This window comes from Oerskovia enterophila (assembly GCF_044748475.1).
Classification (GTDB): Bacteria; Actinomycetota; Actinomycetes; order Actinomycetales; family Cellulomonadaceae; genus Oerskovia; species Oerskovia enterophila.
Genome location: NZ_JBIVFZ010000006.1, coordinates 1 through 56,294 on the forward strand (window position 1 = coordinate 1; position 56,294 = coordinate 56,294).

The following is a 56,294-nucleotide window of genomic DNA, read 5'->3' on the forward strand; positions in this document are numbered from 1 at the left end:
GGGGGGGGCCGGGGGGGGGGGCCCCCCGGGGGGCGCCCCCCCGGGGGGGCCGGGGGGGGGGGGGGGGGGGGGGGCGGCCCCCGGGGGGGCCGGGGGGGGGGGGGGGCGCCGGGGGGGGGGGGGGGCCCGGGGCCCCCCCCGGGCCCACCTCTGACAACTGAGCGCTTCTGACGCTGTGCTCGTCACGGTCACCTTCGCGTGCGCTCCCAGTGCCCACCGCACCTCGTGCACGCGCTGCCTGCCCGACGACGTCACCGCCCCGGGCGCGTGCCGCCGTCGGGCACGGGCTTCCTCCCGCGGAGCAGCCCGACCGAACCGACGCGCACCTACCGGCGCGCGGTCTTCTTCGCCGCCGGTCGCTTGGCGCCGCCCTTGACGCTCGCTGCCGGAGCGCGCCGGACGTGGGCCGCGACTCCCGCGACCACGAGCAGGACCGTCAGTCCCCCGGCGATCCACCCGGGCCAGTAGCCCGCGCGCACGGCCGGGGTCAGGGAGTCACGCAGGGGAAGCGTGGCGATCAGCTGGTCGGGCGTGAAGAGCTCGGTGCTCTGCAGCAGGGCCCCGTTGGGGGCGATGATGCCGCTGACGCCGACCGTCGAGATCTGCACGGTCGCGCGACCGGTCTCGATGGCCCGCAGGCGCGACATGGCCAGCTGCTGGGTCGACTCGGCGCTGTACCCGAACGAGGCGTTGTTGGTCGGGACGACGAGGAGCTCGGCACCGGCGTTCACGGCGTCGCGGATCAGCTCCTCGTACGCCACCTCGAAGCAGATGACGTTGCCGAGCCGTACGGTACGCCCGAGCCGCTCCGAGGGCAGGTCGATCATGGCGACCTCGTCGCCCGCGATCATGTCGGTGCTCACCCGGTCGACCTGGTCGGAGAAGATCCGCACGAAGCTGCGCATCGGGATGTACTCGCCGAACGGGGCGGGGTGCTGCTTGGCGTACCGGTCGACGACCCCCTCGCCGGGAACCCAGAGCAGCGACACGTTGTACCGCCCGCCGGTCTCGGGGAACTCCTGGGCGCCCACGAGGATCGGTGCGCCGACGGCGCTCGCGGCTTCGTCGATGTCGGCGGCGACGTCGGGCGTGGTCTGGGGGTCCAGGTCGGAGCCGTTCTCCGGCCACAAGACCACGTCCAGCTCGCCGGGCTCGACCTCGTCGAGCAGCGCGAGGGTCCCGTCGACGTGGTTCTGCAGCACCACTCCACGGTTGGCGAAGGACCCGAGCCCTGGTTCGTCGACGTTGCCCTGGACGGCGCCGATCGCGAGCGTCCCGGTCTCGGCGCGCACGTCGAGCGGGACGACGAGCCCGACCCCCAGCAGCACGGCCGCGGTCGCGAGCGAGCACAAGGCCGGGAAGACCTTGAGGCGGCGCGACTCGAGCAGGAACACGGCCAGCAGGACACCGATCGCGGCCGTGAGCAGCGAGACGAGCAGTCCCCCTCCGAGCCAGGCCGTGCGCCCCAGCAGGGAGTCGACCTGGGAGAACGCGAGCCGGCCCCAGGGGAACCCACCGAAGGGGAACTCCGAGCGCCACTGCTCGACCGCGACCCACAGGACCGAGAACGTCACGACCTGCCAGGCCAGGTTCCGGCCGACGAACCCGATGCGTCGCACCCACGTCCACATCGCGCCCAGCAGCGCCAGGAACACCGACTCCAGGACGCTCAGGGCGAGCCACGGGACGGTGTCCGTCGCGATCTGCGCCCACTGGATGTGCGGGAGGAAGAAGGCCAGGCCCCAGACGAACCCGACCAGGGCGTTCCACCAGGCGCCGTCGCGGCGCAGGGCAAGGAAGAAGGCGGCGACGCCCACGAAGGCGAGGGGCCACCACCCGCGGTCGGGGAAGGCGGCGTTGGTCAGGAGGCCGCCACCGGCGGCGAGAAGGATCAGCAGCCAGCGGCTCGGCTCACGGGTCGACACCCGTGCAGACTACGCCACGCACCTGCAGGTCAGGCGGTGGATGTGGGCCGACCCGCGCGTCCTTCGGACCACGTCGCACCGCCACCGGTGAGGCCGTGTTGTCTACTGAACGCGCGGGTCGAGCCGATGCGCATCAGGGCGCACGGGGAGAACGGTGAGATGGTGGCTCGCTCCCCCGCGGCGCTGAAGGCCGGAACACGTCAACGAACTTACCGGTCCTCACGGTGGTGTCAATCCGAGCGGGCGCCTGCGGGACGGCGGACCGCCCCGCAGGCCCGCGAGGGCGTCGGAGGGCTCAGTCGAACGTGTCGAACAGCACGACGCCGTCGCGCACGGTCTGCAGGCACGTCGGGTCGGGGGCGCCGTCGGTCAGGTCCGGCAGCAGGGGGGTGCCGGAGCGCGCGTCGGTGCTCCACGAGGAGACCGTGGTGCCCGTGCCCTGCACCGCGAGGTGCTCGGCACGCCACACCGCGAGGTGGGCCGGGGACCCCACGCGCAGCTGACCCGCACCCGTGTGGTCCAGGCCGGCGATGCGCCAGCCGCCGCGGGTGTGCGCCCGGAACGCCGCCCGGGCGGAGATGCGCTGGTCGGGGTCCGCGTGGGACATGGCGGCACGGACGGCCGACCACGGGTCCAGGGGCGTCACCGGCGAGTCGGACCCGAACGCGAGCGGCACCCCGGCCCCCGCGAGGTCGGCGAACGGGGACAGGCCCGCGACGCGCGTGGGACCCAGCCGCGAGGAGTACATGCCGTCCGGGCCGCCCCACGCGGAGTCGAACACCGGCTGGATGCTCAACGACACCCCGAACAGCAGGAGCGTGGACAATGCGTTGGTGTCGACGAACAGGGCGTGCTCGACACGGTGCGCGGCCCGGCGGTGCGCCGCGGCCCCGTCCGCGTCGGCCGCCGCACGCAGCCCCACCAGGAACGCGTCCATGGCCCGGTCGCCGATGACGTGGAACCCGCCCTGGGTGCCGGCCGCGGCGACCGCGGACAGGTGCGCCGCGATCTGCTCGGCGCTCAGGTACTGGTTGCCGCGCCCGTCGGGACCGGCCTCCCCCGGTGCCCCCGTCAGGTCGGAGTACCGGTGCCGCAGGGCAGCGGTGCGCGAGCCGAGCGACCCGTCGACGTTCAGGTCGCCCGCGATGCCCGCGAGCCCGGGCAGGTCCGCGAGCAGCGCACGGGCGTCGTCGGGCGTGGTGCACAGCTCGCCGCGGTAGGCGACCAGGTGCGGCAGGGCGCCCGCCGGGTCGGCGGTGAGCGCCATGAGCTCGCGCAGCCCCTCCCGCGTGTCGATCGAGGGGGCGCTGTTCTCGTGCAGGGACACGACGCCCCGGCGCGCGGCCGCGTCCAGGGCCGTGCGGTACAGGGCCGTGCGACGCTCGGGGCTCAGGTCGCGCGCGGCGTCCCGGGCGCTGTGGTGCGCGTCCTCGGTGACCCACCCGGTCTCGGTCCACCCGCGCTGCCCCTCGAGCCCGGCCGCGCGGGCGAGGGAGGTCGAGACGACCGCGGAGTGCACGTCGACCCGGGCCGCGTACACGAGCGCTCCCCCGCAGGCCGCGTCGAGCTCTTCGCGCGTGGGCGCCCGGTGCTCGGGCCACTCCTGCTCGTCCCACCCGAACGCGAGCAGCACCTCGTCGGCCTGGGCCGCCGGACGCGCGGCGACCGCGGCGTGCAGGGCCTCGAGCGCGCCGGCCAGGGACGTGACACCGGCGCTCGCGGACAGGTCCACCCCGGCCAGGGCCAGGCCCGTCTCCAGGACGTGGACGTGGGAGTCGACGAACCCGGGCGCCACGAGGGCCCCGTCGAGGTCGATGACCCGGTCGGCGCGGGCGGCGAGCCCGGCGGCCGTGTCGTTCGCGCCGATCCAGGTGATCACCCCGCCGTCGACGAGCATCGCCTCGGCGAAGGGGTCGGTCGAGGAATGAATGACACCGTTGCGGTACAGGGTGGAGGCCACGAAACCACACGATAGGCCACCGGGCGCCCCTCGCGCCTCGTCGAGGGGCGCTCGCGGCCCGCGTGACGCCAAGGTCACACGCTCGAGTAGGCCACGACCCCTCGCCGGACGGCCTCGATCGCACGGATCGCGGTCTTGCGCATCGCGGGCGTGGGGGCCGCGGTCGCGAGCTGGTCGAGCACGTCGATGATCTGCTTGCACCAGCGCACGAAGTCGCCCGCGGCGAGCTCGGACCCGCGCAGGACGGCGTCGAGGCTGCGGCCGTTGGCCCACCGGTGGACCGCCGCGACGAGCCCCAGGTCGAGCGTGCCGCTCGCGTCGATGTGGTGCGCTTCCTCGAGGTCGTCGACCTCGGACCACACCACGACCGTGCCGTCGAGGGCGCGGGCGAGCTTGCCGTCGGGCCCGCCGGGGACGTAGGGCTCTCCCGGTTCCTCGCGGCGGGCGGAGAACACCAGGGTCGAGACGACCGCGGCGAGCCCGGCGGGGTCCAGCTCGTCCCAGACGCCGCGGCGCAGGCACTCGGCCAGGAGGAGGTCGTTCTCGGCGTAGAGCCGGCGCAGCCAGTTGCCCGCGTCGGTGACCTTGACCTCGGGGGCGGGCCGGCGCCCGGTCCCGGGGCGGGGCGCGACGGCCTGGTCCTGGCCGACGGCCCCGGTGTCCACCGTGCCGCCGGGGGCATCGCGGTCGAGGGGGCCCCCGCCCGCCGGGTGCGTGTCGACCTCGAGGTACCCGAGCCGGGTCAGGATGTCGCAGATGCGGTCGAAGACCCGGGCGATCGACCCGGTGCGCCCCTCGACGCGGCGGACCAGGGCGTCGTGCTCCTTCTTGAGCTTGGCCCACCGTTCGGCCCAGCGGGCGTGGTCCTCCCGCTCGGGGCAGTCGTGGCACGGGTGCGCGCGCAGGGCGGCCCGCAGGCGCGTGAGCTCCTTGTCGTCGGCCGCGGCGGACCGTACCCGCGGACCACCGCCGCGCGCCGGGGCACCGGGGACGTCGACGAACGCGCCGAGCGCGTTGCGCAGCGACGACGCGAGGTCGCGGCGGGCCGCGGGCACGCGCGGGTTGAACGTCTTGGGGATGCGGACCTTGCCGACCGTGCGGATGCCCGAGGGGGCGTCGGCGACCGTGAGCTTCTTGACCTGCTTGTCCTCGGTCAGGACCGTGGGGCGCGGGCCGTCGAACCCGCCGTCCTTGCCGGGGTCGAGGACCACGACGTAGCCGGCGCGGCGCCCCGAGGGCAGCTCGACGACGTCCCCGACGCGCAGGTTCTCGAAGTCCGCGACCACCTGGGCGCGGCGGGCCCGCTGCGCCGACTTCGACAGGTCCGCCTCGCGGGTCGCGATCGCACGCCGGAGCCGGGCGTACTCGGAGAAGTCCCCGCGGTCGCACGTCATGGCCTGGGCGTAGCCCTCGAGGGCCTCGGCGTGGGCCTGGGCCTGCTTGGCCAGTCCCACCACGCCGCGGTCGGCCTGGAACTGGGCGAACGACGTCTCCAGGACGTCGCGGGCGCGCTCGCGCCCGACCTGCGCCACGAGGTTGACGGCCATGTTGTAGGTGGGCCGGAACGAGGACTTGAGCGGGTACAGGCGCTTGGACGCCAGACCCGCGAGGGCCACGGGGTCCAGCCCCGGATGGTCGACGACGACGGCGTGCCCCTCGACGTCGATGCCCCGGCGCCCGGCACGCCCCGTGAGCTGGGTGTACTCCCCGGGGGTCATGTCGACGTGCGAGGTGCCGTCCCACTTGACGAGCTTCTCGAGCACGACCGAGCGGGCGGGCATGTTGATGCCCAGGGCCAGGGTCTCGGTCGCGAACACGACCTTGACCAGGCCGCGGCTGAACAGGTCCTCGACGATCTCCTTGAAGATGGGCAGCATCCCGGCGTGGTGGGCCGCGATGCCGCGCGCGAGGGACTCGCTCCAGGTCCAGTACCCCAGGACGTCGAGGTCCTCGGCGGGCAGGGTCGCGCTGCGCTCCTCGACCACGGCACGGATCTGCGCCTCCTGGGCGGGTGTGGTCAGGCGCAGGCCCGCGGCCAGGCACTGGGTCACCGCGGCCTCGCACCCGGCCCGCGAGAAGATGAAGAAGATCGCGGGCAGCAGCCCGTCGGCGTCCAGGGCGTCGACGACCGCGAACCGTGGCGGCGTCCGGCGCCCCGACCCCTCCCGGTGCCCGTAGCCGCCCGACCCGCCAGGACGCCCGCCCCGGCCACGGTATCCGCGGTCGCCGCGTCCCCCACCACGCCCCGGGTACCCGCCGTCGCGCGCCCCGCTGCGGAACGCCGCGAGCAGGTCCGGGTTGATGGGCGGGTTGACCCCGGGGTCCGTCGGGTCCACGTGCCCTGCGTACAGGTCGATCAGGTCGGCCCCCGTGCCCGGGCGCAGCGCCTCTCCCGGGGTGCGCGACCGGTCGCGCGAGCCCACCAGGACGTGCTGCCACAACGGGACCGGTCGGCGCTCGCTGACGATCACGGCGGTGTCGCCGCGGACCATCTCGAGCCAGTCGCCGAACTCCTCGGCGTTGGACACCGTCGCGGACAGGGACACGAGCTGGACGTCGTCGGAGAGGTGGATGATGACCTCTTCCCAGACGGGTCCGCGGAACCGGTCGGCGAGGTAGTGGACCTCGTCCATGACGACGAACGCGAGCCCGTCGAGGGCGCGCGAGCCCGCGTAAAGCATGTTGCGCAGGACCTCGGTCGTCATGACGACGATCGGGGCGTCTCCGTTGATCGACGTGTCGCCTGTCAGGAGCCCGACCTGGTCGGCGCCGTGGCGGCGCGCGAGGTCGGCGTACTTCTGGTTGGACAGGGCCTTGATGGGCGTGGTGTAGAAGGCCTTGCGCCCCCCCGCCAGGGCCAGGTGGACCGCGAACTCCCCCACGACGGTCTTGCCCGCACCCGTGGGTGCTGCCACGAGCACGCCACGCCCCTCCTCGAGGGCCTGGCAGGCGCGGACCTGGAAGTCGTCGAACGGGAAGCCGACGACCTCACGGAAGGCGGCGAGCTGGGTGCGGGAGGCTGCCTGGAGCGCGCGCGATGCCGCGTAGCGTTCCGCGGGGCTCTGGGTCTCGTCGGTCCCGGCGGAGCGGGGTGCTGCGGTCATGCCTCCACCCTACGGTCCGCCGGTGACGGGGCCGCGCCAGGCCCGCCGCTTGCGCTCGAGCGACGGCGGCCGTCCCCCGAGCCGGGCGTCCCGGCCTGGCGCCTCGGTCAGCCCGGCGTGATGGTGTGGTCGCGGGGGTCGAGGACCAGGAGTGCGCCGGGGAAGACCGTGACGCGCACGGGCAGGCGAGAGATCCGTTCCCCGTCCGCGAACGCGGGCGGGGGCGGGCCGCCGGCGTCGGTGGCCTCCAGGACGACCGAGCGTGCCTGGTAGAGGTCGACGGCCGGGTGGTGCACGTGCTTGCCGCGGTACATGCCCGGGAAGACGCGGGCCACGCCGAGGCGCGTCAGGGGGCCCGCGGTCACGAGGTCGAGCAGGCCGTCGTCGATCGAGGCGTCCGGGGCGACCCGGACGCCGCCGCCGAAGCGCGGCCCGTTGGCCACGGCGACCACGGTCCCGGGCGACTCCCACACGAAGGGGTGCGTGGCGTCGTCGGGCGTCCGGGGTGCGCCCTCCCCCAGGGTCGCCGGGCCCGACGGCGAGGGGTGCGCGGTCGAGGCGGCCGTGCTCCCGGCGGGGTCGCCGGCGCCCACGGCGTCCGAGGCGCCCGGCGCGCCGACGAGCTGTGCCGTGATGCGGTACCCGTAGGGGCGGAAGCGCGCGAGCTCGCTCGCGACGGCGCGCACGTACTTGGCGCTGCCGCGCGGCCAGGTCAGGGCGTTGGCGCGCGCGTTGACCGCGGCGTCGAGGCCCGCGGACAGGACGCCGCAGAACCAGCGCTCGCGCCCGGGCCGGGGGTCCAGGTGGGCGTCGAGAGGCTCGGCACGGGCCGCGTCCACCCGGCGCGTCCCGCCCGTGCCTGCCGCGCGGGCTCCCAGGGCGTCGAGGAGCAGGGTGACCGCCGCGTCGACGGCGTGCACGGGCAGCTCGAGGGCCGAGGCGAAGTCGTTGCCCGTCCCGGCCGCGACGATCCCGAGCGGGACCCCGGTCCCGGCGACCGCGTTGACGCCGAGGTGGACCATGCCGTCCCCGCCCACGACGACGAGCGCGTCGAGCGGGCCGCCCGTGCCGCGGCCCGCGACCGCGTCGCGGGCGTTCTCGAGCGCGAGGGGTGCGTTGGGGGCGCTGAGGTCCAGGACGTCGTGCCCGGCCTGACGCAGGAGCTCGATCGTGCGGGCGCCGTCGCCCCGGCCGCGCCCACGGTCGGCCGTCGGGTTGACGACGACTCCGAGGCGGGCCGGGCGCGGTGGTGCCTCAGGCACCGGCGAGTGCTGCGGCGTTGCGCTTGTCCGTGCTGCGGTCGCGCAGGAACGCGATCCCCACGGCACCGAAGTACAGCAGGCAGATCGGCAGGGCCACGAGGATCATCGTGAGCGCGTCCGGGGTGGGGGTCATGACGGCCGCGAACACGAACGCGATGAGCACCGCCCAGCGCCACCCGGCGAACAGGGCCGTGGCCCGCACGAGCCCCGCGAAGTTCAGGGCGACCAGGACCACGGGCAGCACGAACGCGAGCCCGAAGGCCAGGACGAGTCGCATCACGAAGCTCAGGTAGCCCTGGGCGTCGGTGAGGTTGGTCGCGCCCTCCGGGACGAAGCCCGCCAGGATGTCGACCGCGTGCGGCAGGACCCACCACGCGAGGAACGCCCCGCCGAGGAACAGGGGCACCGATGCCCCCAGGAAGCCCATGGCGTAGCGGCGTTCCTTCGACGTGAGCCCCGGGGTGATGAACGCCCACAGCTGGTACAGCCACCACGGGCAGGACACGATGACCCCGAGGAACAGGGAGACCTTGATCTTCATGTCGAGCGCGGTCGCCATGCCCGAGAAGTTCAGGTTGATGACCTTGCCCTGCTCCGCGGCAGCCTTCTCGAGCGGGGCCTGCAACGCGTCCAGGAGCGGCTGGTACAGGAACCACCCCAGGATCGCGCCCGCGACCAGTCCGCACGAGACCAGGAAGAGTCGCTTGCGGATCTCGAGCAGGTGCTCGCGCAGCGGCATGCGTCCTTCGGACGTCTTGGTCGAGCTGGACACGGGTCAGGCCTTGGGGGCGTCGTCATCCTTGACGGCAGGCTCCGCGGGCTTGTCGTCGTCGCGCAGGTCCTTGACCTCGCTCTTGAAGATCTTGAGCGACTGGCCGACGCTGCGGGCCAGGTCGGGAAGTCGCTTCGCCCCGAACAGGAGCAGGACGACGACGACAAGAACGATGATGTGCCAGGGCTTCAGCATGCCCATGAGATGGCTCCCTTGGAGTCGGACGCGAGTCTTGTTGTCGCAGATCCTACGCGTTGAATCGGCGCCAGCGGTCCCACGTCACTTTGTTGCGGGTCCTGCGCTGGGACCGGCGCTCGGCCCGCTCGGCGCGCAGCTCCTCCACGCGCTCGTGCAGCAGCACCGGGTCGTCGAACAGGGTGGGCGCGGTGCTGGGCTGCGCGGCCGCCACCGCGGCGGTCAGCTCGTCGGTGCGCCGGGCGAAGCGGTCCATGACCTGCGACGACTCCGACATCTGCCGCAGGAGCGCCTTGGCCTTGCGCCACAGGTCGCGCCCCAGGAAGAACGCGCCGACGAGCGTGCCGACGACCAGGACCGACCAGATGGTGAACCACATACCGACCAGCCTAGTTCGCGGACGGCACGCTCGGGGCCGGGTCGGGCCCCTCGTCGACCGCACCGCCGCCGACCGCGGACTCCCCGTACGCGGCCAGGGCGGCGCTCGCGGCCTGCGCGACGTCGTCGGCCACGGCCTGGGGCGTGACGGCCAGGACGTGGCGGGCGTGCTCGAGCAGCAGCCGGCGCAGCCACACGGGGTTCGTCACCCGCAACGACACCTCGAACGCGCCGCCGGGCAGGTTGCGGACCTTCTCCACCGGGACCTGCTCGGCGACCCAGCGTGCGGGGCTCGCGAACGTGATCGTGGCCAGGGGCGCGTCGCCCGTGGGCGTGAAGTCGACCTCTGTCGGCAGGTCGTGCTCGGCGGCGGGCACGTCGAGCTCGGTCGCGGCCAGGAGCCGGTCGAGGCGGAACGTGCGCTGACCCTGCGCGCGATAGCACCACGCGAGGAGGTACGACCAGGCGTCCTGGGTGTGCAGGGCCACGGGGTCGATCTCCCGCTCGGAGACCACGTCGGCGCTCGTCACGTACCGCACGCGCAACCGGTGCCGGTTCGCCAGGGCCGAGGACACGGCCGCCACGACCGCGGGGTCGCCGTCGGTGGGCAGGCGCACGTCCAGGGCCGCCGCGGCCTCGCCCGTCGCGCCGGTCAGCTTGTCCAGGACCGAGGCGACGACGTCGGAGCGCGCCCGGTCCGAGCGGACCGCGCCCGTCTCCCCCATCGCGCGCAGCGCTGCGATGAGCGCGACCGCCTCACGCGTGCCCAGGCGCAGGGGCCGCGTCATGCCGCGCGCCTCGGTCAGGCGCACCACGCCGCGCTCGAGCGAGTCGGCGTCGAAGTCGATCAGGTCGTCGGGCCAGTACCCGGGGGTGCCGGACACCCACAGGGCGTCGACGTCCTCCACGATCTGACGGGTCGTGACCCCGAACCGGGACGCGAGCTCCTCGACGGGCACACCGCCCGCCCCGTCCAGATAGCTGACGATGCCCAGCAGGCGCACCAGCCGGTCGTCCGCGCGCTCAGCCACGCTGCTCCTCGGTCGTCGTCGTGCTCGTCCCGTCCCGGTCGGTGGACCGGTCGGTCGGGGAAGGGGGCGGCTCGCCCGCCGCGGCTCCGGCACCCAGGTGCACAGCGGACCCCAGGCGCGCGGCGGCGCGCAACCGGCGCACGACGGCGTCGCGCAGCTCGGGCGGGCTCAGCACCACGACCGCGTCACCGTACCCCGCGATCTCGTCCGCGAACGTGTGCGCGTTCGTGTAGGCCACGTGCACGACGTCGCGCCCGTCCTGCCGGGGCCCCGCACCCTCGCCCGTACCGTCCCCGTCGCTGCGCCCCCGTGCGCGCAGCGCCTCGGCCCGCTCCGGCCCGATCGCCAGGCGCGCCTCGTGCTCGCTGCCCGCCCTCGCGCCCAGCAGCGCGTCGACGTCCACCCCCTCGGGGATGGTGAACGCCCCACCACGCCCCAGCAGGCGCACCCTGCCCTCGATCCGGCTCAACCGGTACGCCCGCGGCGCACGGCGCTCGCGGTCGAAGCCCAGCAGGTACCAACCGCCCCGGCGGGCCGCGATGCGCCACGGCTCGACCGTGCGCGTGAGCACCTCGCCCGTGGACGCCGCCCGGTACGTGAACGACACCGCGCGCAGCGCCTCGATCGCGTCGAGCAGCGGGCCGTACGCGTCGCCCACGGCCCGCACCCGAGGGGCCAGGCCCGCGACCGCGTCGTTCGCGATCTCCCCCGCCCCCGCCGCCCGCAGCTTCGTCAGCGCCCGGGAGATGTCGGTCCGCAGCGTCTTGTCCTGCCAGAACTGGGCCGCCAGCGACAGGACACCGAACTCGGCCGGGGTCAGGTCCACCGCGGGCAGCGCGTACGCGTCCTGGTCGATCCGGTACCCCACGTCGTCGCTGTGGCCCCCGGCGTCGACCGTCACGATGGGGATCCCCAGGTCTCGCAAGGAGTCCTTGTCGCGCTCGAACATGCGCTCGAACGCCTCGGGCGAGGGCGCGTCGGCATACCCCGCCACGCTCGTGCGGATCTGCTGCTTCGTCATCGACACGCTCGTGTTCACGAGGGCGATCACGAGGTTCAACAGCCTCGTCGCAGGGTTGACTGGTTGGCTCGTCTGATCAGGCATCGGCACCCACGCTAACGAACGGTAGCCTCACCCGTGTGATGACGTGGCGATCTGCAAGGGTGATGTCGCGCGGCCGAGGCTGGCAGGGCGCGCAGGAACTGACCGTCGAGCTCGACGAACCGCTGCCCGCGACCGCGGGACCGGGCGACCAGGAACGCCCCCGGACCGTGCGCGCGCTCGCCTACCCGCAGCTCGTGGGCGACCCCCAGGTCGGCGACCGCGTGCTCCTCAACGTCAGCGCCCTCGCCCGCGGGCTCGGCACCGGCGGGTACGCGCTCGTCGTCGCCCTGCCCGACGTGCTCCCCGCCGACCCGCCCGCAGGCCCCGGCCACCTCGTCAAGGCCCGCTACACCCCTCTGCAGGCCCTCGTCCTGGGCGTCGACGAGCAGGAGTCCCCCCACCACGACACCCTGCGCGACGCCGACGACCTCGCCGGCATGCCCGTCGTCGTGGCCGACCTGCACTCCGCGCTGCCCGCGATCGTCGCCGGAGCACGCCTCGCCGCAGCCCAGGACGGACGCCCCGCCCCCCGCATCGCCTACGTCATGACCGACGGCGGCGCCCTGCCCGCCGCGTTCTCCCGCACCGTCTCCGGACTCCGCGACGCCGGCTGGATCCACACCTGCCTCACCGTCGGACAGGCCTACGGAGGCGACCACGAAGCAGTCACCGTCCACACCGGCCTGCTCGCCGCCCGCCACGTCACCGGCGCCGACCTCACGATCGTCGCCCAGGGACCCGGCAACCTCGGCACCGGTACCCGATGGGGCTTCTCCGGCGTCGCCGCCGGCGAAGCCCTCAACGCCGCCGCCACCCTCGGCGCCCTGCCCGTCGCCTCCCTGCGCGTCTCCGGCGCCGACCCCCGCGACCGCCACCTCGGCATCTCCCACCACTCCCTGACCGCCTACGGACGCGTGGCGCTCGCGGCCGCCGACGTCGTCGTGCCCCGCCCCACCGCGGAGGTCGAAGCCCTCCCCGGGTGGGGACCGGCGCTCACCGCACGCATCACCGAGCAGGCCGCCCGGCTCGCCGCCCCCCACGGGCCGCACCGACTCACCCACGCCGACGTCGACACCGCGCTCCTCGACGCGCTCCGCGCCGCGCCCGTCGGCCTCTCCACCATGGGCCGGGGACTCGACGACGACCCCGCAGCCTTCCTCACCGCCGCAGCAGCCGGCCTCCACGCCGAGAGGAACCGACCCGCATGAGCGACCGGACACGACTGGGGGGTGTCGTCGTCCTGATCGCTCTCGTCCTGGTCGGCGCCGCCGCCGGGTCCCCCTGGAACTACGAACGCCCCGCATGGTTCCTGCCCCCCGACGACTCCGACGCCCCACCCCCCGAAGCCCCCGCCCCGGTCGACGGCCCCACCTACGTCGACACCCTGCCACCAGGCCTCGACGACCAAGCCGCCGGGACGACCATCGGCGACTACATGACCTACCTCGGCCTCGCCGTCGCCGCCGTCCTGATCGTCGTCATGATCCTCTACCTGCGCCGCCGCAGCAACGAACCCGACGAACCCGGCGAGGCCCACCACGACCACGTCGCCACAGGGGACGCCGTGACCGCCGGCCCCACCCCCGAGGTCCAGCTCCCCGCCCTCCGACGCGGCGTCACCCACGCACGCCACCTCCTCGACACCGCCCGCACCCCGCGCGACGCCGTCACCGCCGCCTGGATCGCCCTCGAGGACGCGACCGCCGACACCGGACACCGCAGGCACCCCGCCCAGACCCCCACCGAGTTCACCACCACCGTCCTCGACGCCACCCCCGCCGACCCCGACGCCGTCACGACCCTCCTCCGCCTCTACCAGCGGGCCCGCTTCACCGACCACCCCCTCACCGACCACGACGTCGAGACCGCACGCGACTGCCTCGAACAGCTCACCATCGCCTTCGCGCCACCCCCGGAACCCGCCGACGCCGACCCAGCGCAGCGCAGCACGGCACCGCACGGCACCGGACAGGCCGCGACCCCATGAGCCGACGACCCACCACCACCCGACGCCTCCTCCTCGAAGCAGCACTCGTCCTCACCGCAGGCACAGCCCTCGCCGTCATCGGGCTCGACATCCCCCACGCACTCGTCCTCACCGCCGGCGCCCTCGTCCCCCTCGCCCTCCACCGACGCGCACGACCCGGCACCGACCCCGAGCACCACGCCCTGCCCGACCGCAACCGCCACGGCGCCCGACGCGACCTCTCCGAGCTCACCTGGGCCATGCACGGCAACGACGGACGAGTCAGCGAACGCGCACACAAACGCGTCCTGGCGCTCGCGGCCACGGCTCTGGCCGACCGGGGGATCGACCTGCGCAGCACGGACCCGGCACAGCAGCGCGCGGCCGCGGACCTGCTCGGCCCCAAGGTCCACCAGCAGATGACGACCGACCCGCGCCCGCCGACCATGCCCGTCCTGCGGGCCTGGGTCACTGCGGTCGAAGGCGTGAGCGGCATCTCCGCGGGCCCCGGACGCGCGTCGGCCGAGCAGCGCCGCACGGCGGGTGGCCGAACGACCGACGGCTCGGACCACAGCACCAGCACCACCTCCATCACCACCACCGAGAGGCGAACCCGATGACGGACTCCCCTGCCCCCGCGCTCAGCGTCCCCGAGGTGGCCGCGCTCGGCCGCCGCATCCTCGACGAGGTCGGCACGGCCGTCGTCGGGATGCGGGACCCGCTCGAGCTCGCGCTCGCCACGATCCTCGCGGGTGGCCACGTGCTGTTCGAGGACGTGCCCGGGCTCGGCAAGACCCTCGCGGCCCGCAGCCTCGCCACGGCGCTCGGGCTCGACTTCGCCCGTCTCCAGTGCACGCCCGACCTCCTGCCCGCGGACATCACGGGGTCCTCGGTCTACGACCCGGCCACGACCGACTTCGTGTTCCGTCCCGGGCCGGTCTTCACGGGCCTCTTCCTGGCCGACGAGATCAACCGCACCGCGCCCAAGACGCAGTCCGCGCTGCTCGAGGCCATGGCCGAGCGCCAGGTGTCGATCGAGGGCAGCACCTACCCGCTGCAGCGTCCGTTCCACGTCCTCGCGACGTCCAACCCCGTCGAGTACGAGGGCACCTACCCGCTGCCCGAGGCGCAGCTCGACCGCTTCATGGTGCGGCTCGCGGTCGGGTACCCGGACCGCGACGAGGAGCGCGAGGTCCTGCGCCGCAGGCTCGACCGCCGGCAGGAGCAGGCCGAGGTCCGCCAGGTGGTCGACGCCGCCACGGTCCTCGCGATGCAGGCCGGGGTCGAGGCGACGGACGTCGACCCGGACGTGGTCACGTACTGCGTCGACCTCGTGGCCGCGACGCGCGCCGACACCCAGCTCGAGGTCGGCGCCTCGCCGCGCGGGTCGCAGACCCTCGTCCTGCTCGCGCGCGCCGTCGCGGCGCTCGACGGCCGCGACTACGTGCTCCCCGAGGACGTCAAGCGCGTGGCGGTCCCCGTGCTCGCGCACCGGCTCACGCTGACCCCCACGGCCTGGGCGTCGAACGCCCAGCCTCAGACCATCGTCCGGGCCATCCTCGACCGTGTCCCGGGCCCCGCGACGGTCGCCAGCGCAGCGCGATGACGGCACCCGCAGGGGGCGGAGAGCCGACGGGCTGGCTGCAGACGACGAGTCTCGCGGCCGGGGTCGTGCTCGGTCTCGCCCTGCTGATCACCGGTCTCGTCGCTGGCCGCGCCGACATCGCGGTCCTCGGGGCGCCCGCGCTGCTCAGCGCGGCATGGGCCTGGACCGCTCGTCCGCGAGGCGGGGCGGTCAGTGCGACGTTCGTCCCGGCGGAGGCGGGCGGGACCGGTCCGGGAGAGCTGCGCGCGCGGCTGCGCCTCGACGTGCCCGACGGCGCCGCTCCCGTCCGCCTGCGGGTCACCAGCCCGGGGAACGACGACGCAGACGTCACGGTCCTCGTGGACGGGACCAGGACGCTCGACCTCACGACGCACTCGGCCCGCACCGGCCCGCACCGGACGTTCCGCGTCGACCACGTCGCGGCAGGCGCCGAGGGCGGCTTCGAGTCGCGGCCCGACGACGTGCAGGCCCCCGGGATCCTCGTGCTGCCGACGGCCCAGCCGCTCGGTCGGCTCCCGTTGCCGCACCAGCTCGTCGGGCTCACCGGACCGCACACGACCCGGCGGCTCGGCGACGGCACCGAGCTGCGGGACGTCCACCCCTTCGCGCCGGGCGACCGGCTCCGGCGCATCGACTGGCGCGCGACGGCCCGGCGGTCCCCGGGCCTCGAGACCCTCTACGTGCGGCGTACCCAGGCGACCGCGGAGGCGACGGTCGTGCTCGTGCTCGACTCGCGCGACGAGGTCGGGCCGGACGTCACGACCTGGCGCGGGAACGGTCCGCTGCCCATGGACCGTGCGACGTCCCTCGACGTCGCACGCAACGCCGCGGCCTCGGTCGCGCAGGCCGCGCTCGACGGCGGAGACCGGGTCGGCTTCGAGGACCTCGGGTGGGTCCGACGCCCCCTGCCTCCCGCGGCCGGCAAGCGTCAGCTCCGCCGGATCGTCCACGCGCTCGCGCTCGCCCACCCCGTCGGAGACCCGGGCCGCCGCATGCGTCCCCCGCAGATCCCGGCGGGGGCGCTCGTGTACATGTTCTCGACGTTCCTCGACGACGAGAGCGCCTCGATCGCCCAGACCTGGCGCGGCACCGGTCATCCGGTGGTGGCGGTCGACATCCTGCCCACGGTCGAGGTCCCGCGGGGTGACCCCGGCGTCGCTCTCGCCTGGCGCATCACGCACATCGAGCGTGAGCAGCGCCTCAAGAGCCTGCGCCGGGAAGGGATCCTCGTGGTCAGATGGCTGCCACCGATCGGGGGCGACGACCCAGGAACGCCTGGTCGCTCGGCACGATCGGCGCGCACCGCGCTCGAGCTCGCAGCCCGCCAGCAACGACACGCCCAGCAAGGAACGTCCCGATGAGCGCACTCCGTCCGGTACGCCCGGCTCCTGCAGCCACCAGGCCCTCGACGGAGGTGGGCACCGGACCGACCGTGCCGGGGCCCGCGTTCCGTGCCGCGCTGTTCGGCGCCACGATCGTGTTCGGCACGCTGACCGCGCACAGCCTGCTCCCGTCGATGGCCGGCAGCGTGGCGATCGGTCTTGCGCTCGCGGCGGTGGTCACCCGGTTCCCCCGGCCCCCTGTCCCCCACGCGATCGTCCTCGCGGGAGGTGCCGCGCTCCTCGGCGCCTCGGCGGCGTTCGACCCGGTGGTGTTCGCCCTCCTCCCGCTGGTGCACCTGATGCTCCGGGCGTCCTGGTGGGTGGCTCGGGTCCCCTGGGCGGGCGCCGTCGAACGGACCGTGCTCGTGCTCGACCTGCGTCGCGCCGCCGCGATCCAGATGGTCTGCCAGGGGCTCGCGCTCGTCGCGCTCGCCGCCTCGGGCATCGAGGGTGAGGGGTTCCTGACCGTCGTGGCAGCGCTGGCGCTGTGTGCTCTCGCCGTCCTCGTGGTCCCGAGGACCTGGTGGCGTCGAGGGTGATCGCTGGACCTGCGAGCACACGGGTACCGGGCCAGGATGGGACGAGGCGCACGTCGCCCACCCTGCACCCCGACTCGAGGAGGACCACATGGCTGCCCACAAGGACCTGCCGGACTACACCGTCCCGTCGCTCACGCTCCAGGAGGGGAAGGACGTCGCGGCAATCCTGCAGGAGCGCCTGCACTCGCTGAACGACCTCGCCCTCACGCTCAAGCACATCCACTGGAACGTGGTGGGTCCGCACTTCATCGCGGTCCACGAGATGATCGACCCGCAGGTGGATGCCGTCCGTGCCATGGTCGACGCGACGGCCGAGCGCATCGCGACCTTGGGGGTACCGCCGCGTGGCACGCCGGGCGCGATCGTCGCCGAGCGCACCTGGGAGGACTACCACCTGGGTCGAGCCTCGACGATCGCCCACCTGGGCGCCCTCGACGAGGTCTACCAGGGAGTGATCGCCTCGCACCGCAAGGCTGCGGCCGACACCGAGACGGTCGACACCGTGAGCAACGACCTCCTCGTGGGGCACCTGCACGAGCTCGAGCTGTTCCACTGGTTCGTCCGCGCGCACCTGGAGTCCTCGGGCGGCGAGCTCTCGACCTCGGGGGCGTCGACCGAACGTGGTGCAGCCCGCAAGGCCGAGTCCGCAGCCAAGAACGAGGCCTGACTCCCCCGACCGCGTACCGGTCGGCTCGACAGACGAAGTGCCCCTGGTCCTCGGCCGGGGGCACTTCGTCTGCCGGCGCCCGGCCCTGCCTGTCCGGGCTTGGTGGTGAGTCGGAGATCCTGGGTGGATCGATGTGTTCTCTACGCTTGGCACACTATTTTGCTTCGAACAAGCGATGGGGCAGGGTGCGGCATAGCGTGGCCGCATGACCGATCGACCCGATGCCCCGCCCGTGCGCCAGCTCCGCCTCGTCGTCGAGGCCGAGGACTACGACGTCGCTCTCGCTTTCTACCGCGACCTGCTCGGACTCCCCCAGGAGGCCGCCTTCACGGGCGAAGGGGACGCGCGCGTAGCGATCCTCGACGCGGGGCGCGCCACCCTGGAGATCGCCAACCCCGCGCAGAAGCGCATGATCGACGACGTCGAGGTAGGACGGCAGGTCGCTCCCCCGCTGCGCGTCGCGTTCGAGGTGGCCGACGCCGACGCCGTCACGACGGCCCTCGTCGACGGCGGAGCACACCTCGTCGCTCCGCCCGTCCGCACACCCTGGAACTCGCTCAACGCGCGGCTCGAGGCGCCCGCCGGCCTGCAGATCACGGTCTTCCAGGAGCTCGGCGCCGAGGCGCCCCGCTCCCCCGCGGACGACGACCGCACGACCTGAGCCCCGCCGTCGGGCCCCTGGAGCCTGGCGACGGCCTACGCCCCCGCTGCTCCCAGGGGCTCGCCCAGGACCTCCGAGTCCGCGTGCCAGGCCCGACGGACCTGCTCGAAGCGCGTCGGGAGCGGCGGGCGCACTCCGCCGTACCGCGCGTTGGTCCGCTGCACGAACCTGCGCCACGACAGCACCAGGCCCTGCTTGGTGATGGGCAGCCCGCTGGCGACCGTGACGCCGTTGTCGTGCGTGTGGTGCACGGTCAGGAGCAGCGCTCGCGGGATCGACCCCTCGAGCTCGGAGCAGAGGTCCTCCCGGACGTCCATCCAGCGGCGCAGGACCAGGACGACACCCGGTTCCAGGCGGTGCTCGCGCACCGTGCGGTGCTTGCCGTGCTGCACCACGACGCGCCCCTCCCCCGCCTGCGCGCCCGTCGGACCGAGGTCGAGCGAGTCGACCGTGCAGCGCAGCAGGTCCGAGTACCGGGCGCCCGTGGCACGCGTCAGCCCGACGACGACGGCCAGACGCACCATCTCCGGCTTGGTCGAGGCGTACATCGCGGCGACCGAGAGCTCGCGCCACACCCATTCCGCCTCGTCGCGCGTCACGGGCGGCCGCGGGTAGCGCGGGGCGAGCGCCTGCGCGGCCTCACCGCCCGACGGGCCGGGGTCGGGCGCATGCTCCTGCCCGACCGGGTCCGTCGGGGCGTCGTGGGGTGAGTCGGCGGCGTCGGTGACCATGAAGCCACCCTATCCGCTTGGCACACTATTTCCGCCATGGCGCTCAGCGTGTCACGGGCCGCCGCCCGTCGGGTCACACCTCGCGCAGCCGCCGCGTGAGGTCGTCGATCTCGCCCAGCACCTCCGTGGCCGCCCAGACCCCGTGCCGCTGCGACGTCGAGATCCGCGAGAGGACGCCCGCCTCCGTGAGACGCCCCAGCGCCTCGTAGGCCGCCGCTCCGGACGTCCCTGCGACCTGCCGCGCGAGATCCCCGTCCAGCACGGGGTGGTCCAGGAGCGCGTCGAGGATCGACGCCGCGGCCGAGCCCGCCCGCGGGCGCACCTCGGCCCGCCACAGCCCCGGCAGCTCCGCGAGGTTGTCGGCGGAGACGCGCGCCTCCTGCGCAGCCCTCGACGCGCTCACGGCGAGGTAGCGCACGAACTGCGCGGCCCGCCCCTCCCGGTAGGCGTTGACCCGCGCGAAGTACTCCCCCGTGTCGGCGAGCATGGCCGAGGCGACCGGGACCACGAGCGTCGGCGCGAGCCCCCGTCGACGCCACACCGCGCCGATCAGGGCGCGTCCGATGCGGCCGTTGCCGTCCGTGAACGGGTGGACCGACTCGAACTGGGCGTGCGCGATCGCGGCCTGGGCCACGGCAGGGAGGTCGTCGCGCCCCAGGAATGCGACCAGGTCGTCCATGTACGCGGGCACGAGCTCGGGTGGCGGCGGGACGTGCACGGCTCCACGGGGCGAGTAGTCGGACCCGCCGATCCAGTTCTGCACGGTGCGGAGAGCCCCCGCCGCAGGTCCGTCCAGGGGGTCGTCCTTGAGCAGCGTCCGGTGGGCCGCGAGGACGTCGTCGAGCCCGATCGCCCCCGAGCTGCCGGCCGCGTCGACCAGCCGCGACACGGCCCGGGCCGCCGCGACCGTGACCTGCGCGTCCTTGCTCGCGCGCACACCGATCGTGGCCTTGGCCAGGTCGGCGAGGCTCGCGTCGTGCCGCTCGATCCGCGACGAGGCCACAGCCTCGGTGCGCAGCAGGAACGTGGCGAAGGACGACAGGACCGGACCGTGGACCGCGTCGAGCCGCGTGATGTCCACGGCTGCGCGCTCGATGTGCGCGGCGTCCTCGGCGGTCGGCACGTAGGCGACCTCGGCGATCAGGGGCGGCAGCGAGACCGTGACCTCGCGCAGCATCCGGTCCTCGCGCGGACCTCGGGTCATCGAACGCCAGGGACGCGCCTCGCTCGTGTGGCGCGGCCAGTCCGGCTCGTCCGTCGTGCTGCTCGCTGTGGCCGCGTCCGTCATCGACAACCTTTCCGTGGACATCCTTGAATCAAGGTTATGCCCTCTAACCTTGACGCGCCCAGCGGGAAGTCCAGGTTGGCTACGCTGGTCGACGATGACCTCCCCAGCCCGCTCCCCCGGCTCCGCCGGCGGCGACCCATCGCTCCCCTCGACCGTCGCCCGCCCCGTCGAGCACGAGCTCGTGGTCAAGAAGTCCCGGTTCATCACGCTCCTGCACCCCGTCACGACGGTCGCGGCCGCCGAGGCCGTCATCGCGCGCGTCCGCAAGGAGCACTGGGACGCCCGGCACCACTGCACGGCGCTCGTCGTGGGGACGCACGCCGACCAGCAGCGCTCGAGCGACGACGGCGAGCCCTCGGGCACGGCAGGCATCCCCATGCTCGAGGTCCTGCGGCACCGCCGCGTGACCGACGTCGTCGCGGTCGTCACGCGCTACTTCGGCGGCGTCCTGCTCGGAGCCGGAGGCCTCGTCCGCGCCTACTCGAACGCCGTGAGCGAGACGCTCGACCTCGCCCCGATCCTGCGTCGCGAGGTCATGGTCGAGGTCACCGTCGAGGTCCCGCACGCGGAGGCAGGCAGGATCGGCAACGTCCTGCACGAGTGGTGCGCTACCCACGGCGCGGTGCTCGAGGGCGCCGACTACGCCACCCGCGCTGTCTTCCGCCTGCTCGTCCCGCCCGCACAGCTCGTGCCGCTCGAGGCCGACCTCGCGTCGGCGTCCAGCGGGACGCTGTCACCGGCCGTGGGAGACCGCCGGGTCGTCGACGTCCCGGCCTGAGCCACGACGAGGACGAGGGGGCTCTCCCCCGGCCGCGTGGCGCCGTCGGGCACGAGGAGCCCGCCCGACGGCGCCACGCGCCTCTCAGGGGGCCTCAGCGCCCTCGTGGGGCCCGTCCCAGGATGCCCGTGGCCCGCGCTCGCCGCGTACGGAACGCGTCGACTCGAGACCGCGCCACCACGCGGTCCCGACCGATGGCCGCGATCAGGTCGAGGGTGTCAGGGTCGGGAACATCGACAGTCCACACCTACAGGATCGGGGTGGGCCCGCCGAGCGCTCGGCGGGCCCGCCCGCTCGCGTCCGTCGCGGACGACGAGATCGGCGAGACCCTGGAGCTGCGGTGGGACAGCTCTGCGGAGAACACCGGGGACGACGGGTCGACGCTGGCTGCCTGGGCGAAGCGGCTCACCCCACCCGACTCCGAGACTCCGGCCCGCTGGCGGCGGCACGAGGCGGCGCCTCGCAGCAGTGCCCGGTCTGCCGGGCGACCGTCACTGACGCGGAACGGTGATGCCGGCCGCGCGCAGCTTCGCCTCGACCAGCGTGTTCAACCGGGCGATGGAGGGTGCCTGGTCTTCCCGGTGGTGGTTGACCACCGCGTAGCGGGAGGCGGCGTCGGACTGGTCCTGAAACCCAGTCGGCATCGCCAGCAGCGCCCGTTGGGTCAGCAGCTTGTCGGCCAGCGTGGACGCCAGCTCCTCGATCCGCAGGTGGTCCGGATCCCACGACCTCGCATCCCAACAGCGCTTGGTCAGCTCGACGAACTCGGGGTCGCCCAGGGAGTGTTCGAGTCGGTCCAGGAAGCCGTCGAAGATCTCCGGGACCACTACCCGGGCCAGCACCAGGGCCTCCCGTTGACCGGCGATGTAGCCGGGACCGAAGCCGAGCTCGGCGAGCCGCTCCAGGACCGCGCAGGCCCGGTCGGGCAGCAGGGCGCGGTCACCGTGGTCGAGACGGTGCAGCCTGTCGCGTCGGGCGACGAGGTCTTCGATCCGTTCGGTGAGTCGGTGGTGGACGTCGTCCAGGGTGGCGGCGAACGTCGCGGGATCTGCGTCGAGCAGGGCACCGATCTCGACCAATGGCACGCCTGCCGCGGCCAAGGTCCGAACCTGGACCAGCCGGTACAGGTCGTCCGACCGGTAGCGGCGGTAGCCGGAGCTGTCGCGTCCCGGCTCGGCGACCAGGCCGAGCCGGTGATAGTGCCGCACGGTCTTGATCGTGACATCGACGAACGCCGCCGCCTGACCGATCGTGAGCCCGTCTGTCATCGGCTCAGTGCACCTCCGGATCGCGGCGGCGGCGGCCTTGCGCACCGTGCCGGTTCGACGGCCCGGAAGCCCGGACGATCACCGTCGAGGATAGCGCGCACCCGTTCCATGCCCCCGCTGGCACGAGGGACAGGGCCCTCGCGATGGGCGCCTCCCCCTTGATCGGCACAGGGGGGTTGACCTTGACCTTGGGTCAAGGCTGCAGGCTCTGCGCATGGCCGTTCGAAGGGCCAGGCAGCCACCAGGGCCGCCGTGAGAACCACACCGTCAAGGGGAGATCCATCATGGGAACGAGCAACAGCGGCTTCTCCGACGCAGGGCTGCGTCGGCTGCGCGAGGTGCTGGCACAGCACGTCGAGTCCACGAAGATTCCCGGCCTTGTCGCCCTCGTCAGCCGCGGCGGCCAGACGCACGTCGAAGCAATCGGGACGATGCGTCATGACGGTGGCGCGCCGATGCGCCGGGACACGATCTTCCGGATGGCGTCCACGTCCAAGCCGGTCACGATGGCGGCGGCGATGATCCTGCTCGACGAGTGCCGGCTGCGGCTGGACGACCCCGTGGACCAGTGGCTGCCCGAGCTCGCCGACCGGCAGGTGCTGACGCGGCCCGACGGGCCCCTGGACGACACCGTGCCGGCGCACCGGCCGATCACCGTACGGGACCTTCTGACGTCCACGTTCGGGCTCGGGGTGGACTTCGAGTCGATGGCATCCCCGATCAGGGCCGCGACCTTCGAGCGTCTCGACTACAGCGTGGCCTCCGGTCCGGCCCCGGAGCCGGACGAGTGGATGCGTCGCCTCGGCGAGCTGCCGCTGCAGTACCAGCCCGGAGTGCGGTGGCAGTACGACCTCAGCAACGAGGTGGTCGGCGTGCTCGTCTCCCGGGTCACGGGACAGTCGTTGGAGACGTTCCTGCGGACACGCATCCTCGATCCGCTGGGGATGAAGGACACCGCCTTCCACGTGCCTGCCGACAAGATCGACCGACTGCCGCCGGTGCTCGGGCCCGACCCGCAGACCGGCGAGTTCCTCGTGTGGGACGAGGCGGCAGGAGGAAGGTCCAGCGCGCCTCCCGCGTTCCAGGGCGCCGGCGGCGGGCTGGTCTCGACCGCCGACGACTACCACGCGTACTTCCAGATGCTGCTCGACCACGGGATGCACGGAAGTGAACAGATCTTGTCCCGGGCCGCCGTCGAGCTGATGACCACCAACCGTCTCTCGCCCGAGCAGCTTGCCGCCAGGGAGACGATGTTCAGCAACGTCGCCCACCTGTCGTCCGGCCAAGGGGCGAACGGCGGCTGGGGCTTCGGGATGGCGGTGCGCACCTATCGCGGCGACTACGCGCCCATCGGCCAGTTCGGCTGGTTCGGCGGCACCGGCACCACCGCCTACGCAGACAGGACCAACCAGCTCACCGGAGTCCTGCTCACCCAGGTCGGACTGTCCACCCCGGATTCGCCGCGTGCCATGAGCGACTTCTGGACCACGCTCTACCAGGCCATCGACTGACGACGAGCTCGAACGGTACCTTGCGGCACCTCCGCACGCGGCTCGGTCTCGGTCGAGAGCGGTCTCGCCATCTGTTCACGGTGCCATGAACCGTGCAGATGTCATGGCGCCGTGACTTCTGCAGAAGTCACGGCGCCATGACGTTCGCCCGCGAGCACGGTGCAGTGATTCAGGAGCCCGCGACGATCCCTGCAGGGCCCACGTGCGCACCGTCCGGGACGCTCGACGGTGCGCCCGCGTCCTCCAGGACCGCGTCACCCTCGGCCACGACGTCCCGGCCGAACGTCCAGTCGCCCCGCACCGCGAGCCCGGTCGCTCCCCGCAGCGACGGCACACCCTGCGCGAACCGCGTGTCGAAGTCGCCCACGAGCTTGTAGTACGCGCTGTCGAGGTCGATCAGCGGCGCCTCGACCCGGGCCCGGAGCGTGAAGTCCTCGGCGAGCTCGTAGACGTCCGAGCGGAGCAGGAGCAGGTCGCTCGTCGCCTTGACGGGCAGGAAGCGGCTGCGGTCGACCTCGATCACGGTCGAGCCCTCGAAGACCTCGATCGCGGCGCCCATGGCCGACTCCATCTGGATCACGGGCGTCGACGACGGGTCGGTCGGGTCGACGGTCTTGGGGTTGACGATGAGCGGCAGCTCGAGGACTCCCCCGGTCCGCTCGAGCTCGGTCGCCAGCGCCCGCAGGTCGAGCCACAGGTTGTTGGTGTTGAAGAACCTGTGACGCTCGATGTCCCCCGCGGCCGCCAGGTCCTCCTCGGGGGTCTGCGCGGTCTCGCGCAGCACGAGCCGGCCGTCCGAGCGCCGCACGACGAGATGGCCGCCCTTGCGGTCAGCGGGCGTCCTCCGGGCCACCTCGGCCGCGAACGGAGCGCCCGACGCCGCGAACCAGCCGGCCATCGCGGCGTCCGGAGCGGCCCCGAGGTTGTCCGAGTTGGACACGCTCGCGTACAGGTAGCCGGCGTCCAGCAGGGCCTGGAGCGCCCCCGACGCCACGAGGGCCGTGTACAGGTCGCCGTGCCCCGGCGGGCACCACTCGAGGTCCGGGTCCGCAGGCCACTCGACGGGCTCGAGGTCGTCCGCGCGCAGCTTGGGCTCACGGTTCTGCAGGAAGTCCAGGGGTAGCCCGTCGACCGCGAGGTCGGGGTAGGCCGCGAGCGCCGCGAGGGTGTCGTCGCGGGTGCGGAAGCTGTTCATGAAGAGCAGGGGGAGCTGGGCGCCGGTGGTGGCGCGGGCGGCGCGGACCTGGCGGGCGATGATGTCGAGGAAGGTCAGGGGGGTGGCGTCGGAGCCGTCGGTGCTGCCGGTGTCGCGCACGGTGAGGAGCGACTTGGCGCGGTCCATGCCCATGGAGGTGCCGAGGCCTCCGTTGAGCTTGATGAGGACGGTGCGGGAGAGCGCCTCGGCGGCGTCCTGGGGGGTGACGTCGAGGTCGTCGCGGTGGGTGACGTCGGTGAGGGGTTCGATGTCGGCCTCGGGGACGGTGCCGGTGGCGCCGTCCTGGAGGAGTGCGTAGAAGCGGCTGAAGACGTCGATCGCGGTGGGGTGGACGCCGGCGTCGGTCATCTTGTGCTGGGAGTGGGTGAGGCCCTGGCTGCTCATGGTGTCGATGCTAGGGCTGGTGGGCGGGATCGCGCTGGGTGGTTCATGGTGTGCCGGTCACACGCGGCGCGCGGGGGGCCGGTGCTACTCGAAGCGGGAGGGGTCTCCTGCGCCGACGCGCACGACCTCGGCCGTGCCGGAGGAGAAGTCGACGACGGTGGTGGGTTCGGTGCCGCAGTCGCCGGAGTCGACGACGGCGTCGACCTGGTGGTCGAGGGCTTCCTTGATCTCCCACCCCTGGGTCATGGGTTCGTCCTCGCCGGGGAGCAGGAGGGTGCTGGACAGCAGGGGTTCGCCGAGGGCGCGCAGGATGGCCTGGGTCACGGCGTGGTCAGGGATGCGGACGCCGACGGTCTTCTTCTTGGGGTGCGCGAGGCGCCGGGGCACCTCGGAGGTCGCGGGCAGGATGAAGGTGTAGCTGCCGGGCGTGGAGGCCTTGATGGCGCGGAAGGCGGCGTTGTCGATCTTGACGAGCTGTCCGAGCTGTGCGAAGTCGGCGCACACGAGCGTGAAGTGGTGCTTGTCGCCGAGGTGGCGGATGTCGCGGATGCGTTGGGTGGCGCTGTGGGAGTCGAGCCGCGCGCCGAGGGCGTAGCAGGAGTCGGTGGGGTAGGCGATGAGGGCGTCGTCGCGCAGGAGCGTGACGATCTGGTCGATCGCGCGGGGCTGGGGGTCGACGGGGTGCACGTCGAAGTACTTCGCCATGGACCGAGCCTAGGTCAGCGCGGCTCGGCGTGCCGCGCGCCGGGGTGGGAGGACAATCGGTGGGATGCGACTGGCGACCTTCAACATCCTGCACGGGCGGTCCACGGTCGACGACCTGGTGGACGTCGACCGGTTCTCGCGTGCGGTGGCGGACCTGGGTGCGGACGTGCTGGCGTTGCAGGAGGTGGATCGCAACCAGCGGCGCTCGGGGCACGTGGATCTCGCCCGGGTGGCGGCCGAGGCCATGGGTGCGGTCGACCACCGGTTCGCGGCGACGATCGATCGGCGGGGCGCTGGGGGGCGTGCGCAGTACGGTGTGGCGCTGCTCTCACGCTTCCCGGTCCACGAGTGGCGGGTCCTGCCCCTTCCTCGTCGCCCGTGGTGGCGCCCGCTGCCGCGGGGGAACGACGTGCGTCGTCCGCGGTGGCGCCTGGACGAGCCGCGCACGGCTCTCGCTGCCGTCGTCGTGACTCCGCAGGGCCCGTTGACCGTGGTCGCGACGCACCTGAGCTTCCTGGACGGCTGGGGCGAGCACCAGCTCGACCACCTGGCGGCGGGTCTTGCGGACGCCCCGCGCCCCTTGGTGGTCCTGGGGGACATGAACCTGCGGTCGGAAATCCCGGCGGCGGTCACGGGGTGGAGCCCGTTGGTGGTGGCCCGGTCGTACCCGGTCGCGCACCCGACGTTGCAGATCGATCACGTCCTGGCTGACGGGTCGGTGCGCCCGACGTCGCCGGGACGGTCGGTCGACACGGGGCTCTCGGACCATCGGGCGCTCGTGGTGGACGTGGAGATCGAGCCTCTCGGCTGAGTCGCGGCCGCTGGCCCACCGGCACTGTTCGAACAGGAGTTCGATGCCTTCGTCGTCCGCATCACCCGGAGATCGAACATTTGTTCGAGCAGTGCGTCGAAAGTGCCCCGATTCCTTCGAACAGGTGTTCTACGTCTTGCCCGCCCGTGGGGCAGGGGCACTTCTCCCCCGGTTCAGGCCGACGTGCCGTGCGTGATGCGCACGACGGGCAGGCGCAGCGCACCGGGCGCCCCGGCGGGCACGGCGGGGCGCAGCGGCTCGACCGGGGCCACGCGCCGGTAGGTGCTGCCGAGCGGGGGACGCGGGTCCTCCTCGCCCCGTCGGGGCCACATCGCGACGGCCCGCTCGGCCTGGGCCGTGATCGTCAGCGACGGGTTGACGCCCAGGTTCGCGCTCACCGCGGCCCCGTCCAGGACGTGCAGCCCCGGGTGCCCGAACACGCGCTGGTACGCGTCGATCACACCGGACTCGGGTGAGGCGCCGATCGCGCACCCGCCCAGGAAGTGGGCTGTGAGGGGCATCCCGAACGGTTCGCCGATGCTCCCGCCGGGCGCTCCGCCCATGACCCGGGCCAGGCGCCTGGCCGCCTCGTGCGCGGCGGGGATCCACCCGGGGTTCGGGGCGCCGTGCCCCTGGCGCGAGGTCATCCGGCGCCGCCCCGTCCACGTGCGCCGCGTGTACGTCGTCAGCGAGTTGTCGTGGCTCTGCATGACCAGGGCGATCACGGTGCGCTCGGACCAGCCGCGCAGGTCGAGCATGGCGGGCAGCCGGCGGCGTTGGGCCCACAGCTCGCGCACCCACTCCCCCGGCGAGGGCGCGATCCCGGGGCGGGCTCCGTCGTCGGGCGCGGTCCCCTCGCCCGGAGTGCGCGGGCCGCGAGCGCCGCGGGGCGTGACGAGGACGGTCTGCAGGAGGGCCATGGCGTTCGAGCCGCGGCCGTAGCGCACGGGTTCGACGTGCGTGTGGGCGTCGGGGTGGAACGAGGAGGTGATCGCGACGCCGCGCGTGTAGTCGGGCGCGGTTCCCCCCGGGGGGCGCCGGTCGGCCGTGGCGCCCAGCAGGGCCTCGGAGTTGGTGCGGGTGAGCATGCCGAGGCGCTCGGAGAGGTGCGGCAGGGTGCCCGCGTCGCGCTGGGCGTGCAGGAGCTGCTGGGTCCCGTGCGCGCCGGCCGCGAGGACGACGTGCTGGGCGGTCCAGCGGGTGCGCCGGGCGACCGGTCGGTCGGTGCGCCGCGAGGTGACCTCGTAGCCCCCGTCCGGGAGCGGGGCGATGCGTGTCACGGTCGTCAGGGGGTGGATCCGCGCCCCGGCGGCCTCGGCGAGGTGCAGGTAGTTCTTGACGAGCGTGTTCTTGGCGCCGTGGCGGCACCCGGTCATGCACTGGCCGCACTCGAGGCACCCGCGCCGTGCGGGGCCCGCGCCGCCGAAGAACGGGTCGGGCACGGGCACCCCGGGGGCGCCGAACAGCACGCCCACGGGGGCGGGCGTGAACGTGCCCTCCACGCCCATCTCGCGCGCGACCTGGTGCACGGCCTCGTCGGCGGGCGTGCGGCCCGCGTAGGTGATGACGCCGAGCATGCGCCGGGCCTGGTCGTAGTAGGGCGCGAGCTCGGCCTTCCAGTCGGTCAGGTGGCCCCACGAGGGGTCGGTGTAGAACGCGTCGAGCGGCTCGTAGAGCGTGTTGGCGTAGACGAGGGACCCGCCGCCGACCCCGGCGCCGGCCAGGACGAGCACGTCCCGCAGCCGGTGCACCCGCTGGATGCCGAGGCAGCCGAGGCGCGGCGCCCACAGGAAGTCGCGCAGGTGCCAGGAGGTCGCGGCGAAGTCCTCGTCGGCGAAGCGGCGACCGGCCTCGAGGACCGCGACCCGGTACCCCTTCTCGGTCAGCCGCAGGGCCGCGACGGACCCGCCGAAGCCCGAGCCGACGACCAGCACGTCGACGTCACGGGTCAGGGTGCGGTCCTGGTCCGCAGAGACGTCGTCGGTCATGGTCGTGGTCACCTCGTCGCACGTGCGGGCGCCCCGTCGCGCCCGGCAGGTGCTCATCCTGCCACCAGCCACGGGGCGGGGCGCACGCACCTCCTGCGAGTCCGCGAGCGCCGACCTAGCGTGGGGAGGGACCGGTTCGACGCGTCCCTCGACACCCCGACGGAGGAACACCATGCCCGACGACGCCCCCGCCTTCCCCGCCCAGCAGCAGGAGCCCCCGGGGCTCACCGCACCGATGGACCCGGCTCCCGACCACGGGGAGACCTCCTACCGCGGTTCGGGCCGTCTCGCGGGCCTGCGCGCCCTGATCACGGGCGGCGACTCGGGCATCGGCCGGGCCGTCGCGATCGCTTTCGCGCGGGAGGGCGCCGACGTCGCGATCGGCTACCTGCCCGAGGAGCAGCAGGACGCCGAGGAGACCGCGCGCTGGGTGCGTCAGGCGGGCCGCGAGGTCGTCCTGCTGCCCGGGGACCTGCGCGAGGAGCAGGTGGCGCGCGACACGGTCGCCGACGCGGTCGCCCGCCTGGGCGGTCTGGACGTGCTCGTCAACAACGCGGGCTTCCAGATGGCGCGCAGGTCGTCGATCGCGGACGTCACCACGGACGACCTCGACCGCGTGCTCAAGACCAACCTCTACGCGCTGTTCTGGGTCACGCAGGCCGCGCTCGAGCACCTGGGCGAGGGGGGCTCGATCGTCAACGTCTCCTCGATCCAGGCCTACCAGCCGTCCACGTCGTTGCTCGACTACGCCTCGACCAAGGCCGCGATCAACAACTTCACGGTCAACCTCGCCGCGGAGGTCGGCGCGCGGGGGATCCGCGTCAACGCCGTGGCCCCCGGACCGATCTGGACGCCGTTGCAGCCCGCGACCCAGCCGCCCGAGAAGATCGAGGCGTTCGGTGCGGACACCCCGCTCGGTCGTGCGGGGCAGCCCGCCGAGGTCGCCCCGGCCTTCGTGTTCCTGGCCTCGCCCACCGACGCGGGCTACGTCTCGGGGACCGTGCTGGGGGTCACGGGCGGCAAGCCCGTCTTCTGAGGTCGCCCCGCCGCCCCGCCCGGCCGGGGCGGCGGTCTCGGGCTAGCCTGGACGCGGGTCGAGAAGTGGCCCGCACGCACCGCAAAGGGTCCCTCGGAGGCCGACGATGCCCACGACCATCGCCCAGCTCATGTCCACGACGTTCTGCACGGTCGAGCAGAGCGCGACGGTCGCGAGCGTCGCGCGCGCGATGATCGACGAGGACGCCGGCGACGCGGTCGTGCTCGACGACGGGGACGTCGTGGGCATCCTCACCGACCGCAGCATCGTGCGCGCCCTGGCGGCCGACGCCTCGCCCGACCATCCCGTGGGCGGGCTGTGCACCGAGGACCTCGTGGTCCTCAGCCCCCAGGACCCCGCCCGGGAGGCCGTGCGGATCATGGAGCGCCACGCCCTGCTGCGCCTGCCCGTGATGGTCGGGGCCGAGCTCGTGGGGATCGTGCGGCTCTCCGACCTCGTGACCGCGATCGAGCGCGGGCTCGTCACCGTGACCGAGACCCAGGGCGCCGGGAGCCTGGAGGGCGCCTGAGCCGAGCCCGCGTGGGGTGCCCCGGGCGACCCGGGCCCGGACTTTCGCGTGCGGGCGCGTAGCGTGGTCCCCGAGAGGTGGAGGACCGGCGCGCTGTGCACCGGAGACCGGACACCCCCGAGCACGAACGGGTACGCAGGATGACGCAGGAGCTGCAGCAGACCACCACCACCGCCCCCTCGGGGGTCGAGTACGGCACCGGGGTGAGCCCGGCCTCGGCCGTCGAGTCCTCCGTCGCGGCGGCTGCCCGCGCCCTGGCCGAGGAGCCGAGCCTCCAGGAGACTCTCGACCGGATCGTCGAGCTCGCGGTCGCCATGGTCGACGGCTGCGACGCGGCCGGGATCTCGCTCGTGACCCGCAAGGGGCAGATCGAGACCCCGGCGGCGTCCCACGCGCTCGCCCGACGCGGCGACGAGCTCCAGTACGCCCTCGACGAGGGGCCGTGCCTGGACGCGATCCGCGAGACCGACCTGGTGCGCACCGACGACCTGGCCACCGAGCCCCGCTGGCAGCGCTGGGCCGACCAGGTCCAGGACGAGCTGGGCGTGCGCTCGATGCTGTGCGTCCAGCTCTTCACGAGCGAGACCTCGCACGGCGCCCTCAACCTCTACTCCCGGTCCGTGGCCGCGTTCCCCGCCACGACGCTCTCGATGGTCTCGACGTTCGCCGCGGTCGCCGCCGCGGCCCTGACCGCGGCCCGCACCGAGGAGCAGCTCACGAGCGCGGTGCAGACCCGCACCGTGATCGGGCAGGCCCAGGGGATCCTCATGGAGCGCTACCAGCTCTCCGCGCAGCGCGCGTTCGGGGTCCTCAGCCGCGTCTCGCAGGACTCCAACGTCAAGCTCTACGACCTCGCGCGCCAGGTCGTCGAGACCCGGGTCCTGCCCCAGCGCCCCAGCGCCGACTAGGGGCCCGGGTGCCGCGGGGCCTCCGGTCCAGCGCCGCACCACCGCACCACCCAGCGGCGCGGGCCCGGCTCAGCCCGCCGCCGCGCCCTTGCGCCGGAAGAGCTGCGCCCCGCCCACGCGGCTCACGCTGCCGGGCTCGAGCGCCGCGAGGCACGCGTCGGCGCGGTCCTTCGCGTCCTCGCCCAGCCCGCCCGCGACGGACAGCGCGTCGAGCAGCTCGCGGGCCACGTCGGGCAGGCGGCGGCTGCTCTCGCTCGCGTGCACCACGAGCAGGTCCAGGGCCCCGTCGGAGTCCAGCCCGTGCGTGGCCATGAGCACGCCCTTGGCCTGGTCGACGACGGCGCGGTCCGCGAGCCCCACCGCGACCTGGCGGGTCACCTCCCGGCGCAGCGCGTCCTCGTGGGCCGCGGTGCTGTCCACGACCAGGCCCACGACCTCCACGACGGCCCCCGACGCGTCCCGTCGCCCCTGGCCCGTGACGGTGACGGTCCTGGTCCGGCCGCGGGCGTCGACGATCCGGTGGCTGCAGCTGAAGGGACGCCCCGTGGTCCGCAGCATCGCGACCTCGCGCAGGACCGTGTCACGGTCGTCGGGGTGCTTGTGCGAGGCCAGCAGCGCGGCCGTGGGCGCGACCGATCCCGGTGCCAGCCCGTGCAGCAGGTACATCTCGTCGGACCACCACCACTCGCCCGTGCGCAGGTCCACGCGGTACTGCGCGGTGGGGTGCGCGCGCCCGATGCTCAGCGCCTCGGCCAGGGGGTCGCGCCGGCGACGGCGGGGGGTTCGTTCGGTCGTCATGAGGTCTCGCTCTCAGCACAAAGTGTCGAGGGGCCGCTTCCTGACTCCTAGGTGCCCCACCTTAGGCCCCGGCGAGCAGGAGAGCCAGCATGCCCTCGCGCCCCGGCGACCCCACGGTGACCTCTCGACGCCGCGGGCGCCCGCCTCACTCCTCGAGCGCGTGGTGCGGCGGCAGCGGGTAGAGCGTGTGCTCGGTGTGGTGCAGGACGTTCGTCACGAGCGCCCCCACGTGCTCGGTGGCCTGCGCGTAGTAGACGCTCGTGCCCTCCCGCCGCGAGGTCACCAGGTGGCCCGCACGGAGCTTGGCCAGATGCTGGGAGACCGCGGGCACGGGCCGGTCGAGGGCCTCGGCGATGGCCGTGACCGACATCTCGGTGCCCGTCAGCATCTGCAGCACGGCCAGGCGCGTGCGGTCGGCGAGCAGACGCAGCACCTCGACCGCCCGGTCGAGGTCGGCCTCGGGAGGGGCGGTGGGTCGGACGTCGCGCTGCGTGGTGGCCATCCCCCTCATGCTCCCACCTGGGCGCGCGCCCGCACGGCAGGCGCCGCGTCCGCGCCGGACGCGTCGCTCCCCGCACTGGGGACCGGCCACAGCGCCCGCGCGGCCAGGGTCGCCGTGGCCGCGACCAGGGCGAGCACGCCCGCGGCCCAGGACAGGCTGAGCGCCCCCAGCAGGCCCGCGAGCGGGTAGGTCAGCAACCAGCACGCGTGGGACAGCGAGAACTGCGCGGCGAACGCAGCGTGCAGGTCGTCGGGGCCGACCGACCGGCGCACCACCCGCCCCACGGGCGTCTCGACCGCGGACCACCCCGCGCCGATCGCCGCCCACGCGAGGACCACCCCGACCAGCGCGCCGCGCTGCGGGAGGGCGAGGAGCAGGGGCACGACGGCGCAGCCCACCGTCACGAGGACGGCTCCCCCGAGCATCACGCGTCGCTCGGGCAGCGTGCGCAGCAGCCGGGGCAGGGTGAGCGCGGCGACCACCGACCCGCCGCCGCACACCGCCAGGAGGACCGCGACGCCGTCGGGCCCGAGCCCCAGTCCCACCCGCGCGACCACGACGCTCTGGACCAGCACGAACGAGACCCCCGCCGCGACCGCGAGGTCGAGCGCGAGCACGGGGCGCAGGGCCGGCGTGCGCACGAACAGCACCGCTCCCCGGCGCAGGCGCCACCCGAACGAGCCGTCCGGCCTCGAGGGGGCAGCCCCGGCCTCGTGCGCCCGCCGCGGGAGCACGACCGAGACGACGAGCAGCGCCGAGGCCGCGAACCCCACCGCGGTCCCCCAGAAGAGCTGGGATGGGGTCAGGACCAGCAGGAGGACGGCCGCGAGCGCCGGGGACGCGACGGCCTCGAGGTCGTAGGCCAGGCGCGAGAGCGACAGGGCCGAGGTGTAGTCGCGCTCGTCGGGCAGGACGTCGGGCAGGACGGACTGGAACGTGGGGGTGAACGTGGCCGAGGCGCACTGCAGCACCACGACCAGGACCAGCACCTGCCAGACCTCGCCCACGAACGGCAGCGCGAGCGCGACGCCCAGGCGCACGAGGTCCGCCCCGACGAGCACCGCGCGGCGCGGGGCCCGGGCGAGGAGCGCCGCGGCGAGCGGGGCCAGGACCACGTAGGCGACCATCTTGACCGTGAGGACGGTCCCGAGCACCGCGCCCGCGCGAGGTCCCGCGAGGTCGTAGGCGAGCAGCCCGAGGGCGACGGTCGCGATCCCCGTGCCGGCGAGGGCGACGACCTGCGCGGTGAACAGGCGCCGGTAGACCGGGTGGGACAGGGCGGAGAGCATGCCCCCATCATCCTGCCTGCTTGCGCAGTGATGCAACTATGCAACCAATCGACCCGGGGCGGCTCGGTCGTGGGATCCTGGAGCCGTGTCCGACCTGACGTCCCGTCGCATCCCGCCCGGCCCCATCCTGCAGGCGTTGCGCACGCACCGCTTCCTGCCCGACTGGGCCCTCGACGTGCCCCGGCTCGCGCTCGAGCGCGCCCTGGACCTCGCCGAGGGAGACCCCCGGCGCCTCGTCCTGGAGGAGGACGGCACGATCCGCGTGGAGAACGCCCCGCAGTCCTGAGGGCTAGACCCTGCCGTGGGGGTAGACGTCCGCGAGCACGGGCTCGAAGGGGCGTGAACGCAGCGTCATGCCCGCCTCGAGGGGCGTCCGCCCGGCCTTGGCGCTGTTGCACGCCTCGCACGCCGCCACCGCGTTCATCCAGGTCGTGGGGCCGCCCTGGCACCGGGGCACCACGTGGTCCATGGTCGTGGCCGGGGCCCCGCAGTAGCCGCAGCGGTGCCGGTCCCGGCGCAGGAGCGCCGCGCGCGAGTAGGGCACGCGTCCCGTGCGCTCGTAGACCCAGCGGGTGTGGACGTAGCGGACCAGCTCGACCGAGACGGGGCGCTGGTAGGGGCCGAAGGTCTCGCCCTCGACGGCCTCGCGCACCGCAGCGACCCGCCGGTGCAGCATGCGGATCGCGTGCCCCAGCGAGACACGGCCCAGGACCTGCCCGCCCCCCAGGTTGTAGATGAGGACCTCGCTCATCGACCGACTCCCGTCTGCGTCCCGTGGCGTCGAGGTCCTCGACGCCACGAGCGCTCGCGCTGCGTGCGGAGAGGGCGGGAATCGAACCCGCCCCACGGGACGCTGGTGCGTCCCGTCGCCGTCCTTGGCACATGCCTCTCCAGGGGTAGCCGCCCGACTGCAGACCGGGCGACTTGGGAACTCCACGCACACCACGGTTCCCCGTCGTGACCAGGTTCATGTGCCTGGCTCGCCGCGCTACCACTCCGGCGCGGTCTCGTGTGCGTCAGCTCGTGCGGGCCGCCGGGGCGGCACCTCATGAGAACGGGTCAGGAGCGGTGACGTCCGGGCTGCCCCGTACGACGCCGGCCTCCTGACCGGACGATCACCACAGTAGCCTCCGCCCCCGGGGCCACGGCAAGGGCTTTTCGGGGAGGGATCGCGCAGGAGCTCCGCGGACGCCGTGCCGAGGGCCGCCGGGACCCGCTCCTGACGCCGGCGCGCCCTCCCCCGCGCCCGGCCTAGGCCCGGCAGGTCCCGCAGACCCCGGACAGCGCCACGTGCGCGGGGGCGAGCGTGAAGTCGGCCGCCGTCGCGAGCCACGTCGTGACCGGGTCGAGCAGGTCTCCGGGCAGGTCGATGATGCGTCCGCACGAGCTGCAGATCGCGTGCAGGTGCTCCCGGGACGGCTCGCCCGGGGCCAGGTGGTAGGCCGTGGCCCCTCCCCCGATGTGCACGTGCGTCACGACGCCCAGGATCGTGAGCCGGTCCACGGTCCGGTAGATCGTCGCGCGGTGGATGCCCGGGTGCCGGTCCTGGACCCGGGCCGAGAGCTCGTCGGCGCTCGGGTGCCCCTCGCCCGTGGCCAGGACCTCGAGGACCGCCCGTCGCGCCTCGGTCACGCGGTGCCCGCCTGCCCGCAGCCGGTCCAGCGCGGCCTCGACGGGGTCGACAGGGTCGGTCTCCGGCCCCGGACCGGCAGCGGCCACGTGCTGGTGCCCGCGCTGGTGCTCGTGCTCGAGCCCCTGCCCGCTCACAGCGCCGTGATCCCGTCACCGACCATCTTGGCGCCCAGCACCAGGAGCAGCACGGCCATGATGACCGCGTTGTTCTGGATCATCCAGGTCTTGAGCTCGTCGAGCATGGTCGCGGCGCGCGCGCCCATCGCGAGGTAGATCACCACGGGGGCCGCGACCCCGATGCTCGCCACGACCACGAAGACCGCGAGGGCACCGAACTGCTCGCCCCTCTCGGCCGTCGCCGCGGCGATGGCCGCGGCCCCCGAGACCACGAGGAGGAGGTTCTTGGGGTTGACCGCGCCGAGCAGCACCGCGAGCCCGAACGCCTTGACGGGCGTGAAGGCGTCGATCGCGCTCATCCACTTCGGCGTCTCCGGGGTCGCGCCCGCGCGCGGACGCCCGCGCCACTGCTTGATCGCGAGCAGCAGGAGCAGGACACCCAGGACGATCTTGACGACGCTGGCCCACGCGGGCGGCCCGGACTCCGAGGGCGTCGCGGCCCCGGCCACGAGCAGCACGACCGAACCCAGCACCGCGATCCCGACGATCCACCCCAGCAGGAACGAGAACCCGTTCGCCGTGGCCTTCCTGCTGACGAGCATCAGCACGACCGCCACGATCGGCATGGGGCTGATGAGAACACCCACCGCGATGGGCAGGGACTGACCGATGGCTGCGCCCACGGCACTTCCTCTCGTCGTGCGGCGGGCGCCGGGACGCCGCGCCGCGTTCGTGGTCCTGCTCTCGACCCGGGCGCACGCGCCCGGTCCGGGCCGGTTCGGCCGTGTCGGGCAGTGCCCCGCCGCACCGGTCACCCCGACCGTAGTGCCGCGCCCCTCGCGCCGCGCGGGAAGGATCCCCCGCCCCGGCAGGTGCGCGGCGTCGTCGGGCCTCAAGAGGGCGCCGTCGGGCCTCAGGAGGCGGGCGCTCCCGCGGGCGCGTCGCCCGCCGAGCCGCGCCCTGCCCCCGGGCCGTCGGCGAGAGCCGCGGCCACCGCGGTGTCGACGTCGGGGTAGGTGGGCGGCAGCTCGTCCGGCCCGACGGCGCCGCGCAGCACGTCGCGCACCTGGCCCACGTCCCGCGCCAGCACCAGGCGGGCGCCGACGCGGTCCAGGTCGCGGCGCAGGGTCCCGAGCATGTCGGCGGCCTCGACGTCGACGAACGGCACCGTCTCGGCGTCCAGGACCACGACCCGGGGCGAGGCGTCGGCGGCCAGGCGACGCACGGCCGCGCGCACCGTGTCGGCGTTGGCGAAGAACAGGCCCGACTCGACGCGCACCACGAGCACCCCCTCGACGCCCGTGCCCCCGTCCTTGCCCGTGGCGACCCGGCGTGCGCGGTCGACCCACACCCCGTGCGGGCTGCGCACGAGCACGGCCACGTGCGGGCGCGAGGCCCGCCCGAGCAGCAGGAACAGCGAGAGCACGATCCCCAGCACGAGGCCCGGCAGCGTGTCGAGCACCAGCACGCCGACCATGGCCGCGAGCGCCGCCCAGAAGTCGTGGCGGGCCGCCCCGCCGTACAGGTCCTTGCTGCGCGGGGTCGCGAGGTCGAACAGGCGGCGCAGCGCCTTGACGTCGACGAGCTCGATCACCGCCGCGATGACGACGGCCGCGAGCGTGGCCTCGGGCAGGGACTCGAACACGGGTGTGAGGAACAGCAGGGTCAGGACGGTCAGCGCCGCCGCGACCAGGCCCGAGACCTCGCTCCTGGCCCCCGCGCCGCCGTTCACCGCGGTCTTGGACAGGCTGCCGTTGACGACCATGCCGGACGCGAGGCCCGAGCCGAGGTTCGCGGCGCCCATGCCGAGCAGCTCGCGGTTGGCGTCGATGTCGTAGCCCTCGCGCGAGGCGTAGGTCTTGGCGGCGCCCAGCGCCTCGGCGAAGCCCACGAGCATGACGCCCGCAGCCGGGCCGATCAGGTCGGTGTAGGTGTTCCAGTCGATGCCCGTGGGCAGGCCGAGCGCGGGCAGGCCCGCCTGGATGGGGCCCACGATGTCGACGCCGTCGTCGTCGAGCCCGAGCAGCAGGACGAGCGCGATCCCGATCCCGACCACGACGAGCGAGCCCGGCACCTTGGGCAGCCAGCGCTTGACGGCCAGCACCGCGGCGAGCGACCCGACGCCCAGGACCACGGTCAGCGGGTGCGCGGTGCCGAGCTCGGTGAGGATCGCCCAGAGCTTCTCGAAGAAGTTGCCCTCGCCCTTGTCGACGCCCAGCAGCGCGGGCACCTGCCCGATGACGATCGTCAGGGCCAGGCCCACGATGAAGCCCTTGAGCACGGGCTCGGAGATGAACGAGGCCAGGAAGCCGAGGCGGGCGATGCCCGCGACCAGGCACAGCACACCGGTCACGAGCGCGACCGCGGTCGTCAGCGCGACGAACGTCGCGTCGTCGCCCGGGCGGAACGCCGCGACCACGCTCGCGGACAGCGCCGCGGTCGCGGACATGGGCCCCACGATCAGGTGGCGCGAGCTGCCGAACGCCGCGTAGAGGATCAGCGAGGGCACGGCCGCGTAGAGCCCGACCACGGGCGAGACCCCCGCGATCGTCGCGTACGCGAGCGACTCGGGCACGAGCACGGCCCACACCGTCAGCCCCGCGACCACGTCGCCGCGCAGCCAGGCCCCGCGGTACCCCTGGAGGGACGCGAACAGGAGGCGGGGTCGGGTGCTCGTTGTGCGTGGACTGGTGCTGTGCGGCATGCGCCCGCCTCTCTCCCGGAGGCGCCGCGCGCGCCTCACGGGTGAACGTATCCGCGCGGGCCGCGCTCGGCATCAGGAAGGAACGGGGGCCCGACGGCGCCGCTCGCCTCGCGCTGGGGCCACGCCGCGCGTGCGGCTGTCCGGGCTAGATGCCCAGGACCACCTTGGCGACCGAGAAGTAGATGATCAGGCCCAGGGTGTCGACGAACGTCGAGATGAAGGGCGCTGCGACGATCGCGGGGTCGATGCCCACGCGGCGCGCCAGGATCGGGATGCTCGACCCGACCGTCGTGGCGAGCACGCACACCCCCACGACCGTGATGGCGAGAACCTGCGCGATCGAGACGCCCGCGACCCAGGCCGCGGGGCCGAACCCGACCGCGGCGAGCACCGTGCCGAGCAGCAGGCCCGTGAGCATCTCGCGGCCCACGACGCGCAGCAGGTCCCCGCGCCGGATGTCCCCCACGGCCAGGGCGCGGACCACGGTCGTGGCGGCCTGGGAGCCCGCGTTGCCGCCCGTGCCGATGAGCAGCGGGATGAACAGGGCCAGGGCCACGACCGTGTCGAGCTCGGCCTCGAAGTAGCTCTGGACGCCGACCGTCAGGCTCGCCGCGACGATCAGCAGCAGGAGCCAGACCACGCGCGAGCGCACGAGCCCGAGGACCGAGACCGACAGGTACGGGCGGCGCAGGGGCTCGGAGCCGCCCACGCGCGCCGAGTCCTCGTCGTCCTCTGCCTCGAGGATGCGCATCGCGTCGTCGACCGTGAGGACCCCGAGGAGGCGGTCCTCGTGGTCGACCACGGGCACCGCGACGTACCCGCCGTCGCGCACGACGTTCGCTGCGTGCTCCTGGTCGTCGGTGGCCTCGACCGTCACGGCCGGGGACATGACGTCCTCGACCGGGGTGCCGGGGTCGCTCACGAGCAGCCGGCGCAGCGAGACCACGCCCTCGACCACGCGCCCGGGGCCCAGGACGGGCACGGTGTAGATGGTCTCGACGTCGTCCCCCGCCCGGCGCAGCGCGTCGAGCGCACCCTCGACCGTCGTGCCGCGGCGCACCGAGGCGACCCGGGGCGACATGCGCCGACCCGCGCTGTCCTCGGGGTACCCGAGCAGCGCGGTCGTCAGCGCCCGCTCGTCGGGCCCGAGCCCTTCCAGGAGCCGGGCAGCGACACCGGCGGGCAGCTCGTCGAGCAGCGAGGCCCGGTCGTCGGGGTCGAGCGCCGCGAAGATCTCCGCGGTCGAGTCGGCCCGCAGCGCCTCGACGAGCTCGGCCTGGATCGCCGGGTCGAGGTCCTCGAACACCTCGACCGCCCGGCCCTTGGGCAGCAGCCGGAACGCGACCGCGCGCCGCTCGTCGCCCAGCCGCCCCAGCTCGTCGACGACCTCCTGGGTGTCCATGCTCGCGATGCGGTGCTGGAGGTCCTCCAGGTCGTGGGGTCGCTCGGTCCGGGCCTCGGGGTGTGCACGCATGGCACCACCCTCTCAGGGGACCGGCCGGGGCGGCCCGTCGAGGAGAGCGCCGACCGTCGCCCTCGATCCCTTATCGCCGCGCGCGGGCCTGCGCGCGAGCGCTGGGCCGCGGGGCTCGCGGCGAGGAGGCCACGGGTCGACGGGTGCGCAGCGGTGAGCGGACCTGGTTCAGCGGCGCACGCGGTAGTGCACGTGCACGACCCCGCTCGCGAAGCGCCGCTCGTCGACGAGCTCGAGGTCGGTGCGCACCCCGAGCGGGAAGTTCGCGAGCCCACCGCCCAGCAGGACCGGGCGTACCAGGAGCCGGACCTCGTCGACGAGCCCGGCCGCGAGCGCCGCGGCGGCGAGGGTCGGGCCCCCGAGGCCGACCTCGGTGTCGGCGCCCTGCACGAGGTCGCGGACCGCCTGGGGGTCGAAGGTCCGCTCGAGGCGCGTGCGGGGGGCCGAGACCTCGGCGAGCGTGGTCGAGTAGACGACCTTGTCCGTCTCGCGCCACTGGGCCGCGAAGTCGCGCGTCCCGGGCGACGGGTCGTCGAGCATGGCCGGGTCGTCCCAGACGGCCATGACCTCGTAGAGGCGTCGCCCGAACAGGTAGGTCCCGACGGGTCGCTCGAGGTCGTTGATGAACGCGAGCACCTCCTCGTCGGGGAAGCTGAAGGCGAACGAACCCGACGCGTCGGCCACGAAGCCGTCGAGCGAGGTGTTGCTCGTGTAGGTCAGCAGTCCCACGGTTCCTCCTCGGTGGGGGCCGCCTAGGCTCGGCCCGGGGGCGCGTCGCGGGGCGGCGCGTGGTGGCGGGGGGTGTGCCGGGTCCGCACGTAGCGGGTGCCGCCGACCACCGCGAAGAGCACCGCGAGCAGGAGCAGCAGGAACGGCAGGACCGGGGCGCCGGTCGTGACGAGGAGCACGGCCAGGACGAACGAGCCGAGCGCGATCCAGAGCACGTTCCCGACGGGTCTGGGTTCGCTCGGGCCGGACATGGTCCCCTCCTTGCTCTCGCGCCCTCTCAGCGTACTCCGGGGCCGCCGGGCGGGCATCGGGCCGCCCGCAGGAACGGGCCGCCGCCGCGGGTCCTCACGTCCTGGACGGGCACCGGCTCACGCGCCCGGGACCTCGGGCCAGTCGTGCTTGGGGTAGCGCCTCCGCAGCTCGGCGCGGACCTGGGCGTACCCGGTGCGCCAGAACGACTCGAGGTCCGCGGTGATCGCCGCGGGGCGCCGGGCCGGGGACAGCAGGTGCAGCAGCACGGGCACCCGGCCGTCGGCGATGCGCGGTGTGGCGCGCCAGCCGAACGCGTCCTGGACCTTGACCGCGAGCACGGGCTGGTCGCCCGCGTAGTCCAGGCGCGCGCTCCTGCCGCCGGGCAGGTCCACGCGCACCGGGGCGAGCTCGTCGAGCCGGCCCGCCGCGGGCCAGGGCAGCAGCCTGCGCAACGCGCTGGTCAGGTCGAGGCGCTGGAGGTCGGCGGCCGTGCGGACCCGCGCGAGGTCGGGCCCGAGCCACGAGTCGAGGCTCGCGAGGAGCGCGTCGTCGGACACGTCGGGCCAGGGGGCTCCCAGGGCGCGGTGCAGGAAGTCGAGGCGGCGGCGCAGCTCGTGCGCGGACTCGCGCCACGGCAGGACGTCCAGTCCCTCGCGCTCGAGCCCGGTCCGCAGCGCCGCGACGACTTGGTCGGCAGGCGGGTCGGCGATCCTCTGCGAGGCGATCTCGATCGCGCCCAGCCGCGTGGTGCGCCGGGCCTGGATCCTCCCGCCCGTCCAGGTCACGTGCTCGTCCTCGCGCAGCGCCGCCGACGCTGCCTCGTAGGCGAGGTCCTCGTCGATCGGTGCGGCCGAGCGGATCGTCGCGTCGCGCCGGCCCGCGCCGCGGTCGGCGTCGGCGACCGCGAGCCAGTCGTAGCCCGCGAGCGGGGAGCCGGGCGGGAGCGCGGCGCCGGTGCCCGACGCCATGAGGTACGTGGACCCGTTCGGGCGCCGGCGCGCGACCCTGTCGGGGTGCGCGAGCGCGACCACGAGCCCGACGGCGAGGTCGAGGCTCAGGTCCGCACGCCCCCGACCCGCCCCCCGGGCGCCGTGTCCCGGCAGCAGGCGTTCGAGCCGCTCGGCCTGGGACCGCCAGGGCCCGCTCGCGGGACCACCGCGGCGCGCGTCCCGCAGGGCCGCGACGAGGTCCGCCCCGGGCGCGCGCACGTCGTCGGACAGGAGGGCGACCACCTCGGCGGCGAGCCGCGGCCCGACGACGTCGCTCGCGTCCAGCAGGGCGCGCGCGAGCCGCGGGTCGGCCGGGACGCGCGCGATCTCGCGCCCCCGGGGCGTGACGGCCCCGTCGTGGTCGACCGCGCCGAGCGACTCGAGGGTCGCGCGCGCGATCGCCATCGCGGCCGCGGGAGGTGGGTCCAGGAGCGCGAGGTCGGAGCCGTCGGGGCTGCCCCAGCACGCGAGCTCGAGCGCGAACGCGACCAGGTCCGCGGTGAGGATCTCCGGGACGGGGTGCGCCACGAGCTGGGCGTGCTCGCCCGGCGACCAGCACCGGTAGACCGCGCCCGGTCCCTCGCGCCCGGCGCGCCCCGCGCGCTGCTCGGCCGCCGCCCGGCTCACGCGCACTGTCACCAGGCCGGCGAGCCCGCGACGGTGGTCGGTGCGCGGCTCGCGCGAGAGCCCCGCGTCGACGACCACGCGCACACCGGGCACCGTGAGCGAGGACTCCGCGACGGCCGTGGAGACCACGACCCGACGACGTGGCCCGGGGGTCAGCGCCAGGTCCTGCTCGCGCGCGGGCAACCGCCCGTGGAGCGGCCGCACGTCGGCCGGGACGCCCGCGAGCCTGCGCGCGACGCCGTCGACCTCCCCGGCTCCCGGGACGAAGACCAGCACGTCGCCCGGCTGCTCGACCAGCGCACGACGTGCGGTCGCCGCGACGTGGTCGAGGAAGGCTCGCGGGACTCCCCGCTCGTCGAGCCGCAGCCCGGGCGCCGGGGCCCACACCTCCTGGACCGGGAAGAGGCTGCCGTCGGCCACCACGACCGGGGCCGGCGACCCGTCGCCCAGCAGGCTCGCGGTGCGCTCGGCCTCGATCGTCGCGGACATCGCGACGAGGGCCAGGTCGGGGCGCAGGGTCGCCCGGACGTCGACGAGCAGCGCGAGCGTCAGGTCCGCGTCGAGGTGACGCTCGTGGACCTCGTCGAGGACCACGACGTCGACCCCGGCCAGCTCCGGGTCGCGCTGCAGGCGACGCAGGAGCACGCCCGTCGTGACCACCTCGATGCGGGTCTCGGGACCCGTGCGCGACTCGCCGCGCACCGAGAAGCCGACCGTGCGGCCCACAGGCTCGCCCAGCAGGTGCGCGAGGCGACGCGCCGCGGCGCGGGCCGCGATCCGTCGCGGCTGGGTCACGACCACGCGGGCCGTCCCGGCACGCGGGGCGAGGCCGGCGCCCCCGGTGGCGCCGTGGGCCGCGGTGCCCGCGGCGGCGTCGTGGGACGCCCAGCCCACACCCCTGCCCGCGAGCGCCGGCGGGACCAGGGTCGTCTTTCCCGTGCCGGGCGGGGCCTGGAGCACCGCGACGCCGCGCGTGCGCACCGCGTCGAGGAGCTCGGCCAGGTGGTGGCGGACCGGGAGGTCGGGCGGGGAGGCGAGCAGGCGTGCGATCGGGTCCGGGTCCACGGGGACATTGTCCCCTGCCGGGACGTCGTCCCGCCGGTCCTGCTCGCGGCGTCCCGCGACCTCGTAGGTCAGGCTCGCGGGGCCTCGACCAGCGTGTGGAGCAGGGGCGTGCGCAGGCCCACGGTCTGGCGAGACAGGAGCTCGACGACCGCCGGGGACGCGGCCTGGGCCACGCAGAGCTCGACCCGCAGGCGGCGCGCGAAGCGCGGGCGCTGCGAGGACTCGCGGAACCGCAGCGACGGCGGGTCGGCGACGACCTCGTCGACCTCCGTGACCTGGATCGCCCACGCCCCCGCGGCCTCGAGCGCGGTCGTGAGGGTGTCGAGGTCCGCCGAGTCGAAGGTCGCGGTGAGGACGACCGCGCCGGGAGCCCCCGTCGGTGCGGCGGTGCCGGGCTCCCCCGGGGCCGGGTGCTCGGACGCGGCGAGCGTCCCGGAGCCGCCCGGCCCACCTGTGGAGCCCGCTGCCGACAGCCCCGAGACCTGGCCCAGCGTGTAGGCGTTCGCGCCCTGCTCGACCTCGTCCATCCCGAACTCGTGCCCCGGGGCCACCTTGAGACCGACGGTCTTCTGGACCGCGAGCGCGATGAGGAGCGTCACGACGAACGAGAACGCGATCACGACGACCAGGGCGATCACCTGGGCGACCAGGAGGTCGGCGCCCCCGCCGAAGAACAGCCCGTCGACCCCCGCGGCGTTGATCGCGTGCGACCCGAACAGCCCCAGCAGCAGCGAACCGAGGATGCCGCCCACGAAGTGCACGGCGATGACGTCCAGGGCGTCGTCGAACCGGAAGACCGTCTTGAGGCCGAGCGCGAACGTGCACACGACCCCCGCGGCGAGGCCGATGACCAGCGCGGAGAGCGTGCTGACGTAGCCCGCGCACGGCGTGATCGTCGCGAGCCCGGCGACCCCGCCCGTGACCGCGCCGATCACGGTCCCCTTGCCCGTGCGCAGACGCTCCATGAGCAGCCACGCGGCCATGGCCGCGGCCCCTGCCACGTGCGTGTTGAGCAGCGCCTGGGCCGCGACGCCGTTGCCCTGGAGCGAGCCGCCGCCGTTGAAGCCGAACCAGCCGAACCACAGGATCCCGGCACCCGCGACGGCGAGCGGGATCGAGTGCGGGATCGAGCCGGCCCTCGGCCAGCCCTGCCGGCGGCCCACGACCACGAGGACCGCGAGCGCCGCGGCCCCGGCTGCGGCGTGCACCACGATCCCGCCGGCCCAGTCCTGGGCGCCGATCCCGACGAGCCAGCCGTCGGGGTTGAACAGCCAGTGCGCGACGAACGGGTAGACGAGCACCGACCACAGCGCGAGCGTGACGACCCAGCCGACGGTCTTGAGCCGCCCGACCGTCGCGCCGGTCAGGAGCGCCGGGGTGATGATCGCGAACATCATCTGGAAGGCCACGAACGCGAGCGTCGGGATGGCCACGTCGCCGTCGACGGCGTGCAGCGCGGGCGTCGGGGCCGTGTCGAGCCCCGTGAGGCCGAACAGCCCGAGGTCGCCCATGAACCCGTTCCCGATGTCGTCGCTGAACGCGATGCTGTAGCCCACCAGGATCCACGTCAGCGTGATCACGGCGATGGGCACCAGGTTCTGCTGCATGATGGCGAGCACGTTGCCGCGCCGGACCAGTCCCGCGTAGAACAGCGCGAGCCCCGGCATCATGAACAGGACGAGGGCCGCCGAGACGAGCACCCAGACGGTGTCGCCGCTGTCGATCACCAGCTCGGACATGAGACCTCCCGGAGAACGGCTCGGGGCGCCTCCTGGCACCCCGAGGCTACGGGCGCGTCCTTCCGCACGGCGACGCGCGAGACTGCTCTGGAGCCGACCGGCTCCCGTGGGTGCGACGAGCGCGCCACGGACGTCTCCGGTCTGTGCGAGCATCGCACGGGATCGGCCGGTGCGACATCGGAGCACGCGAGCCCCGGGCCCGGACGGTGCGCGCCCTGCCCCGGAGCCCTCGCGTCCCCGTGGGGCGCTAGTCTGGGCGGACGCGCGGGACAGCACCCGCCAGGTCACGAGGGTCGGAGGTGGAGACGTGCGGACGGCCCAGGCGCTGCGTGAGCGCTACGACCACCTGACCGCCGCGTCCGCGGCCCGGACCCTCGCGACGGTGCCGCTCGTGCTCGTGCTGGCGCTCGTCGTCGGGCACTCGCTGGGCACCACGTCGCTCGGCGCCGTGCTCTCCCTGCTCGGTGCGGCGACCCTCGCCGCGACCGCGGGCGCCCTGGGCGTCGCGCTCGCGTGCGTCGCCGTGGCGGTCCTGCTGCTCCTCACGGTCCCCGTCGCGGCCGCACCGCTGCCGCTGCCGGCACCGGTGCGCCAGCACAGCCCCACCACGCCCGGACGGCCACGGCCGCGGGCACCGGGAGCCCTCGCGCTCCCGCGCACCGCCTGATCCCCCAGCCTTCCTGAGCCGTCCACCGGCCCGGGTGCTGCGGACGCGGCGCGGGAGCTCCACGCTCCCCTCCCCTCCGTCCCGCAGGAGTCCGCCGTGCCCGTCCTCGACACCCTCACCCATGCCCTCTCCACCCTCGTCCACCCGCTCCAGGTCGTGGTCGCCTGGATCCTCGTCCACCTCCACAGCGCCCTGACCGCCCTGGGCCTCGACCCCGCCGGGGGCGCCGGCTGGAGCCTCGCGATCGTCGGCCTCGTCGTGGTCGTCAAGCTCCTGCTCGTCCCGCTCGTGGTGACCCAGGTCCGAGGCATGCGCGCCATGCGGCTGGCCTCCCCCGAGATCCGCCGCATCCAGGAGAAGTACCGCGGCAGGACCGACGCGGCGAGCCGTGACGCGGCCCGACGCGAGCAGCAGGAGCTCATGGCCCGTACCGGGGCGAACCCGCTCGCGGGCTGCCTGCCCCTCCTGGTCCAGGCGCCGGTCCTGTTCGCGCTGTACTCGGTACTCTCCGGGATCGGGCGCCAGACACCCGTCGGCGCTCTCACGGGCGACCTGGTCCGCCAGGCCGACGCCGCCACGCTCCTCGGCGCCCCGCTGTCCGGCACGCTGACGGGTGCGCTGGGCGGTTCCGGCGGCCTGGCAGGGGTCCTGGTGCCCGCCGTCCTCATCGTCCTCATGTACGCCGCGCAGGTCCTGACCCAGCGGTTCAGCGCACGCAGCAACCCGCCCGCCGACCCCACGAACCCGCTCGCGCGGCAGCAGGGGACGCTCGCGTTCGTGCTGCCGGCGGTCTCGGCCGTGGTGGCCGTGGGCTTCCCCGTCGGCGTCGTCCTGTACTGGGCCACGTCGTCGCTGTGGGGGCTCGGGCAGCAGCTCGTGATCGGACGCCTCGTGACGTCGGGCGAGCAGGACGGGTCGCGGTCGCGCCGGGCTCCTGCGCCGGGCAGCCCCGCACAGGAGACCTCGGCGGCTGGGCGCACCGAGCCGAACGGGCCCGCAGGACCTGCTGCGGCACCGCGCGCCGGAGGTCAGCGGCCGCAGCCGCGTCGGGGCACGACGCGGAAGGGACGCCGGGCCTGAGGCCTGCCGCCCGGGCCACCTGCTCGGTGCCGGGCGAGCCGGCGCTCAGTCGGAGGCGCCCCGCACGTAGGTGAGGATGACGACCCCGCGAGGCGAGACGACGCTCTGGGTCAGCGTGAAGCGGGCCAGCCGGGCGCGCTCGTCGAACATGCGCTTCCCGGACCCCAGGACCACCGGGAAGACCAGGAGGCGGTACTCGTCGACGAGGTCGTGCTCGGCCAGGGCGCGGACCAGGGTCGCCGCTCCGAGCACGACGAGATCGCCGTCGGTGCGGTCCGTGAGGTCCGTGACGACGCGGGGCAGGTCGGCGCCGACCAGGTGAGAGTTTCGCCAGGTGAGGTCGGCGGGCGAGAGCGCCGACGAGACGACGTGCTTCGGCATGCGGTTCATGGCAGCGATCGCCGGCTCGGAGTCGTCCGCCTGCGCCCAGGCGTCCCGGAGGATCTCGTAGGACCGGCGCCCCAGCAGCATGCCCGCGGCGCCGACCGTCGCCGCCTGCATGAACGCATCGACCGTGTCGTCACTCAGCGGGGGGACCCAGCCGCCGCGGTCGAAGCCGCCGTCGCGGTCCTCGTCGGGCGACAGGGGCGCCTGGACCACCCCGTCGATGCTGATGAAGCTCACGACGACTACCCGACCCATGGCCGACCTCCTGCTGCTGCTGTTGCACGGATGGTTCCGGCGGTGTGGACCGCGCCCGGTGCGCGAACTCATCGGTCCCCGCGGGGCCGGCCCTCAGTGCACGGCCCGCACGGTCGGCGCGGGGGCCGGCACCCCGTCTCGCCGCTCAGTCGCGCGAGACCACGACGCTCGCGCTGTGGCCGCCGAACCCGAACGCGTTGACCAGGGCGTGGCGCGCCGTCGTCGGGCGCGCTACGCCGTGGACCACGTCGAGGTCGACCGCGGGGTCCAGCTCGTCGACGTTGAGCGTGGGCGGGACGGCGCCCTCGCGCAGCGCGAGCAGCGCCGCGACGACCCCGAGCGATCCCGAGGCGCCCAGGAGGTGCCCCGTCGCCCCCTTGGTCGACGTCACGGGAGGTGGGTCGGTCAGCGCGGCCCGCAGCGCGGCCGCCTCGTTGAGGTCGCCGACGGGCGTCGAGGTGGCGTGCGCGTGGACCAGGCCCAGGTCGCCGGGCGCCAGACCGGCCGAGCGCAGCGCGAGCGAGACGGTGCGTGCCTGGTTGGCGGGGTCACCGCCCACGATGTCGAACGCGTCGGAGGTGAGCGCGGCGCCGGAGACCGCGCCCAGGACCCTCGCGCCGCGGGCGCGGGCGTGCTCCTCGCTCTCCAGGACGACGATCGACGCGCCCTCGCCCATGACGAACCCGTCGCGCGCCGCGTCGAACGGGCGCGACGCCCGCCCCGGCTCGTCGTTGCGCGTCGACATCGCGCGCGCCTGGGCGAACGCAGCGATCGAGAACTCCTGGACCCCCGCCTCGACTCCCCCGCACACGACCACGTCGGCGGTACCCGCGAGGATCATCTCGCGGCCCATGAGGATCGCCTCGAGCCCCGCCGCGCACGCGCTGACAGGAGCCCGCGCGCCGGCCTGGGCTCCCAGGTCGATCGAGAGCCAGGCCGCGGGACCGTTGGCCATGAGCATGGTCACGGCGTGCGGCGAGACCCGTCGGTGCCCCTGGGTCTGGAGCACGCGGCTCTGCTCGAGCGTCGTGGCGATCCCTCCGTTGGCCGAGCCGACGGCCACCGCCAGGCGCGTGGGGTCGACGTCGGGGCGGCCCGCGTCCTCCCAGGCCTCGCGGCCCGCGACGAGCGCGAGCTGCTCGGCGCGGTCGGTGCGTCGCCTGATCCGCACGCCCAGGGTCTCGGCGAACGCGTCGTCCACGCGCGCCGCGATGCGCACGGGCAGCTCCCGTGCCCACGCGTCGTCGAGGGCACCGACCCCCTGCTCACCGCGGAGCAGCGCGCCCCACGTCCCCGGCGCGGTCGACGACAGCGGTGTCACCGCACCGACCCCGGTCACCACTGCTCGTGTCATGAGGCACTCCCGTCACGGTTCCTACGGCGTCTGCCCGACCCTGGGTGCAGGCTAAGACAGGCGTACCGGATGCGCTTCACGAAAGGGCTTCACGTGAGCACCGTCACGCCGCGCCCGCCCGGTCCCGTCGGAGCCGGTCGCCCGACGAAGGCGACGACGGCGACGCCCCGAGCGCTGCCTAGACGACCGCGAGCGCCATGACGTGCTGCGTCCGGCCGGCCGCGTCGAGGTACGCGCCGCGGTCGACGAACCCGGCACGGGCGTAGGCGCGCAGCCCGGCGGCGTTGTCCGCGTCGACGACGAGGACGACCGACGCGAACGGTTCCCTGCCGAGCCGCTCGGCCAGGCGGGCCACGAGCGCCGGGAGCGCCGCGGCCACCGAGGACCCGACCCCGACCCCCTGGTGGTGCCGGTCGACGAGGAAGCCGCGGAAGACGACGACGTCCTGCGGGCGGGCGCCGTCGAGCCGGTCGAGCATCTCGTCCGACGCGCCACCCGGGTGCAGGACGCCGACCCCGGCGACCTGGCCGTCGCGCCGGACGACCAGCACGTGCCGGTCGGGGTCGGCCTCGGCGAGCGTGAGGATCTGGTCGGCGGACGCCGAGAACACGTCCTGACCAGGAGCGCCCGTGACGTCGCGCAGAGCGCGCAGCAGCTCTGCGCGCGAGGGCGCGTCGTCCGCGAGGTCGTCGAGGAACGCGACCTCGATGCTCGTCGCCCGCCCGGTTCCGCTCGTCACCCGGCGACCCTACGTCGGCACCGCTGCCCGCACGAAACGCTGACGCGGGCGCCGCGGCGCCCTAGTCTCGATCCATGACAACGCCGTCGTCCAGCAACGAGCGACCCCTCGAGCCGAGCATCGTGACCGACCTGCGCGACCGCATGACCTACGGCACCTACCTGCACCTGGACACGCTCCTGGACGCCCAGGTCCCGGTCAGCGCGCCCGTCCACCACGACGAGATGCTCTTCATCGTCCAGCACCAGACGACCGAGCTGTGGCTCAAGCTGGTCCTGCACGAGCTGGCCTCGGCGCGCGAGCTCATCGCGGCCGACGACCTGCAGTCCGCGCTCAAGCGCATCGCCCGGGTCAAGCACGTCCAGCGCACGCTGACCGAGCAGTGGTCGGTCCTCGCGACGCTCACCCCGAGCGAGTACGCGCAGTTCCGGGGCTTCCTGGGCAGCTCGTCGGGGTTCCAGTCCCACCAGTACCGCGCGGTCGAGTTCCTGCTGGGCAACAAGAACGCACGCATGCTGACGGTGTTCGCCTCGGACCCGGCCGCGCACGACCTGCTCGAGCGGCTCCTGCACGAGACGAGCGTCTACGACGAGTTCCTGCGCTACCTCGCGCGCCACGGGCACGACGTGCCCGCCAGGGTCCTCGAGCGGGACGTCACGCAGGCGCACACCCTGGACGAGGACCTCGTCGAGACCTTCCGCGCGATCTACGAGGACCCCGAGGCCGACTGGCTCGCCTACGAGAGCTGCGAGGAGCTCGTCGACCTCGAGGACAACTTCCAGCTCTGGCGCTTCAGGCACATGAAGACCGTGCTGCGCATCATCGGCACCAAGCGCGGCACGGGAGGGTCGAGCGGCGTGGGCTTCCTCGAGAAGGCCCTCGACCTGACGTTCTTCCCCGAGCTCTTCGCGGTCCGTACCGAGATCGGCCCGCGGTGACGGGCGGCCGCGCGGGGTCCAGCGGAGCCGACAGCACCGCGAGCGCCGTCGGTCTCACCGTCGACGCCCGCTGGGAGCGAGGCGAGGGGTGGTCGGGCCCGACGGCGCTCGTCGCCACCGCGCGCGGCCTGCGTTCCGCGAGGGGTGCGGATCCGGCGCCGGACCTTCACCTTGCGGGCACGGTGCTCCCGGGTCTGACCGACGCGCACGTCCACCTGGCCCTGGTCGACCCTGCGGCCCTGCGCCGGGGTGGCCTGGCCGCGGTCGACGACCTGGGCGGGGACCCGCGGGTCCTCGCGGGGCTGACCGGGACACCGGGACTGCCCGCCGTCCGCTACGCCGGAGCCTTCCTCACGGCCCCCGGCGGGTATCCGTCCGACCGGTCCTGGGCCCCGCCCGGCGCGGTCGAGGAGGTCGCGGGCCCCGAACGGGCCGTGGTCGCGGTCGACCGCCAGGTCGCGGCGGGAGCGAGCTTCCTCAAGGTCGTGCTGCACCCGGGCGCAGGTCCCGAGCTCGACGACGAGACCCTCGGCGCGATCCTCGCCCGGGCCCGCGCGCACGGTCGGCCCGTCGTCGCGCACGTCGAGGGCGAGGGGCAGGCCCGGCGCGCGCACGAGGCCGGGATCGACCGGCTGGCCCACGCGCCGTTCAGCGAACGCCTGCCCGACGACCTGGTCGGCGCGATGGCTCGCACGCAGCAGTGGATCAGCACGCTCGACGTCCACGGCTGGGCGAGCCCGACCCGCGAGCAGGACGTCGCGATCGACAACCTGACGCGGTTCGCCGCGGCCGGCGGGACGGTCGTCTACGGCACCGACCAGGGCAACGGCCCGCTCCCGGCGGGGATCGACCCGCGCGAGCTCCTCGCGCTCGGTGCCGCAGGCCTCACGGCCGACGGCCAGCTGCGCGCCCTGACGTCGACCCCGACGGGGGCGGCGTTCACCTACGTGCCCGGCGAAGCCCCCGGTCCGGACGCCTCCCCCGAGGACCTCGTCGCCTGGCTCGCACGCGCCACGGTCCTCGTCCCCGACGACCTCACGCACCGGCCCGGCTCCGCCGGGCTCGCCCTCGAGACCCCCCGGAGGACCCACCCGTGACCGACTCCCCCGCCGCCTCCCCGCAGGCACGCACGAGCACTCCCGCGCAGCGCGCCGCCCTGCTCGACGCCTCGGACCCGCTCGCGCCCTTCCGGGACGCGTTCGTCGCATCTGACGACGTCGTGGCCTACCTCGACGGCAACTCGCTCGGGCGCCCGACGCACGCGAGCGCCGACCGACTGGCGCGCTTCGCGACCGAGCAGTGGGGAGCCCGCTTGATCCGCGGCTGGGACGAGTCCTGGTACGAGCTGCCGCTGAGCGTCGGCGACCGGATCGGGGCGACCGTGCTCGGGGCCGCGCCCGGCCAGACGTTCGTGGGCGACTCGACGACCGTGATCCTCTACAAGCTCGTGCGCGCGGCGCTCGAGGCCCGCCCGGACCGCACCGAGATCGTGCTCGACAGCGGGAACTTCCCGACCGACCGCTTCGTCCTCCAGGGCGTCGCGGCCGAGCGGGGCGCGACCCTGCGCTGGATCGCACCGGCCCACGACGGCGGCGTGACCGCCGAGCAGGTCGCGGACGCCGTCGGGCCGCGCACCGCGCTCGTGCTGCTCAGCCACGTCGCCTACCGCTCCGGGCACCTCGCGGACGCCGCGACGATCACGCGCCTCGCCCACGACGCCGGGGCGCTCGTGCTGTGGGACCTGTGCCACTCGGCGGGGGCCGTCCCGGTCGAGCTCGACGCCTGGGACGTCGACCTCGCCGCGGGCTGCACCTACAAGTACCTGAACGGTGGCCCCGGGTCCCCGGCGTTCGGCTACGTCCGCGCGGACCTGCAGGCGACGCTGACCCAGCCGATCCAGGGCTGGATGGGCAGCGCCGCGCCGTTCGAGATGGGCCCCGAGTACGCACCCCACCCGGGGGTGCGGCGGTTCCTGAGCGGGACGCCCGCGGTCGTGGGGATGCTCGCGATGCAGGACATGCTCGACCTGCTCGCCGACGCCGGGATGGAGCGTGTGCGGGCCAAGTCGGTCCGGCTCACCGAGCTCGCGCTCGACCTCGTGGACGAGCTGCTGGTCCCGCTCGGGGTCGCCTTCGCCTCGCCCCGCGACGCCGACCGGCGCGGCAGCCACGTCACGATCGACCATGCGGAGTTCGAGCGCGTGGTCCCGCGGCTGTGGCAGCAGGGCGTCGTCCCGGACTTCCGCCGACCCGACGGGCTGCGGCTCGGCCTGTCACCGCTGTCCACGAGCTTCGAGGAGGTGCGGATCGGTGTCGAGGCGATCCGTGCGGCGCTCCTCGAGGGTCCCGCCGGACCCTGACCCGGGGGCGCCCGGGGGCCCCGGGGCTCCCCGGGCGCCCCCGGTTGTCGTGCCCATCCGCCGGTGCCACCCTGGAGAGGTCGAGTACCCGGGATCCTCCCGAGGGGAAGGCACGCCCATGTTCGGCAGCATCGCTCGAACGGTGATCGCTCACCCGTGGCGCGTCATCGGCACCTGGATCGTCCTGGCGGCCGCAGTCATCGTGTTCGCGCCGAGCCTCGACGACTACACCACGGGCAACCAGCAGTCGTTCCTGCCGAGCACCTTCGAGTCGGTCGAGGCCCAGGCCGCGGGGGATGCGAGCTTCCCGGCGCAGTCCGGGGCCACCGGCAGCCTGGTCGTCGTCCGCGACGACGGCGCGGCCCTGACCGCCGCGGACCAGACCACCGTCGCGGGACTCGCGACCACGCTGGGCACCGACGCGATCCCCGGCGTCGTCTCGGTGCAGGAGACCCCGCAGTCCCTCTCGACGGACGGGCTGACCGCGGCGCTGTCGGTCGCGTTCGACGGACAGCCGGGCGACGAGGCCGTCGACGACGCCGTCCCGGCGCTGCGGACCGCGTCCGACCAGGCGCTCGCGGGGACCGGGCTCACGAGCGCGCTCACGGGCAACGCCGCGATCCAGATCGACACGACCACGGCCTACGCGAGCGCCGAGCGGACCATCACGATCGCGACCGTGCTGCTCATCGTCCTGCTCCTGGGACTGGTCTTCCGCAGCCCCCTGATCGCGGTGATCCCGATCGTCGTGATCGGCGTCGTGCTCTCGGTCGTCACGGGCCTCACGGCCGTGCTGGCCGACCTGCTCGACTTCCAGGTGAGCGACACCCTGCAGCCCATCCTCGTGGTGGTCCTGTTCGGCGTCGGCACCGACTACATCGTGTTCGTCCTGTTCCGCTACCGCGAGCACCTGCGCCGCGGCGAGACGCACCGCGAGGCGCTCGAGGTCTCGGGGGGGGTCGTCGGGCGCGTCGTGGCCTCGTCGGCACTGACCGTGATCGGCGCGTTCGCGGCGCTGCTGTTCGCGCGGCTCGAGTCCTTGAGCACGCTGGCGCCGGGGCTGATCGTGGCCGTGGCCGTCATGCTGCTCACCGCGCTGACGCTGATCCCCGCCCTGTTCGCGTTGCTCGGCCGGTCGCTGTTCTGGCCGCTCGGTCCTGGCCGCGAGCCCGCGCGCAGCCCGTTCGCGGCGGTGGGAAGGTTCACGGCGCGCCGACCCGTCGTACCCGCGCTCGGGGTGGGCGCCGTGCTCGTGGTCCTGACGCTGTTCGCCTCGGGCTACCAGGCGACGTACGACACGCTCGACGAGCTCCCCGCGGGCACCGCCTCGCGCCAGGCCTACACGACGCTCGACGCGTCGTTCCCGGCCGGTGCTCTGAGCCCCACGCAGGTCTACGTCGTGGGGTCCGCTCCGCTGGACCCGACCGCACTGACGACCCTCGCCACGAACCTCGCCGCGGTGCCCGGCGTCTCGACCGTCGCCCCGCCCACCGTCACGACGGACGGCACGGCCGCGCTGGTGACCGTGGTGCTCGCGGACGACCCGTACTCCGACGCGGCCATGGCGACCGTCGAGGGCCCGTTGCGCGACGCCGCGCACGGGTCGGTCCCGGGGGCCGAGGTCTACGTGGGCGGCCAGACGTCCGCGTTCGTCGACGTGCGCGACCAGCTCCGCGCCGACACCGGGCGCGTCTTCCCGATCGCCGCGGTCATCATCGTGGTGATCCTCGGCCTGCTCCTGACCGCGCTGCTCGGGGCGGTCAACCTGCTGGTGTGCGTGGCCCTGACCTTCACCGCGACGCTCGGCGCCGTGGTCCTGCTCTACCTGCACGCCCTGGGGTACGGGGGCATCGACTTCTCGATCCCGATCGTGCTGTACCTGTTCGTCGTCGCGATCGGCACCGACTACAACATCCTGATCGCCGCGCGCATGCACGAGGAGTACCGGGCCGGGGCCGGCGCGCGCGAGGCCGCGCGCACCGCGATCACGCACGACGCGCCCACGGCCGCGGCGGCCGGGATCATCCTGGCCTGCACGTTCGCCTCGCTCATGCTCACGGGCATCGCGAACCTGGCCGAGCTCGGGTTCGGGGTCGCGGTGGGGATCGTCGTCGCGGCGTTCCTCATGGCACCGCTGCTGGTCCCGGCGTTGTCCGCGCTCGAGGGACGCGCGTTCTGGTGGCCGACGCGCCGGCACGCGGACGTCGGGCACACCGCCTCCGAGCAGGCGCCCGGGCAGGCGCAGGAGCAGACGGCGCAGGACCCGACCGCGGGCATGTCGCCCGCGTCCTGACTCGTCCGGGCACGGGCCGCGAGGCGCGGGTGCCCCCGGTCCCCGGTCCCCGGACGGACGCGGGGTGCCGGGGCACGCCGTCGGGCCGTGGCTTTGGACCGGAACCGACGGCCGCGCGCCGGTGCGACCGGGACGTCTGCCCGGCCGCACCGACGCGCCCGGCCGTCAGCCGCAGGTGAGCGCGTCGTGCTCGACCTCGACGACGCTGGTCACGGCCGAGCCGTCGAGGACCGCGCTCGCCGTGACGCTCACGCTGCCCGCGGCCAGGCTCGCGGTCCGCACGGCGAACGTCTGGGACGCGCTCTTGCCCGGCGCGACCCCGGTGAAGGACTTCGCGCCCGACGCCGTCGTGATCTTCACGTCGACCGGCACCGCCTCACCGTTGACGGCCCGCACCGCGAGCTGGGCCCTGCCCGCGACGCAGCGCGGCGTGACGTCGACCGCGACCTCGACCGTCTCGGCCGGCTCGTCGGCCGCGACGATCGTCACCGTGTACGTCATCGACGTGGTGTGGTCCTGCGCGACCGCCGTGATCTCGAGCGTCGTCGGGCCACCGTCGCTCGCGAGGGCGACCCGGCGCCCGATCGTGTCGTCGACCA

At 74.3% G+C, this 56,294-nt stretch carries 53 protein-coding genes (1 of these 53 running past the window's edge); 21 read left to right on the forward strand and 32 right to left on the reverse strand.

The window, feature by feature from the left end:
- Positions 1–326 precede the first annotated feature (326 nt).
- The 9 genes from lnt to ACIPWA_RS17320 all read right to left on the reverse strand — a co-directional run bounded on the left by lnt (position 327) and on the right by ACIPWA_RS17320 (position 11,732).
- Positions 327–1,925, reverse strand: coding sequence for an apolipoprotein N-acyltransferase (gene lnt, locus ACIPWA_RS17280; RefSeq protein WP_400291797.1), 1,599 nt, complete (start codon positions 1,923–1,925; stop codon positions 327–329).
- Between the two features lie 295 nt (positions 1,926–2,220).
- On the reverse strand, positions 2,221–3,885 hold the full coding sequence (locus ACIPWA_RS17285; protein WP_400291798.1) for an amidohydrolase: 1,665 nt from the start codon (positions 3,883–3,885) through the stop codon (positions 2,221–2,223).
- 74 nt (positions 3,886–3,959) lie between these two features.
- Positions 3,960–6,989 (reverse strand): DEAD/DEAH box helicase, encoded by a 3,030-nt coding sequence (locus ACIPWA_RS17290; protein WP_400291799.1) that lies wholly within the window; start codon positions 6,987–6,989, stop codon positions 3,960–3,962.
- A gap of 107 nt (positions 6,990–7,096) precedes the next feature.
- Entirely contained in the window at positions 7,097–8,251 is a 1,155-nt protein-coding gene (locus tag ACIPWA_RS17295) for a diacylglycerol/lipid kinase family protein (protein ID WP_400291800.1), read from the reverse strand.
- Positions 8,244–8,990 carry a twin-arginine translocase subunit TatC gene (gene tatC, locus ACIPWA_RS17300; RefSeq protein ID WP_056652289.1) on the reverse strand — a complete coding sequence of 249 codons (747 nt, stop codon included), beginning with the start codon at positions 8,988–8,990 and terminating at the stop codon, positions 8,244–8,246. The genes ACIPWA_RS17295 and tatC overlap by 8 nt, the downstream gene beginning before the upstream one ends.
- Before the next feature lie 36 nt (positions 8,991–9,026).
- A complete protein-coding gene (gene tatA / locus ACIPWA_RS17305) occupies positions 9,027–9,224 on the reverse strand; it encodes a Sec-independent protein translocase subunit TatA (RefSeq protein WP_036571710.1) in 198 nt (65 codons plus the stop codon).
- A gap of 46 nt (positions 9,225–9,270) precedes the next feature.
- Entirely contained in the window at positions 9,271–9,597 is a 327-nt protein-coding gene (locus tag ACIPWA_RS17310; protein ID WP_056651892.1) for a hypothetical protein, read from the reverse strand.
- 10 nt (positions 9,598–9,607) lie between these two features.
- Entirely contained in the window at positions 9,608–10,627 is a 1,020-nt protein-coding gene (locus tag ACIPWA_RS17315) for a helix-turn-helix transcriptional regulator (RefSeq protein ID WP_056651890.1), read from the reverse strand.
- Positions 10,620–11,732: a helix-turn-helix transcriptional regulator gene (locus ACIPWA_RS17320; protein ID WP_400291801.1), complete on the reverse strand. Its 1,113-nt coding sequence runs from the start codon at positions 11,730–11,732 to the stop codon at positions 10,620–10,622. Before ACIPWA_RS17320 ends, ACIPWA_RS17315 begins: the two co-directional genes overlap by 8 nt.
- Positions 11,733–11,767: 35 nt before the next feature.
- On the opposite strand from ACIPWA_RS17320, the gene ACIPWA_RS17325 reads away from it, so the two are divergent.
- The 8 genes from ACIPWA_RS17325 (at position 11,768) to ACIPWA_RS17360 (ending at position 18,553) form a co-directional block, all read left to right on the forward strand.
- Complete coding sequence (locus ACIPWA_RS17325) at positions 11,768–12,940, forward strand: DUF3866 family protein (protein ID WP_400291802.1); 1,173 nt, start codon at positions 11,768–11,770, stop codon at positions 12,938–12,940.
- Positions 12,937–13,719: a DUF4129 domain-containing protein gene (locus ACIPWA_RS17330; protein ID WP_400291803.1), complete on the forward strand. Its 783-nt coding sequence runs from the start codon at positions 12,937–12,939 to the stop codon at positions 13,717–13,719. The genes ACIPWA_RS17325 and ACIPWA_RS17330 overlap by 4 nt, the downstream gene beginning before the upstream one ends.
- A complete protein-coding gene (locus ACIPWA_RS17335) occupies positions 13,716–14,318 on the forward strand; it encodes a hypothetical protein (RefSeq protein ID WP_400291804.1) in 603 nt (200 codons plus the stop codon). The genes ACIPWA_RS17330 and ACIPWA_RS17335 overlap by 4 nt, the downstream gene beginning before the upstream one ends.
- The gene (locus tag ACIPWA_RS17340) at positions 14,315–15,304 is read left to right on the forward strand and encodes an AAA family ATPase (protein WP_056651877.1); all 990 of its coding nucleotides are present in this window, start codon (positions 14,315–14,317) and stop codon (positions 15,302–15,304) included. The genes ACIPWA_RS17335 and ACIPWA_RS17340 overlap by 4 nt, the downstream gene beginning before the upstream one ends.
- Entirely contained in the window at positions 15,301–16,665 is a 1,365-nt protein-coding gene (locus ACIPWA_RS17345; protein ID WP_400291805.1) for a DUF58 domain-containing protein, read from the forward strand. Before ACIPWA_RS17340 ends, ACIPWA_RS17345 begins: the two co-directional genes overlap by 4 nt.
- The gene (locus tag ACIPWA_RS17350; protein WP_400291806.1) at positions 16,662–17,225 is read left to right on the forward strand and encodes a hypothetical protein; all 564 of its coding nucleotides are present in this window, start codon (positions 16,662–16,664) and stop codon (positions 17,223–17,225) included. The genes ACIPWA_RS17345 and ACIPWA_RS17350 overlap by 4 nt, the downstream gene beginning before the upstream one ends.
- An 88-nt stretch (positions 17,226–17,313) precedes the next feature.
- Positions 17,314–17,892, forward strand: coding sequence for a Dps family protein (locus tag ACIPWA_RS17355; RefSeq protein ID WP_056651868.1), 579 nt, complete (start codon positions 17,314–17,316; stop codon positions 17,890–17,892).
- A 205-nt stretch (positions 17,893–18,097) separates the two neighbouring features.
- Entirely contained in the window at positions 18,098–18,553 is a 456-nt protein-coding gene (locus ACIPWA_RS17360; protein WP_400291807.1) for a VOC family protein, read from the forward strand.
- A gap of 35 nt (positions 18,554–18,588) precedes the next feature.
- Here ACIPWA_RS17360 and ACIPWA_RS17365 read toward each other — a convergent pair whose 3' ends face one another.
- The gene (locus ACIPWA_RS17365) at positions 18,589–19,284 is read right to left on the reverse strand and encodes a site-specific integrase (RefSeq protein WP_400291808.1); all 696 of its coding nucleotides are present in this window, start codon (positions 19,282–19,284) and stop codon (positions 18,589–18,591) included.
- A 73-nt stretch (positions 19,285–19,357) separates the two neighbouring features.
- Entirely contained in the window at positions 19,358–20,572 is a 1,215-nt protein-coding gene (locus ACIPWA_RS17370; RefSeq protein WP_400291809.1) for a Fic family protein, read from the reverse strand.
- A gap of 94 nt (positions 20,573–20,666) precedes the next feature.
- Between ACIPWA_RS17370 and ACIPWA_RS17375 the strand changes: the two genes are divergently transcribed.
- A complete protein-coding gene (locus ACIPWA_RS17375; protein WP_400291810.1) occupies positions 20,667–21,350 on the forward strand; it encodes a YigZ family protein in 684 nt (227 codons plus the stop codon).
- Between the two features lie 247 nt (positions 21,351–21,597).
- On the opposite strand, the gene ACIPWA_RS17380 is transcribed toward ACIPWA_RS17375, so the two are convergent.
- Complete coding sequence (locus tag ACIPWA_RS17380; protein ID WP_400291811.1) at positions 21,598–21,759, reverse strand: hypothetical protein; 162 nt, start codon at positions 21,757–21,759, stop codon at positions 21,598–21,600.
- An 82-nt stretch (positions 21,760–21,841) separates the two neighbouring features.
- A complete protein-coding gene (locus ACIPWA_RS17385; RefSeq protein ID WP_400291812.1) occupies positions 21,842–22,618 on the reverse strand; it encodes a MerR family transcriptional regulator in 777 nt (258 codons plus the stop codon).
- A gap of 176 nt (positions 22,619–22,794) precedes the next feature.
- Here ACIPWA_RS17385 and ACIPWA_RS17390 point away from each other — a divergent pair, with 176 nt between their 5' ends.
- The gene (locus ACIPWA_RS17390) at positions 22,795–24,129 is read left to right on the forward strand and encodes a serine hydrolase domain-containing protein (RefSeq protein WP_400291813.1); all 1,335 of its coding nucleotides are present in this window, start codon (positions 22,795–22,797) and stop codon (positions 24,127–24,129) included.
- Positions 24,130–24,298: 169 nt separating this feature from the next.
- On the opposite strand, the gene ACIPWA_RS17395 is transcribed toward ACIPWA_RS17390, so the two are convergent.
- Both ACIPWA_RS17395 and ACIPWA_RS17400 read right to left on the reverse strand, forming a co-directional pair.
- On the reverse strand, positions 24,299–25,729 hold the full coding sequence (locus ACIPWA_RS17395) for a UTP--glucose-1-phosphate uridylyltransferase (RefSeq protein ID WP_400291814.1): 1,431 nt from the start codon (positions 25,727–25,729) through the stop codon (positions 24,299–24,301).
- Between the two features lie 84 nt (positions 25,730–25,813).
- Positions 25,814–26,434: an L-threonylcarbamoyladenylate synthase gene (locus ACIPWA_RS17400; protein WP_056651850.1), complete on the reverse strand. Its 621-nt coding sequence runs from the start codon at positions 26,432–26,434 to the stop codon at positions 25,814–25,816.
- 64 nt (positions 26,435–26,498) lie between these two features.
- Between ACIPWA_RS17400 and ACIPWA_RS17405 the strand changes: the two genes are divergently transcribed.
- Positions 26,499–27,245: an endonuclease/exonuclease/phosphatase family protein gene (locus ACIPWA_RS17405; protein WP_400291815.1), complete on the forward strand. Its 747-nt coding sequence runs from the start codon at positions 26,499–26,501 to the stop codon at positions 27,243–27,245.
- Positions 27,246–27,418: 173 nt separating this feature from the next.
- On the opposite strand, the gene ACIPWA_RS17410 is transcribed toward ACIPWA_RS17405, so the two are convergent.
- Entirely contained in the window at positions 27,419–29,233 is a 1,815-nt protein-coding gene (locus ACIPWA_RS17410; RefSeq protein WP_400291816.1) for an FAD-dependent oxidoreductase, read from the reverse strand.
- A 172-nt stretch (positions 29,234–29,405) separates the two neighbouring features.
- Between ACIPWA_RS17410 and ACIPWA_RS17415 the strand changes: the two genes are divergently transcribed.
- From ACIPWA_RS17415 to ACIPWA_RS17425, 3 genes are all read left to right on the forward strand, one after another.
- A complete protein-coding gene (locus tag ACIPWA_RS17415) occupies positions 29,406–30,269 on the forward strand; it encodes an SDR family oxidoreductase (RefSeq protein WP_056651844.1) in 864 nt (287 codons plus the stop codon).
- Between the two features lie 106 nt (positions 30,270–30,375).
- Positions 30,376–30,798 (forward strand): CBS domain-containing protein, encoded by a 423-nt coding sequence (locus ACIPWA_RS17420; protein ID WP_056651841.1) that lies wholly within the window; start codon positions 30,376–30,378, stop codon positions 30,796–30,798.
- A gap of 140 nt (positions 30,799–30,938) precedes the next feature.
- A complete protein-coding gene (locus tag ACIPWA_RS17425; protein WP_400291818.1) occupies positions 30,939–31,706 on the forward strand; it encodes a GAF and ANTAR domain-containing protein in 768 nt (255 codons plus the stop codon).
- 69 nt (positions 31,707–31,775) lie between these two features.
- Here the strand turns inward: ACIPWA_RS17425 and ACIPWA_RS17430 are convergent, their stop codons facing one another.
- From ACIPWA_RS17430 to ACIPWA_RS17440, 3 genes are all read right to left on the reverse strand, one after another.
- Entirely contained in the window at positions 31,776–32,504 is a 729-nt protein-coding gene (locus tag ACIPWA_RS17430; RefSeq protein ID WP_400291819.1) for a PAS and ANTAR domain-containing protein, read from the reverse strand.
- A 145-nt stretch (positions 32,505–32,649) separates the two neighbouring features.
- Positions 32,650–33,006 carry an ArsR/SmtB family transcription factor gene (locus ACIPWA_RS17435; protein ID WP_191802407.1) on the reverse strand — a complete coding sequence of 119 codons (357 nt, stop codon included), beginning with the start codon at positions 33,004–33,006 and terminating at the stop codon, positions 32,650–32,652.
- Between the two features lie 5 nt (positions 33,007–33,011).
- Positions 33,012–34,295, reverse strand: a complete 1,284-nt coding sequence (locus ACIPWA_RS17440) for an MFS transporter (RefSeq protein ID WP_400291820.1) — start codon at positions 34,293–34,295, stop codon at positions 33,012–33,014.
- A gap of 85 nt (positions 34,296–34,380) precedes the next feature.
- On the opposite strand from ACIPWA_RS17440, the gene ACIPWA_RS17445 reads away from it, so the two are divergent.
- A complete protein-coding gene (locus tag ACIPWA_RS17445; protein ID WP_400291821.1) occupies positions 34,381–34,581 on the forward strand; it encodes a hypothetical protein in 201 nt (66 codons plus the stop codon).
- Between the two features lie 3 nt (positions 34,582–34,584).
- On the opposite strand, the gene ACIPWA_RS17450 is transcribed toward ACIPWA_RS17445, so the two are convergent.
- From ACIPWA_RS17450 to ACIPWA_RS17490, 9 genes are all read right to left on the reverse strand, one after another.
- Positions 34,585–35,046: an HNH endonuclease gene (locus ACIPWA_RS17450; protein ID WP_056763662.1), complete on the reverse strand. Its 462-nt coding sequence runs from the start codon at positions 35,044–35,046 to the stop codon at positions 34,585–34,587.
- Between the two features lie 500 nt (positions 35,047–35,546).
- On the reverse strand, positions 35,547–36,062 hold the full coding sequence (locus tag ACIPWA_RS17455; protein ID WP_400291822.1) for a Fur family transcriptional regulator: 516 nt from the start codon (positions 36,060–36,062) through the stop codon (positions 35,547–35,549).
- On the reverse strand, positions 36,059–36,727 hold the full coding sequence (locus ACIPWA_RS17460; RefSeq protein ID WP_400291823.1) for a GAP family protein: 669 nt from the start codon (positions 36,725–36,727) through the stop codon (positions 36,059–36,061). Before ACIPWA_RS17460 ends, ACIPWA_RS17455 begins: the two co-directional genes overlap by 4 nt.
- 230 nt (positions 36,728–36,957) lie before the next feature.
- Positions 36,958–38,748 (reverse strand): SulP family inorganic anion transporter, encoded by a 1,791-nt coding sequence (locus tag ACIPWA_RS17465; protein WP_056651821.1) that lies wholly within the window; start codon positions 38,746–38,748, stop codon positions 36,958–36,960.
- Positions 38,749–38,893: 145 nt separating this feature from the next.
- A complete protein-coding gene (gene mgtE, locus ACIPWA_RS17470) occupies positions 38,894–40,222 on the reverse strand; it encodes a magnesium transporter (RefSeq protein ID WP_056651818.1) in 1,329 nt (442 codons plus the stop codon).
- A gap of 168 nt (positions 40,223–40,390) precedes the next feature.
- On the reverse strand, positions 40,391–40,951 hold the full coding sequence (locus tag ACIPWA_RS17475; protein WP_400291824.1) for a dihydrofolate reductase family protein: 561 nt from the start codon (positions 40,949–40,951) through the stop codon (positions 40,391–40,393).
- A gap of 23 nt (positions 40,952–40,974) precedes the next feature.
- Positions 40,975–41,202 (reverse strand): hypothetical protein, encoded by a 228-nt coding sequence (locus ACIPWA_RS17480; RefSeq protein WP_400291825.1) that lies wholly within the window; start codon positions 41,200–41,202, stop codon positions 40,975–40,977.
- Between the two features lie 117 nt (positions 41,203–41,319).
- Entirely contained in the window at positions 41,320–43,884 is a 2,565-nt protein-coding gene (gene hrpB, locus ACIPWA_RS17485; RefSeq protein ID WP_400291826.1) for an ATP-dependent helicase HrpB, read from the reverse strand.
- 68 nt (positions 43,885–43,952) lie between these two features.
- Entirely contained in the window at positions 43,953–45,623 is a 1,671-nt protein-coding gene (locus ACIPWA_RS17490; RefSeq protein WP_400291827.1) for an ammonium transporter, read from the reverse strand.
- A gap of 307 nt (positions 45,624–45,930) precedes the next feature.
- Between ACIPWA_RS17490 and ACIPWA_RS17495 the strand changes: the two genes are divergently transcribed.
- Both ACIPWA_RS17495 and yidC read left to right on the forward strand, forming a co-directional pair.
- A complete protein-coding gene (locus tag ACIPWA_RS17495) occupies positions 45,931–46,290 on the forward strand; it encodes a hypothetical protein (protein WP_400291828.1) in 360 nt (119 codons plus the stop codon).
- Positions 46,291–46,386: 96 nt separating this feature from the next.
- Positions 46,387–47,370: a membrane protein insertase YidC gene (gene yidC / locus ACIPWA_RS17500; RefSeq protein WP_400291829.1), complete on the forward strand. Its 984-nt coding sequence runs from the start codon at positions 46,387–46,389 to the stop codon at positions 47,368–47,370.
- A 45-nt stretch (positions 47,371–47,415) separates the two neighbouring features.
- On the opposite strand, the gene ACIPWA_RS17505 is transcribed toward yidC, so the two are convergent.
- From ACIPWA_RS17505 to ACIPWA_RS17515, 3 genes are all read right to left on the reverse strand, one after another.
- A complete protein-coding gene (locus tag ACIPWA_RS17505) occupies positions 47,416–48,012 on the reverse strand; it encodes a dihydrofolate reductase family protein (protein WP_400291831.1) in 597 nt (198 codons plus the stop codon).
- A 145-nt stretch (positions 48,013–48,157) separates the two neighbouring features.
- Positions 48,158–49,366, reverse strand: a complete 1,209-nt coding sequence (locus ACIPWA_RS17510) for a beta-ketoacyl-[acyl-carrier-protein] synthase family protein (protein ID WP_400291833.1) — start codon at positions 49,364–49,366, stop codon at positions 48,158–48,160.
- A gap of 178 nt (positions 49,367–49,544) precedes the next feature.
- Complete coding sequence (locus ACIPWA_RS17515) at positions 49,545–50,105, reverse strand: GNAT family N-acetyltransferase (RefSeq protein ID WP_400291834.1); 561 nt, start codon at positions 50,103–50,105, stop codon at positions 49,545–49,547.
- Between the two features lie 74 nt (positions 50,106–50,179).
- Between ACIPWA_RS17515 and ACIPWA_RS17520 the strand changes: the two genes are divergently transcribed.
- From ACIPWA_RS17520 to ACIPWA_RS17535, 4 genes are all read left to right on the forward strand, one after another.
- Entirely contained in the window at positions 50,180–51,043 is an 864-nt protein-coding gene (locus ACIPWA_RS17520; RefSeq protein WP_400291835.1) for a tryptophan 2,3-dioxygenase, read from the forward strand.
- Positions 51,040–52,140 carry an amidohydrolase family protein gene (locus tag ACIPWA_RS17525; protein WP_400291836.1) on the forward strand — a complete coding sequence of 367 codons (1,101 nt, stop codon included), beginning with the start codon at positions 51,040–51,042 and terminating at the stop codon, positions 52,138–52,140. The genes ACIPWA_RS17520 and ACIPWA_RS17525 overlap by 4 nt, the downstream gene beginning before the upstream one ends.
- Positions 52,137–53,402, forward strand: a complete 1,266-nt coding sequence (gene kynU / locus ACIPWA_RS17530; RefSeq protein ID WP_400291837.1) for a kynureninase — start codon at positions 52,137–52,139, stop codon at positions 53,400–53,402. The genes ACIPWA_RS17525 and kynU overlap by 4 nt, the downstream gene beginning before the upstream one ends.
- 118 nt (positions 53,403–53,520) lie before the next feature.
- Positions 53,521–55,695, forward strand: a complete 2,175-nt coding sequence (locus tag ACIPWA_RS17535) for an MMPL family transporter (protein ID WP_400291838.1) — start codon at positions 53,521–53,523, stop codon at positions 55,693–55,695.
- Between the two features lie 165 nt (positions 55,696–55,860).
- Here the strand turns inward: ACIPWA_RS17535 and ACIPWA_RS17540 are convergent, their stop codons facing one another.
- Positions 55,861–56,294: the final stretch of a beta-L-arabinofuranosidase domain-containing protein gene (locus ACIPWA_RS17540; protein ID WP_400291839.1), read on the reverse strand. 3,766 nt of this gene lie beyond the right edge of the window; 434 of the gene's 4,200 nt are visible here — the last part of the coding sequence; its start codon lies off the right edge, out of view; it ends in the stop codon at positions 55,861–55,863.

Excerpts from the sequence above, each read along its gene's own strand:
- ACIPWA_RS17290 (WP_400291799.1), bottom strand. The coding sequence starts at position 6,989 with ATGACCGCAGCACCCCGCTCCGCCGGGACCGACGAGACCCAGAGCCCC.
- tatC (WP_056652289.1), bottom strand. The coding sequence starts at position 8,990 with ATGCCGCTGCGCGAGCACCTGCTCGAGATCCGCAAGCGACTCTTCCTG.
- tatA (WP_036571710.1), bottom strand. The coding sequence starts at position 9,224 with ATGGGCATGCTGAAGCCCTGGCACATCATCGTTCTTGTCGTCGTCGTC.
- ACIPWA_RS17310 (WP_056651892.1), bottom strand. The coding sequence starts at position 9,597 with ATGTGGTTCACCATCTGGTCGGTCCTGGTCGTCGGCACGCTCGTCGGC.
- ACIPWA_RS17320 (WP_400291801.1), bottom strand. The coding sequence starts at position 11,732 with ATGCCTGATCAGACGAGCCAACCAGTCAACCCTGCGACGAGGCTGTTG.
- ACIPWA_RS17330 (WP_400291803.1), top strand. The coding sequence starts at position 12,937 with ATGAGCGACCGGACACGACTGGGGGGTGTCGTCGTCCTGATCGCTCTC.
- ACIPWA_RS17335 (WP_400291804.1), top strand. The coding sequence starts at position 13,716 with ATGAGCCGACGACCCACCACCACCCGACGCCTCCTCCTCGAAGCAGCA.
- ACIPWA_RS17340 (WP_056651877.1), top strand. The coding sequence starts at position 14,315 with ATGACGGACTCCCCTGCCCCCGCGCTCAGCGTCCCCGAGGTGGCCGCG.
- ACIPWA_RS17345 (WP_400291805.1), top strand. The coding sequence starts at position 15,301 with ATGACGGCACCCGCAGGGGGCGGAGAGCCGACGGGCTGGCTGCAGACG.
- ACIPWA_RS17350 (WP_400291806.1), top strand. The coding sequence starts at position 16,662 with ATGAGCGCACTCCGTCCGGTACGCCCGGCTCCTGCAGCCACCAGGCCC.
- ACIPWA_RS17355 (WP_056651868.1), top strand. The coding sequence starts at position 17,314 with ATGGCTGCCCACAAGGACCTGCCGGACTACACCGTCCCGTCGCTCACG.
- ACIPWA_RS17360 (WP_400291807.1), top strand. The coding sequence starts at position 18,098 with ATGACCGATCGACCCGATGCCCCGCCCGTGCGCCAGCTCCGCCTCGTC.
- ACIPWA_RS17365 (WP_400291808.1), bottom strand. The coding sequence starts at position 19,284 with ATGGTCACCGACGCCGCCGACTCACCCCACGACGCCCCGACGGACCCG.
- ACIPWA_RS17370 (WP_400291809.1), bottom strand. The coding sequence starts at position 20,572 with ATGACGGACGCGGCCACAGCGAGCAGCACGACGGACGAGCCGGACTGG.
- ACIPWA_RS17375 (WP_400291810.1), top strand. The coding sequence starts at position 20,667 with ATGACCTCCCCAGCCCGCTCCCCCGGCTCCGCCGGCGGCGACCCATCG.
- ACIPWA_RS17385 (WP_400291812.1), bottom strand. The coding sequence starts at position 22,618 with ATGACAGACGGGCTCACGATCGGTCAGGCGGCGGCGTTCGTCGATGTC.
- ACIPWA_RS17395 (WP_400291814.1), bottom strand. The coding sequence starts at position 25,729 with ATGAGCAGCCAGGGCCTCACCCACTCCCAGCACAAGATGACCGACGCC.
- ACIPWA_RS17400 (WP_056651850.1), bottom strand. The coding sequence starts at position 26,434 with ATGGCGAAGTACTTCGACGTGCACCCCGTCGACCCCCAGCCCCGCGCG.
- ACIPWA_RS17405 (WP_400291815.1), top strand. The coding sequence starts at position 26,499 with ATGCGACTGGCGACCTTCAACATCCTGCACGGGCGGTCCACGGTCGAC.
- ACIPWA_RS17410 (WP_400291816.1), bottom strand. The coding sequence starts at position 29,233 with ATGACCGACGACGTCTCTGCGGACCAGGACCGCACCCTGACCCGTGAC.
- ACIPWA_RS17415 (WP_056651844.1), top strand. The coding sequence starts at position 29,406 with ATGCCCGACGACGCCCCCGCCTTCCCCGCCCAGCAGCAGGAGCCCCCG.
- ACIPWA_RS17420 (WP_056651841.1), top strand. The coding sequence starts at position 30,376 with ATGCCCACGACCATCGCCCAGCTCATGTCCACGACGTTCTGCACGGTC.
- ACIPWA_RS17425 (WP_400291818.1), top strand. The coding sequence starts at position 30,939 with ATGACGCAGGAGCTGCAGCAGACCACCACCACCGCCCCCTCGGGGGTC.
- ACIPWA_RS17430 (WP_400291819.1), bottom strand. The coding sequence starts at position 32,504 with ATGACGACCGAACGAACCCCCCGCCGTCGCCGGCGCGACCCCCTGGCC.
- ACIPWA_RS17435 (WP_191802407.1), bottom strand. The coding sequence starts at position 33,006 with ATGGCCACCACGCAGCGCGACGTCCGACCCACCGCCCCTCCCGAGGCC.
- ACIPWA_RS17440 (WP_400291820.1), bottom strand. The coding sequence starts at position 34,295 with ATGCTCTCCGCCCTGTCCCACCCGGTCTACCGGCGCCTGTTCACCGCG.
- ACIPWA_RS17450 (WP_056763662.1), bottom strand. The coding sequence starts at position 35,046 with ATGAGCGAGGTCCTCATCTACAACCTGGGGGGCGGGCAGGTCCTGGGC.
- ACIPWA_RS17465 (WP_056651821.1), bottom strand. The coding sequence starts at position 38,748 with ATGCCGCACAGCACCAGTCCACGCACAACGAGCACCCGACCCCGCCTC.
- mgtE (WP_056651818.1), bottom strand. The coding sequence starts at position 40,222 with ATGCGTGCACACCCCGAGGCCCGGACCGAGCGACCCCACGACCTGGAG.
- ACIPWA_RS17480 (WP_400291825.1), bottom strand. The coding sequence starts at position 41,202 with ATGTCCGGCCCGAGCGAACCCAGACCCGTCGGGAACGTGCTCTGGATC.
- ACIPWA_RS17490 (WP_400291827.1), bottom strand. The coding sequence starts at position 45,623 with ATGTCCGAGCTGGTGATCGACAGCGGCGACACCGTCTGGGTGCTCGTC.
- ACIPWA_RS17505 (WP_400291831.1), bottom strand. The coding sequence starts at position 48,012 with ATGGGTCGGGTAGTCGTCGTGAGCTTCATCAGCATCGACGGGGTGGTC.
- ACIPWA_RS17510 (WP_400291833.1), bottom strand. The coding sequence starts at position 49,366 with ATGACACGAGCAGTGGTGACCGGGGTCGGTGCGGTGACACCGCTGTCG.
- ACIPWA_RS17520 (WP_400291835.1), top strand. The coding sequence starts at position 50,180 with ATGACAACGCCGTCGTCCAGCAACGAGCGACCCCTCGAGCCGAGCATC.
- ACIPWA_RS17535 (WP_400291838.1), top strand. The coding sequence starts at position 53,521 with ATGTTCGGCAGCATCGCTCGAACGGTGATCGCTCACCCGTGGCGCGTC.